53 protein-coding genes (1 of these 53 cut by a window edge) are annotated in these 56380 nt (G+C 61.8%); 19 read left to right on the top strand and 34 right to left on the bottom strand.

The window, feature by feature from the left end:
• A protein-coding gene (locus KHO30_RS34300; protein ID WP_211703544.1) for a GmrSD restriction endonuclease domain-containing protein crosses the window boundary here: on the top strand, positions 1–1323 show its 3' portion. 588 nt of this gene lie to the left of the window's left edge; 1323 of the gene's 1911 nt are visible here — the last part of the coding sequence; its start codon lies off the left edge, out of view; its stop codon occupies positions 1321–1323.
• Between the two features lie 565 nt (positions 1324–1888).
• Complete coding sequence (locus KHO30_RS34295) at positions 1889–3013, top strand: methyltransferase (RefSeq protein ID WP_211703543.1); 1125 nt, start codon at positions 1889–1891, stop codon at positions 3011–3013.
• 50 nt (positions 3014–3063) lie between these two features.
• On the opposite strand, the gene KHO30_RS34290 is transcribed toward KHO30_RS34295, so the two are convergent.
• Positions 3064–4344: a TIGR03862 family flavoprotein gene (locus tag KHO30_RS34290; RefSeq protein ID WP_211703542.1), complete on the bottom strand. Its 1281-nt coding sequence runs from the start codon at positions 4342–4344 to the stop codon at positions 3064–3066.
• 395 nt (positions 4345–4739) lie between these two features.
• Here KHO30_RS34290 and KHO30_RS34285 point away from each other — a divergent pair, with 395 nt between their 5' ends.
• Positions 4740–4949, top strand: a complete 210-nt coding sequence (locus KHO30_RS34285) for a DUF1059 domain-containing protein (RefSeq protein WP_093643476.1) — start codon at positions 4740–4742, stop codon at positions 4947–4949.
• A 91-nt stretch (positions 4950–5040) separates the two neighbouring features.
• Here KHO30_RS34285 and KHO30_RS34280 read toward each other — a convergent pair whose 3' ends face one another.
• Complete coding sequence (locus tag KHO30_RS34280; RefSeq protein ID WP_093643478.1) at positions 5041–5361, bottom strand: type II toxin-antitoxin system HicA family toxin; 321 nt, start codon at positions 5359–5361, stop codon at positions 5041–5043.
• Positions 5362–5747: 386 nt separating this feature from the next.
• Here KHO30_RS34280 and KHO30_RS34275 point away from each other — a divergent pair, with 386 nt between their 5' ends.
• Positions 5748–6590, top strand: coding sequence for a class I SAM-dependent methyltransferase (locus KHO30_RS34275; RefSeq protein ID WP_211703541.1), 843 nt, complete (start codon positions 5748–5750; stop codon positions 6588–6590).
• A 41-nt stretch (positions 6591–6631) separates the two neighbouring features.
• Here the strand turns inward: KHO30_RS34275 and KHO30_RS34270 are convergent, their stop codons facing one another.
• Entirely contained in the window at positions 6632–7186 is a 555-nt protein-coding gene (locus tag KHO30_RS34270) for a DUF1415 domain-containing protein (protein WP_200650955.1), read from the bottom strand.
• An 85-nt stretch (positions 7187–7271) separates the two neighbouring features.
• Positions 7272–7913 (bottom strand): TetR/AcrR family transcriptional regulator, encoded by a 642-nt coding sequence (locus KHO30_RS34265; RefSeq protein WP_200650956.1) that lies wholly within the window; start codon positions 7911–7913, stop codon positions 7272–7274.
• 153 nt (positions 7914–8066) lie between these two features.
• On the opposite strand from KHO30_RS34265, the gene KHO30_RS34260 reads away from it, so the two are divergent.
• On the top strand, positions 8067–9350 hold the full coding sequence (locus tag KHO30_RS34260; protein WP_093643487.1) for an MFS transporter: 1284 nt from the start codon (positions 8067–8069) through the stop codon (positions 9348–9350).
• Between the two features lie 186 nt (positions 9351–9536).
• Positions 9537–10130, top strand: coding sequence for a nitroreductase family protein (locus KHO30_RS34255; RefSeq protein ID WP_211703540.1), 594 nt, complete (start codon positions 9537–9539; stop codon positions 10128–10130).
• A 91-nt stretch (positions 10131–10221) separates the two neighbouring features.
• On the opposite strand, the gene KHO30_RS34250 is transcribed toward KHO30_RS34255, so the two are convergent.
• Positions 10222–11697 carry an MFS transporter gene (locus tag KHO30_RS34250; RefSeq protein ID WP_211703539.1) on the bottom strand — a complete coding sequence of 492 codons (1476 nt, stop codon included), beginning with the start codon at positions 11695–11697 and terminating at the stop codon, positions 10222–10224.
• Positions 11698–11887: 190 nt separating this feature from the next.
• Here KHO30_RS34250 and KHO30_RS34245 point away from each other — a divergent pair, with 190 nt between their 5' ends.
• Positions 11888–13138 (top strand): Hsp70 family protein, encoded by a 1251-nt coding sequence (locus KHO30_RS34245; RefSeq protein ID WP_211703538.1) that lies wholly within the window; start codon positions 11888–11890, stop codon positions 13136–13138.
• Positions 13139–13260: 122 nt separating this feature from the next.
• Here KHO30_RS34245 and KHO30_RS34240 read toward each other — a convergent pair whose 3' ends face one another.
• On the bottom strand, positions 13261–13464 hold the full coding sequence (locus tag KHO30_RS34240) for a cold-shock protein (RefSeq protein WP_007180251.1): 204 nt from the start codon (positions 13462–13464) through the stop codon (positions 13261–13263).
• A gap of 530 nt (positions 13465–13994) precedes the next feature.
• Here KHO30_RS34240 and KHO30_RS34235 point away from each other — a divergent pair.
• On the top strand, positions 13995–15590 hold the full coding sequence (locus KHO30_RS34235) for an APC family permease (RefSeq protein WP_211703537.1): 1596 nt from the start codon (positions 13995–13997) through the stop codon (positions 15588–15590).
• 147 nt (positions 15591–15737) lie between these two features.
• Here the strand turns inward: KHO30_RS34235 and KHO30_RS34230 are convergent, their stop codons facing one another.
• The 7 genes from KHO30_RS34230 to KHO30_RS34200 form a co-directional block, all read right to left on the bottom strand.
• Positions 15738–16523: a DODA-type extradiol aromatic ring-opening family dioxygenase gene (locus KHO30_RS34230; protein WP_211703536.1), complete on the bottom strand. Its 786-nt coding sequence runs from the start codon at positions 16521–16523 to the stop codon at positions 15738–15740.
• Between the two features lie 155 nt (positions 16524–16678).
• Complete coding sequence (locus KHO30_RS34225; protein WP_093643499.1) at positions 16679–17278, bottom strand: UbiX family flavin prenyltransferase; 600 nt, start codon at positions 17276–17278, stop codon at positions 16679–16681.
• A gap of 49 nt (positions 17279–17327) precedes the next feature.
• Positions 17328–17639: a Grx4 family monothiol glutaredoxin gene (gene grxD, locus KHO30_RS34220; RefSeq protein WP_012434475.1), complete on the bottom strand. Its 312-nt coding sequence runs from the start codon at positions 17637–17639 to the stop codon at positions 17328–17330.
• Positions 17640–17753: 114 nt separating this feature from the next.
• Positions 17754–18596 carry a peptide chain release factor N(5)-glutamine methyltransferase gene (prmC, locus tag KHO30_RS34215; protein WP_211703535.1) on the bottom strand — a complete coding sequence of 281 codons (843 nt, stop codon included), beginning with the start codon at positions 18594–18596 and terminating at the stop codon, positions 17754–17756.
• 6 nt (positions 18597–18602) lie between these two features.
• Positions 18603–19685 carry a peptide chain release factor 1 gene (prfA, locus tag KHO30_RS34210; protein ID WP_093643504.1) on the bottom strand — a complete coding sequence of 361 codons (1083 nt, stop codon included), beginning with the start codon at positions 19683–19685 and terminating at the stop codon, positions 18603–18605.
• 122 nt (positions 19686–19807) lie between these two features.
• Positions 19808–21094, bottom strand: coding sequence for a glutamyl-tRNA reductase (gene hemA, locus KHO30_RS34205; RefSeq protein WP_093643506.1), 1287 nt, complete (start codon positions 21092–21094; stop codon positions 19808–19810).
• A 62-nt stretch (positions 21095–21156) separates the two neighbouring features.
• Positions 21157–21867 carry a response regulator transcription factor gene (locus KHO30_RS34200; protein WP_093643508.1) on the bottom strand — a complete coding sequence of 237 codons (711 nt, stop codon included), beginning with the start codon at positions 21865–21867 and terminating at the stop codon, positions 21157–21159.
• A 203-nt stretch (positions 21868–22070) separates the two neighbouring features.
• Between KHO30_RS34200 and KHO30_RS34195 the strand changes: the two genes are divergently transcribed.
• The 3 genes from KHO30_RS34195 to KHO30_RS34185 are packed head-to-tail and all read left to right on the top strand — an operon-like array spanning position 22071 to position 24816.
• Positions 22071–22325 (top strand): hypothetical protein, encoded by a 255-nt coding sequence (locus tag KHO30_RS34195; protein WP_093643510.1) that lies wholly within the window; start codon positions 22071–22073, stop codon positions 22323–22325.
• A 19-nt stretch (positions 22326–22344) separates the two neighbouring features.
• Positions 22345–24159, top strand: a complete 1815-nt coding sequence (locus KHO30_RS34190; RefSeq protein WP_211703534.1) for an aminopeptidase P family protein — start codon at positions 22345–22347, stop codon at positions 24157–24159.
• A 33-nt stretch (positions 24160–24192) separates the two neighbouring features.
• Complete coding sequence (locus tag KHO30_RS34185) at positions 24193–24816, top strand: HAD family hydrolase (RefSeq protein ID WP_200650962.1); 624 nt, start codon at positions 24193–24195, stop codon at positions 24814–24816.
• Between the two features lie 96 nt (positions 24817–24912).
• Here the strand turns inward: KHO30_RS34185 and KHO30_RS34180 are convergent, their stop codons facing one another.
• The 6 genes from KHO30_RS34180 to ugpB form a co-directional block, all read right to left on the bottom strand.
• Positions 24913–26037 carry a DUF748 domain-containing protein gene (locus tag KHO30_RS34180; RefSeq protein WP_211703533.1) on the bottom strand — a complete coding sequence of 375 codons (1125 nt, stop codon included), beginning with the start codon at positions 26035–26037 and terminating at the stop codon, positions 24913–24915.
• A 355-nt stretch (positions 26038–26392) separates the two neighbouring features.
• A complete protein-coding gene (gene ettA, locus KHO30_RS34175; protein WP_093643520.1) occupies positions 26393–28057 on the bottom strand; it encodes an energy-dependent translational throttle protein EttA in 1665 nt (554 codons plus the stop codon).
• Positions 28058–28274: 217 nt separating this feature from the next.
• On the bottom strand, positions 28275–29363 hold the full coding sequence (locus KHO30_RS34170; RefSeq protein ID WP_093643522.1) for a sn-glycerol-3-phosphate import ATP-binding protein UgpC: 1089 nt from the start codon (positions 29361–29363) through the stop codon (positions 28275–28277).
• Positions 29364–29459: 96 nt separating this feature from the next.
• On the bottom strand, positions 29460–30305 hold the full coding sequence (gene ugpE, locus KHO30_RS34165; protein ID WP_200650964.1) for a sn-glycerol-3-phosphate ABC transporter permease UgpE: 846 nt from the start codon (positions 30303–30305) through the stop codon (positions 29460–29462).
• The gene (gene ugpA / locus KHO30_RS34160; protein ID WP_054036671.1) at positions 30302–31186 is read right to left on the bottom strand and encodes a sn-glycerol-3-phosphate ABC transporter permease UgpA; all 885 of its coding nucleotides are present in this window, start codon (positions 31184–31186) and stop codon (positions 30302–30304) included. The genes ugpE and ugpA overlap by 4 nt, the downstream gene beginning before the upstream one ends.
• A gap of 70 nt (positions 31187–31256) precedes the next feature.
• Positions 31257–32582 carry a sn-glycerol-3-phosphate ABC transporter substrate-binding protein UgpB gene (gene ugpB / locus KHO30_RS34155; RefSeq protein WP_093643526.1) on the bottom strand — a complete coding sequence of 442 codons (1326 nt, stop codon included), beginning with the start codon at positions 32580–32582 and terminating at the stop codon, positions 31257–31259.
• 248 nt (positions 32583–32830) lie between these two features.
• Here ugpB and KHO30_RS34150 point away from each other — a divergent pair, with 248 nt between their 5' ends.
• Positions 32831–33811 (top strand): glycerophosphodiester phosphodiesterase family protein, encoded by a 981-nt coding sequence (locus KHO30_RS34150; RefSeq protein WP_211703532.1) that lies wholly within the window; start codon positions 32831–32833, stop codon positions 33809–33811.
• 86 nt (positions 33812–33897) lie between these two features.
• Here KHO30_RS34150 and ychF read toward each other — a convergent pair whose 3' ends face one another.
• Positions 33898–34992: a redox-regulated ATPase YchF gene (gene ychF / locus KHO30_RS34145; protein ID WP_054036679.1), complete on the bottom strand. Its 1095-nt coding sequence runs from the start codon at positions 34990–34992 to the stop codon at positions 33898–33900.
• Between the two features lie 262 nt (positions 34993–35254).
• On the opposite strand from ychF, the gene KHO30_RS34140 reads away from it, so the two are divergent.
• The 4 genes from KHO30_RS34140 to KHO30_RS34125 all read left to right on the top strand — a co-directional run bounded on the left by KHO30_RS34140 (position 35255) and on the right by KHO30_RS34125 (position 39913).
• On the top strand, positions 35255–36427 hold the full coding sequence (locus KHO30_RS34140; RefSeq protein ID WP_211703531.1) for a UbiH/UbiF family hydroxylase: 1173 nt from the start codon (positions 35255–35257) through the stop codon (positions 36425–36427).
• Positions 36428–36552: 125 nt separating this feature from the next.
• A complete protein-coding gene (locus KHO30_RS34135) occupies positions 36553–37278 on the top strand; it encodes a DsbC family protein (protein ID WP_093643533.1) in 726 nt (241 codons plus the stop codon).
• 94 nt (positions 37279–37372) lie between these two features.
• Positions 37373–39163, top strand: a complete 1791-nt coding sequence (locus KHO30_RS34130) for a M61 family metallopeptidase (RefSeq protein WP_211703530.1) — start codon at positions 37373–37375, stop codon at positions 39161–39163.
• Between the two features lie 153 nt (positions 39164–39316).
• Positions 39317–39913, top strand: coding sequence for an FMN-dependent NADH-azoreductase (locus tag KHO30_RS34125; RefSeq protein WP_054036687.1), 597 nt, complete (start codon positions 39317–39319; stop codon positions 39911–39913).
• Between the two features lie 139 nt (positions 39914–40052).
• On the opposite strand, the gene KHO30_RS34120 is transcribed toward KHO30_RS34125, so the two are convergent.
• The 8 genes from KHO30_RS34120 to rpe all read right to left on the bottom strand — a co-directional run bounded on the left by KHO30_RS34120 (position 40053) and on the right by rpe (position 47403).
• The gene (locus KHO30_RS34120) at positions 40053–40889 is read right to left on the bottom strand and encodes a uracil-DNA glycosylase (RefSeq protein WP_211703529.1); all 837 of its coding nucleotides are present in this window, start codon (positions 40887–40889) and stop codon (positions 40053–40055) included.
• 114 nt (positions 40890–41003) lie between these two features.
• Positions 41004–41630, bottom strand: a complete 627-nt coding sequence (locus tag KHO30_RS34115) for a CYTH domain-containing protein (RefSeq protein WP_211703528.1) — start codon at positions 41628–41630, stop codon at positions 41004–41006.
• Between the two features lie 39 nt (positions 41631–41669).
• Positions 41670–42455: an indole-3-glycerol phosphate synthase TrpC gene (gene trpC, locus KHO30_RS34110; RefSeq protein WP_211703527.1), complete on the bottom strand. Its 786-nt coding sequence runs from the start codon at positions 42453–42455 to the stop codon at positions 41670–41672.
• Between the two features lie 18 nt (positions 42456–42473).
• Entirely contained in the window at positions 42474–43505 is a 1032-nt protein-coding gene (trpD, locus tag KHO30_RS34105; protein WP_054036695.1) for an anthranilate phosphoribosyltransferase, read from the bottom strand.
• Between the two features lie 17 nt (positions 43506–43522).
• A complete protein-coding gene (locus tag KHO30_RS34100) occupies positions 43523–44110 on the bottom strand; it encodes an aminodeoxychorismate/anthranilate synthase component II (RefSeq protein WP_054036698.1) in 588 nt (195 codons plus the stop codon).
• 13 nt (positions 44111–44123) lie between these two features.
• Positions 44124–45617 carry an anthranilate synthase component I gene (trpE, locus tag KHO30_RS34095; RefSeq protein ID WP_054036746.1) on the bottom strand — a complete coding sequence of 498 codons (1494 nt, stop codon included), beginning with the start codon at positions 45615–45617 and terminating at the stop codon, positions 44124–44126.
• Positions 45618–45987: 370 nt separating this feature from the next.
• Positions 45988–46704 (bottom strand): phosphoglycolate phosphatase, encoded by a 717-nt coding sequence (locus tag KHO30_RS34090; protein ID WP_211703526.1) that lies wholly within the window; start codon positions 46702–46704, stop codon positions 45988–45990.
• 15 nt (positions 46705–46719) lie between these two features.
• Complete coding sequence (rpe, locus tag KHO30_RS34085) at positions 46720–47403, bottom strand: ribulose-phosphate 3-epimerase (protein ID WP_028199698.1); 684 nt, start codon at positions 47401–47403, stop codon at positions 46720–46722.
• Positions 47404–47680: 277 nt separating this feature from the next.
• Between rpe and apaG the strand changes: the two genes are divergently transcribed.
• The gene (gene apaG, locus KHO30_RS34080; protein ID WP_054036748.1) at positions 47681–48055 is read left to right on the top strand and encodes a Co2+/Mg2+ efflux protein ApaG; all 375 of its coding nucleotides are present in this window, start codon (positions 47681–47683) and stop codon (positions 48053–48055) included.
• A 46-nt stretch (positions 48056–48101) separates the two neighbouring features.
• Here apaG and KHO30_RS34075 read toward each other — a convergent pair whose 3' ends face one another.
• A complete protein-coding gene (locus KHO30_RS34075; RefSeq protein WP_200621438.1) occupies positions 48102–48263 on the bottom strand; it encodes a hypothetical protein in 162 nt (53 codons plus the stop codon).
• Positions 48264–48291: 28 nt separating this feature from the next.
• Between KHO30_RS34075 and mltA the strand changes: the two genes are divergently transcribed.
• Entirely contained in the window at positions 48292–49416 is a 1125-nt protein-coding gene (gene mltA, locus KHO30_RS34070) for a murein transglycosylase A (RefSeq protein ID WP_244864195.1), read from the top strand.
• A 115-nt stretch (positions 49417–49531) separates the two neighbouring features.
• Here mltA and paaK read toward each other — a convergent pair whose 3' ends face one another.
• The 5 genes from paaK to paaN form a co-directional block, all read right to left on the bottom strand.
• Positions 49532–50836 (bottom strand): phenylacetate--CoA ligase PaaK, encoded by a 1305-nt coding sequence (gene paaK / locus KHO30_RS34065; protein ID WP_093643552.1) that lies wholly within the window; start codon positions 50834–50836, stop codon positions 49532–49534.
• A 146-nt stretch (positions 50837–50982) separates the two neighbouring features.
• Positions 50983–51444, bottom strand: a complete 462-nt coding sequence (paaI, locus tag KHO30_RS34060; protein WP_054036751.1) for a hydroxyphenylacetyl-CoA thioesterase PaaI — start codon at positions 51442–51444, stop codon at positions 50983–50985.
• A gap of 1 nt (position 51445) precedes the next feature.
• On the bottom strand, positions 51446–52237 hold the full coding sequence (paaG, locus tag KHO30_RS34055) for a 2-(1,2-epoxy-1,2-dihydrophenyl)acetyl-CoA isomerase PaaG (RefSeq protein ID WP_093643555.1): 792 nt from the start codon (positions 52235–52237) through the stop codon (positions 51446–51448).
• Between the two features lie 56 nt (positions 52238–52293).
• Positions 52294–53496: a 3-oxoadipyl-CoA thiolase gene (gene pcaF, locus KHO30_RS34050; protein ID WP_093643557.1), complete on the bottom strand. Its 1203-nt coding sequence runs from the start codon at positions 53494–53496 to the stop codon at positions 52294–52296.
• Positions 53497–53622: 126 nt separating this feature from the next.
• The gene (gene paaN / locus KHO30_RS34045; protein ID WP_211703525.1) at positions 53623–55323 is read right to left on the bottom strand and encodes a phenylacetic acid degradation protein PaaN; all 1701 of its coding nucleotides are present in this window, start codon (positions 55321–55323) and stop codon (positions 53623–53625) included.
• Positions 55324–55456: 133 nt separating this feature from the next.
• Between paaN and KHO30_RS34040 the strand changes: the two genes are divergently transcribed.
• Entirely contained in the window at positions 55457–56233 is a 777-nt protein-coding gene (locus tag KHO30_RS34040) for an enoyl-CoA hydratase (RefSeq protein WP_093643561.1), read from the top strand.
• Positions 56234–56380: the final 147 nt, after the last annotated feature.

The raw sequence follows: 56380 nt of genomic DNA, 5'->3' as shown, positions 1-56380 counted from the left end.
GAGCATGAGGCAGTGCGCGAGGCATTTCGCGCCTTTAAGCGCCAAGTGCTCGAGAACTTCAAGTATTACCGCGTGCCCGTGATTTCGCTGGACCGAACCACGTCGAAGGAAGCAGTGTGTGTCGTGTTTGAGAAGGTGAACACTGGCGGCAAGCCATTGGACGCATTCGAGCTGGTGACCGCAATGTACGCGGCAGACGGTCACGAGCTTCGCAAGGATTGGTACGGCAACGACGAGCATAAGGGGCGTCACCGCCGCTTCGTGGACATCCAGCGACCGGCCGACTCCGAGGCGGGAATCATTGCTAACGTTAGCAACACCGACTTTCTTCAGGCGACCTCGCTGTTCTATACGCGGGACCGCCGCCGCGAAGCGGAGCGCGCCGGCAAAACTGGCAAAGAACTTCCTGCTGTGATCGGCAACCGTCAGGCATTGCTTAATCTACCGCTGGCAGCTTATAAGCGGTACGAAAAGCAGGTCGAGCATGGTTTCGTGCAGGCCGCGAAGTTTTTGCACATGCAGCATATCTACCGCATCTTCGACCTACCTTACCAGTCGCAGATAGTACCGCTCGCTGCAATCATCGCCGACATCGGCGATGCATGGGAGCACGAGGCGAATCGCGCCAAACTTGTGCGCTGGTATTGGAACGGTGTTTTTGGGGAACTGTACGGCTCCGCGGTGGAGTCGCGTTTTGCTCGCGATTTCATGGAGGTTCCGCGCTGGCTTCAAGGCGGCCCCGAACCCTCTACCGTAAGCGAGACTGTCTTCCGTGCCGATCGGCTGAAGACTATGCGCATGCGCTTGTCCGCTGCCTACAAAGGCGTGAACGCTCTGCTGATGAAGGAAGGGGCGGAGGATTTTCGCTCCGGGCAGAAGTTTGACCACACGGTGTTCTTTGGAGAAAACGTCGATATTCATCACATCTTTCCCCAAGATTGGTGCAAGAAGCAAGGCATCAAGCCGGCCGTTTATGATTCCATCATCAACAAGACGCCGCTGTCTTTCCGCACCAACCGTATCATCGGGGGTGTCGCGCCTTCGGAGTATTTGGTCAAGCTGGAGAGCGGTGATAAGCATGCACCGTCGATCAATAGGGAACGGTTGGATGGCTATCTGACTTCGCACCTGATTGATCCTGCGCTCCTGCGCAACGATGCGTTCGAAGCTTTTATGGTTGACCGGCAGAAGCGTTTGCTGGCGTTGATAGAGCAGGCGACTGGCAAAACCACGTACACGGAGACGGGTGACGAGCAGGAAGAGGGTGAGGACGTCCCCATCGATGAGGGAAGCATCGAGGCGGACATGGTCATTGCCTCGTGAAGATGTCGTAGACAATCTGTCTTACTACGCAAGTAAGGATGTCCACGTCCAGCGCCGGGCGTCCATGACGATCCTCCAGCAGATGGCGGACTCCGTCGCTGGATATGGGAATCCGTGGATTTTGTTGGTATTTTTGTTGGTACTTTTATCGTATTAATAAATTAAGCAATTGATATAAAACAGTTTTTGATGTGGATTTGAGTGCTGCAGCCGCACCAGTAGTGCGAAAGCGGGTTTCTGAATAACTTCAGAAACCCGCTTTTTTTATTTGGGGCGGGGATTTCGCGGGTTGGACGAGAGGCGGAAACGGCTCATTTTTGCCAGATCTCATTCACCTTGTCGATTGTGGACATTTTAGTCTGCGAGCTGTCCGCAGGCCGCCGCAAAGGGCGGTGGCATCAGCCTTCTTCAGACGGCCGCCCTCAGATACCGCCCCGCGAACCCGACTGGGAGAGGTACTATTCGGGCGTCAGTCGGCATCACGATCAGTCACTCCGGCGGGCAACGCCCCCCGAGACGCGCGTTTTCACCGCGTCACTCCTGCAACACAGACCCCACCTTCATCATGACCAGCCCCGCAACCATCACCTGGCCCGAAGCCGACGGCCCCCGCACTGCGCGTTGGCGCTCCGAAGCCGCGGTCCCGCCGCCCAAGCGTGTCGTCGTCGCCGATGACCGCACCACCGCTGATTCCGCCTACCGTCTCGCGTGCGAAGGCACCGCGCTGCTCTGGAACGGCGACTTTCAGAACGCTCGCCAATTGCTGCAGGCGGTCACGCGCCGGCTGGAGCGCAAGCCGCGCAAGCAGGGCGAAACGCCGATCGACGCGTTCAACCTGCATCGCCAGGCGCAGTCGCAACGCGCCCGCACGCTTGGGATGATTCTGATCCCGCTCGACGCTGCGTACGCGATTCCGCTGCGTCGCGCGCCTGAAGTGCAGCAGGCCTGCATCGAAACCTACGGGCCGTCTGCCGACGAGCCCTCGGTCGTGTCGCTGCGCGAATTGCTCGGTCTGATCGGCGCGCACGAGTGGCGCAAGAAGGGCGTGGAAATTCCCGCGCTGGGTGAGCGCATCCATCCGCACTACGGCGTGTTTTCGCCGGTGCGCGGTGAATATGTGGATCTGGTCGCGCGCACGCCATTGCCGTCGTTGAACAAGGCGTTCGATATCGGCACCGGTACAGGCGTGCTGGCTGCGTTGCTCGCCAAACGCGGTGTGAAGAAAATCGTCGCGACCGATCAGGACCTGCGAGCGCTTGCTTGTGCACGCGAAAACCTCACGCGTCTTGGCTACGATCAGCAAGTCGAGATCGTGCAAGCCGATCTGTTTCCGGAAGGCCGTGCGCCGCTGGTGATCTGCAATCCGCCGTGGGTGCCGGCGCGGCCCGCTTCACCGATTGAATATGCGATCTACGATTCGGAAAGCCGCATGCTGCTCGGTTTTCTGGACGGGCTGGCGGAGCATTTGTCGCCGGGCGGGGAAGGCTGGCTGATTATGTCGGACTTTGCCGAGCATCTCGGATTGCGTACGCGTGAGTGGTTGCTTGCCGCCATTGAAAAGGCGGGGCTGACCGTGGTGGGGCGTGAGGATATTCGTCCGCGGCACCCGAAGTCGACTGATGAAACTGACGCGCTATATACAGCGCGCAAGGCTGAAGTGACGTCGCTCTGGCGTCTGAAGGCGCGCTAAACGGAGGCGCTCGAGAGGAGCGCGATGAGGTGCAGTTAAAGAACGGCGTGTCAAACCAGCACGTCGCGCGCCTTGAGATACGCTAATGCGCCGCGTCCGGCGGCCAGCCCGCTGGCGAAGCAGGCGGTGAGCAGATAACCGCCGGTCGGTGCTTCCCAGTCGAGCATTTCACCTGCGCAGAACGCGCCGGGCAGACGCTCGATCATCAAATGTTGATCGAGCGCTTCGAAGGGGATGCCGCCCGCAGTGCTGATCGCTTCCGCGATGGGCCGCGCGCGCGTGAGTCGCACCGGCAGCGCTTTGATCGCGTGCGCCAGGCCATTCGCATCGGCGAAGGCTTCCTTCGACAGAATCTCATGCAATAAAGCCAGTTTTACACCCCCAATGCCGACCCTGCCATGCAGGTGAGTCGACATGGAACGCGAGCCGCGCGGTCGCGTGACCTCGGCCACGACACGCTCCAACGTCAAGCCTGGCGCCAGGTCCAGCGCGATCGTGACGTCGCCGTCGGCGAAAATCCGCTCCCGGATGGCTGCCGACAGCGCGTAAATCAGACTCCCTTCGAGGCCGGTTTCGGTCAGAAGTATTTCACCTTGTCGATTGTGGACTTTATTGTCTACGTCGGTGATCGTGATGGCCACGGATTTCACTGGCTGACCGGCGAAACGCTCGCGCAGATAAGGACTCCAGTCCGCGTCGAAGCCGCAGTTCGCGGGCCGCAACGGCGTCACCGGCACCTCGCGTGCGCTGAGGAGCGGCACCCAGGCGGCATCCGACCCGAGCCGTGGCCAGCTTGCGCCACCGAGTGCGAACACCACGGCTTCACAGTTCACGCGTTGCTTGCCGTCGGGTGTTTCGAAGCGCAACGTGTGCGCAGCTGCGTCGCCGTCATCGCCGCCATCGTTGTCCCAACCGGTCCACTTATGGCGCATGTGAAAGCGCACGCCAGCTTCTCTCAACCGATGCAACCACGCGCGGAGCATCGGCGCCGCTTTCATATCGGTCGGAAAAACCCGCCCCGAACTGCCGACGAAGGTTTCGACGCCAAGCCCATGCAGCCAGGCTCGCAAGGCGTCGGGACCGAACAGGCCGAGTAGCGGCGCGATCTGTTCGCGGCGCGCGCCATAGCGGCCAAGAAACGGCTCGAGCGGTTCCGAGTGCGTGATGTTCATGCCGCCTTTGCCGGCCATCAGGAATTTGCGGCCAACGGATGGCATCGCGTCGTAGACGTCGACTTGTACGCCGTGCTGGGCGAGCGCCTCGGCGGCCATCAAACCGGCGGGGCCGCCGCCGATCACGGCGACGCGGGCGGAATCGAAGGAGGATGACATGCGGTCCTGCGGATGAGCGGGGGCGGCGCGTTGACCTGATCTGACGATCGGGTGGCGCGAAGGGCGCTATTTTCACACCGTCGGCAACGCAGGGCAAACGGCGCGAGGCGATCGTCCAACGAGCTGACGGACCAGCGCGAGCTGGCGGCAGAAAAAAGCTGGGTTCGGGCGTGTCGCAAGCCCCTGCGTTCGCGTTCGCGTCTTTGCTATTCACTCACGCGAACTATACTTTTCAAACACCTTCCACCGGACGCAGTCCGCTTCTTCCCCGCGTCACACTACCCACCGCTCTCATTTCGCCCGACACGGCCAATGCAGTCGCGTCAAGGCTGGCGACGTGGTCTGCGCGCCCGCTGTTTGTCTGGATGTTTCGACGTTTGATTTAGGAGATTGCCATGACTCGCAAATACATCGACTGCCGCGAGTTCCCGAGCGAAACGAAGTGCACCGTTGCCCTGTCCGCTGACAGCGAGAGCGAATTGCTCGACGCGGCCGTGCAGCATGCCGTCACGGTGCACAAACATACGGACTCGCCGGAACTGCGTTCGCAGCTCAAGACGCTCTTTCATGAAGGCACGCCGCCGGTCGAGGCGCCGCGAGGGTGATTCGTTGTCCTTTTCCTTGAGGATGAAAGCCGGCTAACCAGCACGAACGGCAGCGCGCCGTTCGCGCTGGTCGCGGCGTTGTCCTTGCGTCCTAGCCGGGATATGCCTCATCCACCTTCAATCCGGCCAGCTTGAAAATGACCCGCAGCGTTTGAGGTTTGATGTCACGACGCGAAGCGAGTGTCGTCATCACGAAGTCGAGTACTTTCGCGTACTTCAGCATCGTCAGGCACGTCTCCATGTCGACGCTGCCATCGCGCATGACCTCGGCCAGCCGCAGCATTTCGGTGGAGATGTCGCGTGCCATTTCCAGTTCGAGCTGCTGCTTTTCCGACCACGCAGGGGCGGCGGTGAGCTTCGCCATCATTTCCTGAAACTTCTGTTCGACGTTTCCGTTGGGTACCGTGTCCATCGCTGCCTCTTCTATTTTCCAGGCGCGCGTCCGTTTGAGATCGCGGCGCGCTGCTGGTTACGTAACGTTCGGCCCGTGTTCCGGGACCGTCCTCCCCACATGCATTCGGTTCGCGTGATCGAAGCCACGGCCGGCAGCCTGTTGTTATGCGCGGCACGGCTTACGCCATCGGATGAGCCGGCCCGCAAGATGCTTTCAAGCCACGTCGGAATACGTCCCGCATATTGCGTTTCGAGCAGGAAGTGTTCCAGGTTTATGGCATTTCTCGCATGGTCGACGCGGCTCCTTAGGTGAGCGGCCTGCGCTTTGGGTAAACTGGCAGCAACTTTTCCTTTTTTCCGTCATCTGTCGCACGTTCGCGTTGCAATCGATGGCGGTCCCCCACGATGTCCAGCAAAACCCACGAAATCCGTCCGAACCAGTCCGTCGAGTTGCTGAAGGAGCTTCATATCCTCACGCGCGACGGCAAGATGAACCAGGACAGCCGCCGCAAGCTGAAGCAGGTCTACCACCTGTTCCAGTTCATCGAGCCGCTGCTGAAAGACCTCAAGGAGCAGCAGGGCGCGGTGACGCTCGTCGACCATGGCGCGGGCAAGTCATACCTAGGTTTTATCCTGTATGACCTTTTCTTCAAGGAGTTTCAGGATGCCGCTGGTGGGGCATCGCACATTTACGGCATCGAAACGCGCGAAGATCTCGTGACGAAATCCGAGGAACTGGCCGAACGGCTGGGCTTCAAGGGGATGTCGTTTCTGAATTTGTCGGTGGCGGAGTCGATTACGTCAGACCGATTGCCGGCGCAGATCGATATCGTGACGGCGTTGCATGCGTGCAATACGGCGACTGACGACGCGCTTCGGTTTGCGCTGGAAAAGCGTGCGAAGTACATCGTGGTGGTGCCGTGTTGCCAGGCCGAGGTGGCGGGGGTTTTACGGCAGAACAAGGGTAAATCGCTGGGAAATGCGTTGACCGAGATCTGGCGGCATCCGTTGCATACCCGGGAATTTGGCAGCCAGATTACCAATGTGCTGCGCTGCCTGCAGCTTGAAGCGCATGGATATCAGGTGAGTGTGACCGAGCTGGTCGGGTGGGAACATTCCATGAAGAATGAACTGATTATTGCCCAGTTCAAGGACCTGCCGAGACGGCGGCCAACCGAGCGGCTGAATGAAGTGATGGAGACGCTCGGGATCGAGGAGTTGAAGGAACGGTTCTTTGTCTCGGCCTGATCCGTCCTGCGGCGGTGGCTTTTTCATGGCCACCGCGCTAATTACTTTTTCATCAATTCATTCCAGCCTTTAAGACCAATTCGCCGAAGCGTTTCCTGATTCCGCTCATAAATTGCTTCTGCATCAGGAAAAGCCTGAACTGCCCGTTCAATACTCTCTTCACGAAGCAGATGCAAAATCGGGTAGGGCGCGCGATTCGTATAGTTCTCGATATCGTCGGGTCCGCTGTCTTCAAACTGATAATGCGGGTGAAAGCTGGCGATCTGAATAATGCCTTCCAGCCGAAGTTGTTTAATCATTCTCTCGGCAAAAAACAGGCAATCGTTATAGTCGAGAAAATCGCTGAGCGCGCCCGGTATAACCAGAAGCGTGGTATCCACAGTGTCAGGATTCGCCGCGACGAGCGCCTGAGTCTCGGTTTCGAGATCGGCTAACACCCCTTCCATATCCACGGCGTCGCTCACGGCGTAGCGAATCTGCCCTTTCACATGTACGGCTTTGGCAAAGGGGCACAAATTGAGCCCGATCACGGCCTCCGTCAGCCAATGACGGGTGGCGGCGATAACGGCATCATGAGATTCGGCGGGCGACGACATGGCAAGCAGCGAAAGAGGAAAGTGCCATTCTAACGGTGCGCAACGGCACCGATCCGCACCCGGCCTCAACAGGACAGCCCAAACCTCAACCCGCTTGCGTCCCGCTACATGCCGCGGCGATCAACTGCGCCGCTACCTTCGGTGCGGCAAGAATCGGTCCGCAGCCCGGTCCGTAGGTCTGGCTGGCCGCGTACACGCCTTCGATCATCAAACCGAGACCGTTAGCCAACGCCACCGGATCGTCGGCGCCTGCCGCGGTTGTTAGTTCCAGAAGCCGCGCCATCAACCGTTCCTTGTTGTGAAACACGAATTGTCGCGCCGGATGCGTTGTGTCGGAAAACTCCACGGCCACATTCACGAAAGGACAGCCGCGGTAATCGTCGACCGATGCACGCACCGCCAAGTCGTCGAAATACTGCTGAAGTTGCCTAGCCGGTTCGTCTGGATGCTTGGCAAAGCTTTTTTCCACGTAGCCGAAAAACTGCTCGTCCTTGCGCTCCAGATACGCCATCACCAATTCGTCCTTCGACGAGAACTGGCGGTACAAGCTCATCTTGTTCACACCCGCTCGCTCGACCACCGCGTCGACGCCGACCGTCCGCACACCCTCGCGATAGAACAGTTCGTCTGCGGCGCGCAGCAGATGCTGCTGCGCCTCCGGGCCGGCTGTCTGCGCGCCGCGTGCTCGCCGTGCGGCGGTTGGCTTGAGGGTTTCACTATCGGACATGGGTACCACCTGAATTGAATTGATGCCTTGACATGTTACCGACCAGTAACTAACATCGCAACACCATTGTGACAGATCTGTCACAAGTCCTTTACCGAAGTCGTAACAATGCGAGCGGCGCGGCCTGCGGGACAGGCGTCGATTGGAGAATTAATGAACTGGGCAGCGAGACTGATTGGCGGACGTTTCCACTACGGCTGGTTGACCGTGGCAGTGGTGTTTCTGGTGCTGCTGGCGGCGGCCGGCACGCGCGCCACGCCGAGCGTGATGATGGTGCCGCTGGAGCATCAATTCGGCTGGAGCCGTGCGACGATTTCGCTCGCCATCTCCGTGAACATCGCGCTCTACGGCCTGATGGGGCCGTTCGCGGCCGCGGCGATGCAGCGCTTTGGCGTGCGTCCTACTTTGCTGATCGCACTCGGGACGATGGCGGCGGGGGTGGCGTTGTCGTCGCTGATGACGCATCCGTGGCAGATGATTCTGATCTGGGGCGTGATGGTCGGCGGCTCGACCGGGGTGGCGGCGCTGTCATTGTCTGCGACGGTGGTGACGCGCTGGTTCACTACCCATCGCGGTCTCGTGATGGGGATTCTCACGGCCAGTTCAGCGACTGGCCAACTCGTGTTCCTGCCGATGCTCGCGGCCATCGCCGAGCATTACGGCTGGCGTCAGGTGGTGTGGGTCGTCGCGGGCGCGGCGGCGGTTGTCTTGCCGCTGGTTGCGTTCCTGTTGCCGGAGCGGCCCGCGGATATGAAGCTGCGCCCGTTCGGCGAACCGGCCGACTCGCCGATTTCCAATTCCGTGACCAAGCAGAATCCATTGGCCATCGCCTTCGGCACGCTCGCGATGGCGAGCAAGACGCGTGATTTCTGGCTGCTGTTCTTCAGCTTTTTCATTTGTGGCGCGAGTACCAACGGTTACGTCGGCACGCACCTGATCGCAATGTGCGGCGACTACGGCATGAGCGAAGTGCAGGGCGCTTCGCTGCTCGCCGCCATGGGCATCTTCGATTTGTTCGGCACGACGCTATCGGGCTGGCTGTCGGACCGCTTCAATAGCCGCGTGCTGCTGTTCTGGTATTACGGTCTGCGCGGTTTGTCGCTGATGTATCTGCCGCACGCCTTCGGCATTGACTTCTTTGGGTTGCCGTTGTTTGCAGTGTTCTACGGACTAGACTGGATCGCCACCGTGCCGCCCACCGTGCGTCTCGCAACCGATGTGTACGGCAAGGAAGCGGCGCCAGTCGTGTTCGGCTGGGTTGTCGCCGGCCACCAGCTCGGCGCGGCCTTTGCGGCGCTCGGCGCCGGCATGCTGCGCGCGAGCCTCGGCACGTACACGGTGGCATCGATGATTTCTGGCGGACTGTGCCTGGTTGCCGCCGTGATCGTGTTGCGGATCAACCGGCCGGCCAAGGTGCCGGAGCCGCAAGCGGCGTAAAGCTGCGGCCCTGCGCTTGGTGAACAAGGCGCACTTGAGCAAACGGCCTCATACGAGGCCGTTTGCCATTGCAGCTGAGCTGAAAACTAAGTGTGTACTTGTTGGAGCGCGAGTGGCTCAGCCCGGTTATGCTATGAAGCCCCGGGCAGCCGCCCGTCGTTCATGAATTTCGACCGAGAGAAGCGCATGACCAACAAACCCGCCCCTACCGCAGTTGCCATTCACGAGCTGATTGCAGGTCGCTGGAGCCCGCGCGCCTATTCGAGCGACCCGGTGAGCCGCGAGGATCTGCATTCGGTGCTCGAAGCGGCACGCTGGGCGCCGTCTTCGTATAACGCGCAACCGTGGCGTTTCCTCGTATTCGACCGTAGCGTCGATGAAGTCTCGTTCAAGCAGGCTTTCGCTACGCTGGTGCCGTTCAACCAGGGCTGGAATGCGCCGGCGCCGGTGCTGATCGCTGTGACCACGCACACGCTCACCAACAAGGGCGAAGTGAACCGCTGTGCGCCGTACGATGCGGGTGCCGCGGCAATGGCGCTGGTGCTGCAGGCGCATGCGCTCGGCCTCGCCGCGCATCAGATGAGCGGCTTCGATCCAAACGCGTTCCGCACGGCGTTCAAGCTGCCGACCGACGTCGACGTGATCGCGATCATTTCGCTCGGCCACTACGGTGATGTCGATAAACTCGATCCGGTGCTGCGTGAGCGTGAGAAGTCGGTGCGTCAGCGCTTGCCGCTTGCTGAAATCGCTTATGGCGGCGGGTGGAAGAAGGCGTTCTGAGTCCCTTGCGGCTTTGGTGGCGACAAAAACGCGTGGCGCTGACCGCGCGTTTTTTATTTTGCATTGTTCGTGAGGCTTTAAGGCGCGTGGCTCATTCCTCGCCGTCCGCGACGCTCGAAAGCGGCGTGGCGACATTCTCGAGCGACTTGCGCTCTGCATCCACGCCCCATATCGCGGCAATCACCGCGGCGGCGAGCATCAACCCCGAGCCGACCAGATAGCCCACAAACACTTCGCTGCGCTGATGCGTATCGATCAGCCGACCGAAAAACGCCGGCCCGATGATGCCGCCCAGCGCCGTGCCGAATGCGTAGAACACCGCGATCGCCAAGGCGCGGATTTCCAGCGGAAATGATTCACTGACGGTCAGATACGCCGAACTCGCCGCCGCTGAAGCGAAGAAGAAAACGACCATCCACGCGATCGTCTGCGTCACGACGGTGAGCATGTGCTGCTCGAACAGATAGCCGCTCAGCGTCAGCAGGATGCCGGACAGCGCGTAAGTCGTGGCGATCATCTTGCGTCGCCCGATGACGTCGAAGAGCCGGCCGAGCACCAGCGGCCCAAGAAAGTTGCCGAGCGCGAACGGCAACAGATACCAGCCGATATGGTCGCCCGGCACTTGATAGAACTCGGTCAGCACCAGCGCATAGGTGAAAAAGATCGCGTTGTAGAAGAACGCCTGCGCGGTCATCAACGACAAGCCGACCAGCGCGCGCCGTCGGTGCGCGTTGAACAGCGTGTGAAACACCTCGCGCAGCGGCGTATGTGCGCGTGCCCGCAGTCTTAGCCGCGTGAGGTCGTCGTCGGCGAGTGCATGGCCTTCGCTGCGAAAGCGCGTCTCGATACCGTCGACGATCGAACGCGCGTCACGTTCGCCGCCATGCGTCAGCAGCCAGCGCGGACTTTCTGGCACCCAGATGCGCATCGGCAGAATTCCCAACGCCAGCACCGCACCGATGAAGAAACAGGCGCGCCAGCCCCAGTCGCCCGGCAGCAGATTCGGATCGAGCAGGACCAGCGATCCCGCCGCGCCGAGCCCCGCGCCCACCCAGAAGGTGCCGTTGATGCCGAGATCGGTCCAGCCGCGCACCCGCGCGGGCGTGAATTCCTGGATTGTCGAATTGATCGCCGTATATTCACCGCCGATGCCTGCGCCGGTGAGAAAGCGAAACAGCAGAAAACTGGCGAGATTCCACGAAAAAGCAGTCGCCGCGGTAGCGGCCAGATACAGCGCGAGCGTGATGAAAAACAACTTGCGGCGCCCGAGCCGGTCAGTCAGCCAGCCGAAGCCGAGCGCGCCGAGCACAGCGCCGGCAATGTAAGCGCTGCCGGCGAGGCCCACATCGGCGTTGGTAAAGCGCAACGATGGGCTAGACTTCAGCGCACTTGCAACGGCGCCTGCGAGCGTCACTTCGAGACCGTCGAGCAGCCACGTCACGCCCAGCGCGACGACGATCAGCGAGTGAAAGCGTCCCCACGGCAAACGGTCGAGCCGCGAGGGCAGATCGGTTTCAATGACGGCGGCGTTTTTCTCATGGACAGCGGCGGTGGGCGGCGCGCTCATTGCTACAAGTCTCCTGATTATCGAAATTTGGCGGCGTATCCTGTCGAATTCAGCAATTTTTGTTCCGTCGAGCGGACCTTGGTCGATATTGCGGGCATCCCGGAAAGCGTCAGTTGATGCTGATTGGGCTTTCGTGATACAAAGCCGCTCCCCTTTCTGTCCGCGCCAGCCGTGAGCGGCGATTCCTGCCATGAACTATTGCGCGATTGACTTCGGTACTTCCAATTCGGCCGTGGCCGTCCCAGACGGCGCTGCGCTTAGGCTTGCGCTCGTCGAGGGCGCCTATACGACGCTGCCGACCTCCGTCTTTTTCAACACCGACGAGAACACCCGCGAATTCGGGCGCGCGGCGTTGGCGGCGTACATCGACGGTTTCGACGGCCGTTTGATGCGTTCGATGAAAAGTATTCTCGGCTCGCCGCTCGCCGAGAATTCGACCGATCTCGGCGACGGTTCGGCGATCAAGTACACGGACATCATCGCGATTTTCGTCGACCATCTAAAGCGCTCGGCTGAGAAGAGCACTGGCGGCCCGATCAGCCGCGCTGTGCTGGGCCGCCCGGTGTTCTTCGTCGACGACGATCCTCGCGCGGACCAGATGGCGCAGCAGCAACTCGAAGCGGCGGCGCGTTCAGTCGGTTTGCGGGAGATTCACTTTCAGTATGAGCCGATCGCGGCTGCGTTCGACTACGAATCGCATCTGACGGAAGAGGGGCTCGTGCTGGTGGCCGACATCGGCGGCGGTACATCGGACTTTTCGCTGGTGCGCGTGGGGCCGGAGCGGGTGAAGCGCGTGGAACGTAAAGACGATGTGCTGGCCCATCACGGTGTGCACGTTGCGGGCACGGATTTCGACCGACGTGTCGAACTGGTGACGATTCTGCGCGAGCTGGGCTATCAGACGCTCGACCCAGAAGGCCGTGAGATTCCGAACCGCATCTATTTCGATCTGGCTACCTGGCACCTGATCAACACGGTCTACGCCCCGAAGCGTGTCAGCGAACTCGCGCTCATGCGGCATCTGTTCCTCCAGACCAAACATCACGACCGCCTGATGCGCGTAGTGGACCGCCGCCTGGGGCACGCGTTGGCGGCTCACGCGGAAGAAGCGAAGATCGGCGTGGCGGCGGGTGGCGAGACCGTGATCGACCTCGACGAGGTAGAAGACGACCTGCGCCTCGCATTTGACGAAGCGCAGCTCATCAAGGCCGGTCAGGACGAGACGCAGCGCATCGTGCAGGCGGCGCGCGATACGGTGCAGGCGGCCGGTGTGACTCCGCGCGACGTCAACGCGATTTACTTCACGGGTGGCTCGACCGGATTGGCGTTTCTATCGGGCGCATTGGCCGCGGCATTTCCGGATGCCAAAGCGGTATTCGGCGACCGTCTCGCCAGCGTCGCGACAGGTCTCGGTATTCACGCACGGCGTTTGTTCGGATAACCGAATTGATCAAACTCATACTACGAAGATAATCACCGAATGTAGTTACGAGTAGTTACGACGAATATAAAAAAACCCCGCCAAGGCGGGGTTTTTTTGCGTCCAGAAGGAAGCGTGCTTGCTTACACCGGCTTGATGTTAGCGGCTTGCTTGCCCTTCGGGCCCGTCTTCACTTCAAACGTAACCTTTTGGTTTTCTTGCAGCGTCTTGAAGCCTTCCGTACGGATTTCCGAGAAATGCGCGAACAGATCTTCGCCGCCGCCGTCCGGCGTGATGAAGCCAAAGCCCTTTGCGTCATTGAACCACTTGACGGTACCGGTTTCCATATTACTTGTTCCTAAAGATGGTAAATAAGGCCGAAGCCCAATGGGTGCGCATGAAAATCAAGGAAGGGGGTAATGGGACCAACCGGAGTACCGTTGATGGGCGAACTACGAAAGACCAATTCACTCGCCGCTTGAAATCCTGCCCGAACGTTATACGGCGATTTCGGGCGAAGGTCAACACTCTTGTCCCAACTTTACAAGTTTTTGATGGATTGGCGTAGAAATTGCTTACAAAGCTTGCTATTCATCTGAGAATTTTGCTAGGGACAACCCTTAGTTTCGCCGCAACGGCGGGGTGCAACCGTTAAACTACGCGCCGCGCGTCGGTTGCACCTGTTTGGGGATCGCCGCGCACGCATGCGCGTCACCCCGTCCGCAACGCCATAAGCGATGTGACGCGGTGCCGACATGGTTCTGACGCAATCTGCATGGGACCGGCGCCAGTGCTTTGCATGCGGCCAGAGTAAGCGTTAAAGCGCTAACTCCGGCCGACAGCTAAAGCGCTAACTCTGGTCGACACAGGAGAAGATGTGAAAAGTTCTATACAACGGAACATCGGACCGGTCGCGCTACTGCTGACCGGCTTGGGTTCGATCATCGGGTCGGGCTGGTTGTTCGGCGCGTGGAAGGCTGCAAAAATTGCCGGGCCGGCGGCCATTTGTGCATGGGTCATCGGCGCGGTGGTGATCCTCGCGATTGCCTTGACCTACGCAGAACTCGGCGCGATGTTCCCGGAGTCCGGCGGCATGGTGCGTTACGCCCGCTATTCGCACGGCGCATTGGTTGGGTTCATCAGTGCGTGGGCCAACTGGATCGCCATTGTCTCGGTGATTCCAATCGAGGCTGAAGCATCCATTCAATATATGAGTACCTGGCCGTATCCATGGGCGCATGCGCTATTCGTGGATGGGTCATTAACGACTAATGGGCTATTGCTGTCCGCGGCCCTCGTGATCATTTACTTCCTGCTGAATTACTGGGGCGTGAAGCTGTTCGCGCGCGCCAATTCGGCGATCACGGTCTTCAAGTTCCTGATTCCGGGCGCGACGATCGCTGGTCTGATGCTGTCGGGCTTCCACAAGGAAAACTTCGGCGAAGTGAGCACCTTTGCGCCGTACGGCTGGTCGGCTGTGCTGACCGCAGTGTCGACGAGCGGCATCGTGTTCGCCTTCAACGGCTTCCAGAGCCCGATCAACCTCGCGGGTGAAGCGCGCAATCCGGCGAGGAGCGTGCCATTCGCGGTGATCGGCTCGATCCTGCTGGCGCTGGTGATCTACGTGTTGCTGCAGATCGCGTACATCGGCGCGGTGAACCCGGCCGATGTGATGAAGGGCTGGAGCCACTTCAACTTCGCTTCGCCGTTTGCCGAACTGGCCATCGCGCTGAACCTGAACTGGCTGGCTATCCTGCTGTACGTCGACGCGTTCGTCAGCCCGAGCGGTACCGGCACGACTTACATGGCGACCACCACCCGCATGATCTACGCGATGGAGCGCAACAACACGATGCCGAAGATGTTCGGCAACGTGCACCCGTTCTACGGCGTGCCGCGTCAGGCGATGTGGTTCAACCTGCTGGTGTCGTTCATTTTCCTGTTCTTCTTCCGCGGCTGGAGCTCGTTGGCGGCGGTGATCTCGGTTGCGACCGTGATCTCGTACCTGACGGGCCCGATCAGCCTGATGGCGCTGCGCCGCGCGGCAACGGATCTGGAGCGCCCGCTGCACATTCCGGGCATGAAATTCATTGCGCCGTTCGCTTTCGTTTGCGCGTCGCTGATCCTGTACTGGGCGAAGTGGCCGCTGACCGGCGAAATCATTCTTCTGATGGTTGTCGCGTTGCCGGTCTACTTCTATTTTCAGGCGAAATCGGGTTTTGGCGGCTGGGGGCGTGACCTGAAGGCCGCGTGGTGGCTCGTGGCCTACCTGCCGGTGATGGCGATTCTGTCGTTGATTGGTAGCAAGGAATTTGGCGGCCACGGGCTGCTACCGTACGGCTGGGACATGCTGGTGGTAGCTGTGTTCTCGCTGGTGTTCTACTACTGGGGCGTGCATAGCGGCTACCGTTCGGAATACCTCGAAGAACGTCAGACGCACGACGAAGTGCTCGAGGGCATGGGCGCACACTAAGTTGCTGCGCTGAGCCCTTTCGCCGGATCGCCGGACCGCCGGATTGTCATGATCCGGCACAGTACAAAAAAGCCCGCCTGAGTTGCTCAGGCGGGCTTTTTTGTTGGCGGCGCTTTGGCCTTGGTTTGGCGTTGCGCTGACGTCGAATCAGGCGGTGCCGAACACGTAATTCGTCATGGCGAGCGAGCGCTGGTAGGTTCCGAGCGACTGAATCGCCAGCGAATAATCGTCGTCCGCCGCACCCAGCGCCGCGAACACGGGCAGCAGGTGCTCGTCGGTTGGATGCATCAGCACCGCGTGCGGCGCTTGGCGGCGGTAGTCGAGCAACGCGTCGATGTCGTGCGCGGCAAGCTTTGCCTCGAACCAGTCGGTGAATTCGGCCACACGCGGATCGGCATCGCCCGGGCGCGCGGAAAAATCCGCAGCGCGCAGGTTGTGCGTGATCTGGCCCGAGCCGATCACCATTACGCCGTCATCTTTCAGCGAGCGCAACGCCCGACCTACCCGGAAGTGATGGGCGGCATCCATGTGCGGCTGGATCGACAGTTGCGCGACCGGGATGTCGGCTTCCGTGAACATCAGCAGCATCGGTACCCACGCGCCGTGATCGAGCCCGTGCGGCTGGGCGTCGGTGAGGATGCCGTGTTCGCCGAGCAGCACTGCGGCACGGCGCGCCACATCGGGCGCGCCGGGAGCCGGGTACTGAATTTCATACAACTGACGCGGGAAGCCGTAGAAATCGTGGATGGTCTCGGGCGCCGTGGACGTGCTCACCACCGGTTGCGCCGTGCCCCAATGGGCCGACAGCATCAGCACGCTCTCAGGGCGCGGCAATTGCGCCGACAGCGCGCCGAATTCGGCGGACGGCAGGGAAGGGTCGATCGGCAGCGTAGGTGCGCCGTGGGAGAGGTAGAGCGACGGTAAGCGATTCATGGCAGCAACGCCGCCGCGGGAACGCGGCGCGGAAGTAGGGTTGCTATCAATATAGGTCCGTACCGGCGTTTTATAAACGGGCGAAAACGGAATTGATTGTGTCGCCGGTGTTGTTAATGGTGTTTGTGCGCCTGTGGCGCGCCGCGTCCTTCGAATTATTCCTGCGTGCCGCGCAAACCTTGCCACGCCGGCGACATGGCCGGTCCCAACGCGAATAGGTCCAACACGCGCGCCACCGTGTGATCGACCATTTCGTCGATCGTCGTCGGTTGGTTATAGAAAGCGGGCAAGGGCGGAAAGATCACGCCGCCCATTTCCGTGACGGCCGTCATATTGCGCAGATGCGCGAGGTTTAACGGCGTTTCCCGCACGAGCAGCACGAGCCGGCGGCGTTCTTTGAGCGTGACATCGGCGGCGCGGGTGATCAGGTTGTCGGATAAACCGTGTGCGACGCTTGCCAGCGTCTTCATGGAGCACGGCGCGACCACCATGCCATCGGTCGCAAACGAGCCGGACGCGATACTCGCGCCGACGTCGCGCACCGAATGGACGACATCTGCGAGCGGATGCACGTCTTCTTTGCTTAACTGGAGTTCGTGCTGGATATTGAGCCACCCAGCGCTCGAAATCAGCAGATGGCTCTCGACGCCGCCCAGCCTGCGCAACGTCTCGAGCAACCGGATGCCGTAGATGGCACCGGTCGCGCCGGTAATCGCGACGATTAGCCGGCGTGGCGCCGCAGCACGTGTTTCCATGGCTCGCGGCGCCTTATCGGAGGGCAACGAAGGTTCGGACAGCGGCTGCTTAGGCCGCGGCGAACAGTTGCTGCAGTTCGCCCGATTCGTACATTTCCATCATGATGTCCGAGCCGCCTACGAATTCGCCCTTCACGTAGAGCTGCGGAATGGTCGGCCAGTTCGAGAACTGCTTGATGCCCTGGCGGACTTCGTCGTCTTCGAGCACGTTGACGGTTTTGATTTCGCCGACGCCGCATGCCTTCAGGATCTGGATGGCGCGGCCGGAAAAGCCGCACATCGGGAACTGGGCGGTGCCCTTCATGAAGAGCACGACGTTGTTTTCGTCGACGATTTGCTTGATGCGTTGTTGCGTATCCATGACTGACCTTGCGGTTCCGTTATGTGTAGGGAATAGGCTGAAATGATAGCGGATTTCGGTAAGACCGGCCGAGGACCGCTTTGCCACCTCGGCGATTACGGCCATCCGTCGACGTTAGCCGGGCCAGCGTCCGCCGCTGATTCGCTCGATGCCGGCGAGATCCTGCTCCGAGTGGACGTCTGCAAAACCTTGTGCGGTCAGCAGCGCGCGCACGGCTTCCGCCTGATCGTAGCCATGTTCGAGCCACAATACGCCGTTGGCGGCCAAACGTGTGGGCGCACCCGCGACAATCGTGCGGATCGCGCTGAGGCCGTCGGCTTCATCGGTGAGCGCGCCGCGTGGTTCGAAGCGCAGATCGCCTTCCGACAGATGCGGATCGCCGTTCGCGATATACGGCGGATTGCTGGCGATCACGTCAAAGCGCAATGCAGCGTCGAGCGAGTTGTACCAGTCGCTTTGCTGCAGGCCCACGGCGCCGCCGGGGCGTTTGGCATCCAGCAGACGCGTGGCGTTACGTGTGGCCACCGCCAGTGCTTCGGCGGAACGGTCCAGCGCCCAGACCTGCGCGTCGGGCCGCATCGACGCAATGGCCACGGCGATTGCGCCAGTGCCGGTGCCCAGATCGAGTACGCGCGGCCGCGAGATGTTTTCCATCGCCGCCAACGCCGTTTCGACCAGCAATTCGGTTTCGGGACGTGGGATCAGCACGTCCGGTGTCACCTCGAAATCAAGCCCGAAAAATTCACGCGTGCCGACCAGTTGCGCCACCGGCTCACCGGCGACACGCCGAGCTTCCAGAGCCCGGTATAGTTCGACTACCGGGTCGTCGAGCACATCATCGCTGCGCGTAATCAACTGCGTATGCCGCCAGCCGAGCACGTGCGTGAGCAGAATCCGCGCTTCGAGTGACGGCAGTGGCGAGGCGCGTAACAACGCGGCGGGCGTGACCGGGTCCATTCGCGCTTAGTCCGCGTCGCCCAGCGATGCCAGCAACTCGGCCTGATGCTCGCTGACGAGTGCCGCGATCAACTCGTCGAGATCGCCATCCATGATCGCGTCGAGGCGGTACAGCGTCAGATTGATCCGGTGATCCGTCAGACGCCCTTGCGGAAAGTTATAGGTGCGAATGCGCTCCGAGCGATCGCCTGAACCGATCAGGCTCTTGCGAGTTGCGGCTTCCTTTTGCTGCTGCTCATGCGACTGCTTGTCCTTGATGCGCGCGGCCAACACCTTCAGCGCACGATCCTTGTTCTTGTGCTGCGACCGGTCGTCCTGACATTCGACGACGATGCCGGTCGGCAAGTGCGTCACGCGCACGGCCGAATCCGTCTTATTGATGTGCTGCCCGCCCGCGCCGGACGCGCGGAACGTGTCGATGCGCAGATCGGCCGGATTGATTTCGACTTCGCCGATTTCGTCCGCTTCCGGCATCACCGCGACCGTGCACGCCGAAGTGTGGATGCGGCCCTGCGTTTCGGTTGCCGGCACACGTTGCACGCGATGGCCGCCCGACTCGAACTTGAGCTTGGAATAGGCCGCTTCGCCGGCGATCCGCACGATCACTTCCTTGTAGCCGCCGAGGTCCGATTCGCTCGCCGACATCATCTCGACCTGCCAGCGATTGCGCTCAGCAAAGCGCAAGTACATGCGCAGCAAATCGCCCGCGAACAGCGCCGATTCGTCGCCGCCGGTACCGGCACGGATTTCGAGGAAGATGTTGCGATCGTCGTTCGGGTCTTTCGGCAGCAGCATTTTCTGCAATTCCGCGCCGAGTTTTTCCATCCGCTCGCGCGCCGCGCGAATTTCTTCTTCCGCAAAGTCGCGCATCGACGCGTCCGCCAGCAGTTCCTGTGCGGTCGCCGCGTCGTTCATCGCCAGGCGCCACAGCGCGTAATGCTCCACAACCGGCCCGAGCTCGGCGTGTTCACGCGTGAGCTTGCGGTATTGGTCGAGATTCGAGGTGATGTCCTCGCGGCTCAACAGGTCGTTCAGTTCGGCCAGCCGGGTAGTGAGCTGGTCGAGCTTGCGTTGCATGCTCGTTTTCATCGGACGGGTATCGGAGCGGACTCCGGCAAAGACGACGACTAGGGGAGTGGGCAGATGCCCTGGTCAGAAGCATGTCGCGGGCCACTCAGTGTGGCGCGGACGGTGCGGCGGTGGCTGCGCCGCTAACGCTCCGTAGAACCGGAGTGTTTGTAGAAACCGCTCATCAATTCGATAAGCGTGTCACGGTTCTCGCTGCTCGCGCGATTGAGCGCGTGCGTGGGGCCGTGGATCAGTTTGTTGGTGAGCGATTGCGACAACGCTTCGAGCACCGCTGCCGGGTCCTCGCCGCGTGCGAGCATTTTCTGCGCGCGTTCGACTTCGGCGCGACGCAGCACGTCGGCCTGTGTATGCATGTGGCGGATCACCGGCACGATGCTGCGTGCGTCGAGCCACTGCATGAAGTTCTGCACACGCGTTTCGATGATCGCTTCGGCCTGCGCGACCGCGGCTTGCCGCGACGCATTGCCTTCGCGCACGATCGCGCCGAGATCGTCGACGGTGTACAGGAAAACGTCTTCAAGCTTGCCGACTTCGGGTTCGATATCGCGCGGCACGGCCAGATCGACCATGAAAATCGGCCGGTGACGGCGTGCTTTCACGGCCCGCTCGACGGCGCCCAGACCGATGATCGGCAGGGTGGACGCGGTGCACGACACGATGATGTCGAACTCATGCATGCGGGTGGGCAGTTCCGAGAGCGGAATGGCCCGGCCGTTGAAGCGCTCAGCGAGGCGGCTGCCGCGCTCGGCCGTGCGATTGGCGACGACGAGCTCGCGTGGTTGCTGCGCCGCGAAGTGCGTAGCGCACAACTCGATCATTTCGCCCGCGCCGATGAACAGCACGCGCTGGTTTGAAATCTTGTCGAAAATCCGCTGTGCGAGCCGCACGGCGGCTGCCGCCATGGAAACCGACTGCGCGCCGATTTCGGTCGTGCTGCGCACTTCCTTCGCCACGGCGAAGGTGCGCTGGAACAACTGGTTCAGATAGGTGCCGAGCGCGCCGGCCTCGGACGCTGTACGTACCGCGTCCTTCATTTGTCCGACGATTTGCGTCTCGCCCAACACCATCGAATCGAGTCCCGAGGCGACGCGGAACGCGTGGCGCACGGCTTCCGACTGCGGCAGCGCGTAGACATGCGGTGCGAGTTCGTCGACGGGCAGGTTGTGGTACTTCGAGAACCACTGGATCGCGGCTTCACGCGCGGCCTGGTCGTCGGTCGCGCAGTAGAGTTCGGTACGGTTACAGGTGGACAGAATCGCCGCTTCCGGCGCCGTGCGGGCGGTGCGGCCGAGCCAGACGCTCTTGAAGGTGTCCAGTGCAGGCTTGATCTGTTCGAGCGGAAACGCCACGCGTTCGCGCAAGGCGACAGGCGCAGTGTGGTGATTGATTCCGATCGTTAGAAGCTGCATATGGGGAGCTATGGTTTAGCTCAATATTATAGCGTTTCCACGATTCTTACATTGTGGATGCGTCACCCGGCCGCCACAATGGCGTCAGGCGGGATGGCGTCGAGCTGGTAGCCATAGCCGTAAAGCGGCGTCAGGCAGTACCCGTGCTCTGGCCGCAACTGCAACTTGGTCCGCACGCGTGATGCATGGGTGTCTACGGTGCGCGACTGTACGTCGCGGCGGCGCGTCCAGACCGTTTCGAGAATATGCGCGCGCGACACCGGGCGAGACAGATTGGAAAACAGCAGCAGCGCAAAGCGGAACTCCTTCGGTGTCAGGGCGACCGTCTGATTACGGAAGGTGACGGCGAACTGCGCTGCGTCGAACGCATAGCCACCGATCGTGTCGCGCCGCCGGTTCGGCGGCCGCCGCAGGGCCGCGCGCCGCAGCAGCGCGTCCACTCGGGCCAGCATTTCCGGGCCGCGGACCGGTTTGGTCAGGCAGTCGTCGGCGCCGGCATGGAGCGCTGCGACAATCTGGCTCTCGCGTGGCTCCGACAGCAGCACGATCACCGGCAAGTTCGGCAGGATCGAGCGGGCGCGCGGAATCAGGTCTTCGGCGCAATGGTCGCCGGCCCAGTTTTCAGTGATGAGAAGATCGAAGAATTCGTCGGCGGCGCGGACCAGAAACGGTGTGCTCGCTGTGAAGTGCTGGCACGCATGGCCGCCGGCAAAGATCAGCCGGCCGACCAGAGTGGCGTGCCGTAAGTCCGGCTCGATAAGGGCGATTCGCATGGCGCGCTTTCAGCTTGGCAATTACCCGGACTAGGTTTCTCCGTAAGGCTTACAGCTTGCCTAACATCACCCCGACCCCTAAACTCAACCGCTATGCGGAAAGCGCCGTGCTGAACCTCTATAGTTAATGAGACAAAAATGCTATCTGTGTTGGCTCCTTGCGCCCATGAGACAAATCTGAAACTGCGCGAGACCTGCCGTTAATGGGGTGGCCCGGAATCCTGGTGCTGGGCGCGGTGATTGGTCTCGCAGGCTGGTGGTTGCATCCGCTGCGCCGTTCGAGCCGTGCCGCGTGGTGGGTGGCGCTCCTGGTCGGCGTGCTGGGCGCGGGTGTTGCTCGCATGGCCGGCAACGTGGTGGGACTTTTTCATGATGGCGATACGCTCGAATGGCCGGTATGTACCGCCATCGCGCTGATCGCCGTCGCCGTGACGGTCGGCTTGCTTTCCCGTCGATGAATACTTGCAGGTGACTCTGATGAATGCCCGACTTCCCGAAACTTCCTCCATCCCCGAACGGCTCGCGACATTGCGCAATGCGATGGCGCACGAAGGTGTAGCCGCCTATCTGGTGCCGTCCTCAGATCCCCATCTTTCCGAATATCTACCTGGGCGCTGGCAAGGCCGGCAGTGGTTGTCGGGTTTCACCGGCTCGGCCGGCACGCTCGTCGTGACCGCCGATTTCGCCGGCGTGTGGACCGACAGCCGCTATTGGGAACAAGCCAACGCGCAACTGGCCGGCACCGGCGTTCAGTTGATGAAAATGACCGGCGGCCAGCAGACCGCGCCGCATTTTGAATGGCTTGCGCAGAACGTCGCGACCGGCGACACGGTGGGTGTGGACGGCGCCGTGCTGGGCGTGTCGGCGGCGCGCGCTTTGGGCCAGGCGCTTAGCGCGCACGGCGTGAAGCTGCGCACCGACGTCGATCTGTTCGACGCGATCTGGCCGCAGCGCCCGTCGCTGCCCGCCGCCGCCGTGTTTGAGCACGCCGCGCCGCATGCAAGCGTCGCTCGTTCCGAAAAGCTCGCGCAGATTCGCCGCGCGATGGCGGAGAAGGGCGCGCAGTGGCACTTCATTTCCACGCTCGACGACCTCGCATGGCTTTTGAATCTGCGCGGCGCCGACGTCAGCTATAACCCGGTGTTCGTGGCGCATGCGCTGATTGGTCCGGAAAGCGCGTCGCTCTTCGTCGCCGACGGCAAGGTGCCGCAGGCGCTGGCCGATGCGCTCGCGCTCGACGGCATCAGCGTCGAGCCCTACGCGAAGGCGGCAGAAGCGCTGGCCGCGCTGCCGGCCGGCAGCACGCTGCTGATCGACCCGCGCCGCATTACCTATGGCTCGCTGCAGTCGGTGCCGTCCACGGTGAACGTCGTCGAGGCGGTCAATCCGTCCACGTTCTTCAAGTCGCGCAAGACCGAGGCAGAAGCGGAGCATGTGCGCGAGACGATGGAACAGGACGGCGCGGCGCTCGCCGAATTCTTCGCGTGGTTCGAAGGCGCGCTCGGCAACGAAACGATCACCGAACTGACGATCGACGAGCGCCTGACGTCAGCCCGCGCGCGCCGTCCGGGCTTTGTGTCGCTGAGCTTTGCGACGATCGCCGGCTTCAACGCGAACGGCGCGATGCCGCACTACCGCGCAACCAGTGAAGCGCATTCGGTGATCGAGGGCAATGGCCTGTTGCTGATCGATTCGGGCGCGCAGTATCTGAGCGGTACGACCGACATCACCCGCGTCGTGCCGGTCGGCACCATCAGCGAGGCGCAGCGGCGCGATTTCACGATCGTGCTGAAAGGCACCATGGCGCTGTCGCGCGCGAAATTCCCGCGCGGCATCCGTTCGCCGATGCTCGACGCGATTGCCCGCGCACCGATCTGGGAAGCCGGCGCCGACTACGGCCATGGCACCGGTCACGGCGTGGGCTATTTCCTGAACGTGCACGAAGGCCCGCAGGTGATTTCGCATTACGCGCCGGCCGAGCCGTGGACCGCGATGGAAGAAGGCATGATCACCTCGGTCGAGCCGGGCATTTACCGGCCGGGCAAGTGGGGCGTGCGGATCGAGAACCTGGTGCTGAACGTGCCCGCGGAGAAAACCGAGTTCGGCGATTTCCTCAAGTTCGAGACGCTGACGCTGTGCCCGATCGATACGCGCTGCCTCGACCTGTCGCTGTTGCGTGATGACGAGCGCGCGTGGCTGAACGCGTATCACGAGATGGTGCGCACGCGCCTGTCGCCGCATGTGTCGGGCGAGGCCAAGGCGTGGCTCGAGTTGCGTACGCAGGCTATCTGATCTCGTCGCCACGACTTTACTGACGGAGCGTGCATGGCCATCAAGGCAGTCGTGTTCGATTTCGGCGGCGTGCTGATCGACTGGAGCCCCGAATATCTGTATCGCCAGTTGATCCCTGACGAAACGGAGCGCCGCTGGTTTCTGACGCACGTTTGTTCGATGGATTGGGTGATCCGTCAGGACGGTGGCCAGCCGATCGCCGAGGGGACAAACGAGCTGATCGCGAAGTTTCCCGATCACGCGCCACTGATCCGCGCGTTCTACGAGCGCTGGCACGAGATGGTGCCCGGCGTGCTGGACGAGGGCGTGGCGCTCATGGAAAAGCTGGAAGCGGCCGATGTGCCGCTCTTCGGGCTGACGAACTGGTCGGCGGAGACGTTTCCGTATGCGTGGGAGCATTTCCCCGTGCTGCGGCGTTTCCGCGACATCGTCGTGTCGGGTAGGGTGAAGCTGGTGAAGCCCGATCCGGCGATCTTCGCGGAAATGCGTCAGCGGATCGAAGCGCAATTGCCGGGCATCCAGCCGGGCGAACTCGTCTTCATCGACGACAATCTGAAAAACGCCGAAGCCGCGACGGCACTCGGCTGGCACGGCGTGCATCACACGAGCGCTGCAAAAACGGAAGCGGGACTGCGGGATTTGGGGTTGCCGGTCTAGGCATCGCGATGCCGCGTTCCGGAGGATGTCGGTTAAAGCGGCGACGTGGTAGGTCTCCGCTTTAATTGCGCCGCTTCTGCATCGGCCCAAGTCCGCCTACTGACCGAGCAGATTTTTCAACGCGTTCCCTAATCCTTTCACTGTCTCCCCGGCGCCCTTCGCCACACCTTCGACGCTCACGCCCATCGCCTTCGCAAAACCGGCGCCAAGGCGCGTCATCAGACTTTCCTGCACCGAAAACTTCGGGTCGCGCAAATTCCCATCCAGTACGAAATGGAGCGTGATGTCGCCGTTGTGCGTCTTGAGTGCGGCGATGGCGGCTTTGGTCGGAATCGACATGAAGGTGTCGAGCGGGTTGTCGTTGTCGGCGAGTTGCAGATGATGGATCGTTACCGTGCCGGGTGCATGCAGCTGATAGTTGCGTACCGTCGAGTCGACCGTCAGGTCGACGGTGCCGCCCGTTACTTGCGCCTTCGCGCCGGTTTTTTTCAGCAGGTACGGATCGAGCATCACGACATCGACGCCGCGCAGGGTGCTGGTGGTCTGCGAATCCTTGCTGGCAATCTTGATCCACCCGCCGAACGAAACGGTGCCCGTATGCGTTGGCCCCTTGATCGAGCCGGTGACGCTGACGTTGGTCGGTTCGGAGAGCGCGGGCAGATGCAGGTGATCGACGGTCGCGTTGGCGTTGCTGACCGTGACTTTGAATGCCGGCGGACCGACTGTCATGTCGTAGAAATGGAAGTTGCCTTGTTCGAAGCTGACGTGATCGACCAGCTTTTCGCGGGAGCCGGACGTTGCCGCGCTGCTGGCTTCGTCGTCGTTGGGGCCGTTGATCGATTGCCGCAGATTCGGCATCAGGCGGATCGCGCCGTCCCTGGTTCGCAGCACGGCGATGTCGAAGCCGCGCACCACCACGCTACGAATATGCATGCGCCGCGCGAGCAGATCGCGGATATCGGGTGTGATGGTGATTTCGTCGGCGCGTAGCGGATCGCCGGCGGGCCAGTTCGGCGGCGCCTTGAGCAGAACGTTGGTGAGATGGACTGAAGTGAGGCCGACCCGGATGCTTTCGGCGCTGCCTAATGGCCCGAGCGCCGCAATGACGCGTTCCTTGACTTCGCGCTGCGCAAACTGGAGCGCACCGACCGCGACGACGATCAGCACCAGCAGCACGCCACCTGCGGCGATCGCCCAGCGCTTGCTCTTCGACATCGCCATGCTTGCCTCCTCGTCGCCGCGCTTGGCGCGGCGTGCGTGTGATCGGCCGGTGTGTGCACCCGGTGGATGCACAGCTATTTGATACGGCGGAGTTCCTGCATCCCGCCGGGACGACGTGTATCACGCCGTGGCACGCAAAGCGTGTGCCCTACCGCCTGGCCGGCAAATGCACGGCAAACGCACAGCAATTCCAGCGCGCAACGGTGAGCAAAATGAACGGGCAGACGGCCGGCAAAACGGCCGGCAAAACACGCCGGCCGGGCAGTCAGCCAGGCGGTCCACAAAGCGTCAGCAAAAAACCGACCAGCAAAACAGCCCGCTCATCAAGCAACGAGCGGGCCGCCAGGCCAGCGATTTATCGCGCGATCGGCTTGTAACGCAGACGCTTCGGACGTGCAGCTTCTTCACCGAGGCGGGCGCGCTTGTCCGCTTCGTATTCCTGGTAGTTGCCGTCGAAGAACGTGATTTGCGAATCGCCTTCGAACGCCAGGATGTGCGTCGCGATCCGGTCGAGGAACCAGCGATCGTGCGAGATCACCATGACGGAGCCGGCGAATTCGAGGAGTGCGTCTTCGAGCGCGCGCAGCGTTTCGACGTCCAGGTCGTTCGACGGTTCGTCCAGCAGCAGCACGTTGCCGCCCGCGATCAGTGTCTTCGCCAGATGCAGCCGGCCGCGCTCACCGCCCGACAGATTGCCGACGGTCTTCTGCTGATCGCCGCCCTTGAAGTTGAAGCGGCCGATGTACGCCCGCGACGGCGTTTCGTACTTGCCGACCGTCAGCACATCCGCACCGCCGGAGATTTCTTCGAACACGGTCTTCGAGCCGTCGAGCGCGTCGCGGCTTTGATCCACGTACGCGAGCTTGACCGTCGGGCCTTGCACGATCTCGCCCGAATCCGGCTGTTCACGACCGGTCAGCATGCGGAACAGCGTCGACTTACCGGCGCCGTTCGGCCCGATGATGCCGACGATCGCGCCCGCCGGAATCTTGAAGCTGACGTCGTCTAGCAGCAGACGGTCGCCGTACGACTTGCTGACGTTCTTGAACTCGATAACTTCATTACCCAGGCGGTCGCCGACCGGGATGAAGATTTCCGAGGTCTCGTTGCGCTTCTGGTAGTCCTGGCTGTTCAGTTCCTCGAAGCGGGCGATACGCGCCTTCGACTTCGCCTGACGGCCCTTCGGGTTCTGGCGCACCCACTCCAGTTCCTTCTTGATGGCCTTCTGACGCGCCGATTCCGACGACTCTTCCTGCTTCAGGCGTTCTTCCTTCTGGTCGAGCCAACTGCTGTAGTTGCCCTTCCACGGAATGCCGTGGCCGCGATCGAGTTCGAGAATCCACTCAGCGGCGTTATCGAGGAAGTAGCGATCGTGGGTGACGGCGACGACCGTGCCCGGGAAGCGTGTGAGGAACTGTTCGAGCCAGTCGACCGATTCCGCGTCCAGGTGGTTGGTCGGTTCGTCGAGCAGCAGCATGTCCGGTTTTTCGAGCAACAGCTTGCACAGCGCGACGCGGCGCTTTTCGCCGCCCGACAGATGCTCGATTTTGGCGTCCCACGCCGGCAGACGCAGCGCGTCGGCGGCGATTTCGATCTGCTGTTCGGCGCTGCCGTCGGTGGTGGCCAGAATCGCTTCGTACTTGGCCTGCTCCGCGGCGAGCGCGTCGAAGTCGGCGTCCGGTTCCGCGTAGGCGGCGTAGATTTCGTCCAGTTTCTTTTGCGCGCCGAAGACGTCGCCGAGACCTTCCTCGACCGCTTCACGCACCGTCTTGTTCGGATCGAGTTGCGGTTCCTGCGGCAGATAGCCGATGTTCAGGTTCGGCATCGGCGTGGCTTCGCCCTCGATGTCCTTGTCCACACCGGCCATGATGCGGATCAGCGTCGACTTGCCCGAGCCGTTCAGGCCGAGCAAACCGATCTTCGCGCCGGGGAAAAACGACAGCGAGATGTCTTTCAGGATTTGGCGCTTGGGCGGCACGATCTTGCCGACCCGGTTCATGGTGAAGACGTATTGGGCCATTTGCTTGCAATAGACGTTGACGACGCCGGCCGCGTGGGGGCGGGCGGTCGTGGGTGGATGGGTAATCGGTGTGTTGGCCGGGCAGTGCGCCCGGCGCCGGCCGGCGCGGCGTCGAGCTCGGCATCGAACTTCGCGACGCCCCGCGCGCGGGCGGGTTGTGCAGATGGCATTGTACTTCGGGGCGGGGGTGGGGCGGCAGAGGGCGCCCCTCGCGACGTCAGTTCGCGCGCCGTCCACTCGCCGGATCGAAGAAATGCAGATGCTGCGCGGGCAGCGAGACTTGCAGCGCTTCGCCAGCCGGGGGGCGGTGCGTATGCGGCAGCCGCACGGTCACGTCGTGCTTGCCCCAGCGGCCGTGCGCGAGATTGTCCGCGCCGAGCAGTTCGCAGGAATCGACGGTCAACGTGGCGTTGGATGCGTCCGCTTGACCCGGCGTCATGTGCTCGGGGCGAATGCCGAGCGTCCACTCGCGGCCCTTGGCAACTTCCCGGCCGATCGACGCCACGCCAGTAAGCGGCAGCTTCGGACCGTTACCCGCCACTTCAAACGTCAAGCCGTCGTCCGACACCCGGCCTTCCAGCAGATTCATCCCCGGCGAGCCGATGAAGCTCGCGACGAACACCGTCGCTGGCCGCTCGTAGACTTCGGTCGGCGCGCCGATCTGCTCCGCGTGACCTTTATTCATCACGATCACGCGTTGCGCGAGCGTCATCGCTTCGATCTGATCGTGGGTGACGTACAGGCTGGTCGTGGCAAGCCGTGCATGCAGGCGTTGGATTTCAAGGCGCATCTGCACGCGCAGACGTGCATCGAGATTGGACAGCGGCTCATCGAACAGAAACACTGCCGGCTCGCGCACGATCGCGCGGCCCATGGCGACGCGCTGCCGTTGCCCGCCGGACAACTCGCGCGGCTTGCGTGCGAGCAGCGGTCCAAGCTCGAGAATCTGCGCCGCCGCGTCCACGCGCTTCGCAATCTGCGCGCGGTCGACGCCCGCAATCTTCAGCGCGTAGCCCATGTTGTCGGCGACGCTCATATGCGGATACAGCGCGTAGTTCTGGAACACCATCGCGATGTTGCGATCCTTCGGCTCCAGCCGATTGACCACTTTGCCGGAGATCGAAACGGTGCCGTCGGAGATGCCTTCGAGTCCTGCCACCATCCGCAGCAAGGTCGACTTGCCGCAACCGGAAGGGCCGACCATCACGACGAATTCGCCGTCCGCGACGTCCACGTCGATGCCGTGCAACACGAACTGTTTGCCGTCGTAGGTCTTTTTAACGCCTTGCAGAGTCAGTGCAGCCATGCTGTTTTAGCCTTTTCGTTGCTTGTCGCGCGTGCCACGCTTTGCGCGGTGTTCTTTTTTCATGTCCAACGCCGAAGCTCGCCCACGCTGCGCGAGTTACTTCTCCGAGTCCACCAGTCCGCGCACGAACCAGCGTTGCATCGTCAGCACGACGGCGAGCGGCGGCAGCATCGCAAGCAGCGTCGCGGCCATCACGAGGTGCCATTCGGTTGCGGTGTCGCCGGACGCGATCATGCTTTTGATGCCGACCACGGCCGTGGTCAGCGATTGCTGGCTCGTAATCAGGATCGGCCACAGATACTGATTCCAGCCGTAAATGAACGTGATGACAAAGAGCGCCGCCATGTTCGTTTTCGACAGTGGCAGCACCACGTCCCAGAAGAAACGCATCGCGCCCGCACCATCGATACGCGCCGCTTCCATCAGTTCATCGGGCAGCGTCATGAAGAACTGCCTGAACAGAAACGTGGCGGTGGCCGACGCGATCAGCGGCAAGGTCAAACCGCTGTACGTATTGCTCATATGCATCGACGACACAACCTGGACGGTCGGAAAGATCCGCACTTCGACGGGCAGCATCAGCGTGATGAAGATCAGCCAGAACGACAGATTGCGAAACGGAAAGCGGAAAAATACGATCGCGTACGCCGAGATCATCGAGATGGCGATCTTGCCGATCGAAATCACCAGTGCCATCACGAGGCTGTTGAACAGCATGCGGCCGAACGGCGCCGCCGCATTGCCGCTGCCTTGCGACCAGACCGTCGCGATGTTCTCGAACAAATGCGTACTCGGCACCAGCGACAGCGGCACGCTGAATATCTCATGCTCGCTCATCGTCGCCGCACAAAACGCGACGTACACCGGAAACACCACCAGCACGACGCCGAGAATCAGCACCGCATGGCAGAAGAGGTCGAAACCGCGGCGGTTCTCGATCATGAGTATTGAACCCTGCGTTCGATGAAGCGGAATTGCACGACCGTCAATGCGACGACGATCACCATCAGGATGACGGACTGCGCGCCCGAACTGCCGATGTCCAGCCCCTGGAAGCCTTCGGCGAAAATCTTGTAGATCAGCGTGCGGGTGGACTGCGCCGGACCGCCGCCGGTGGCGGCGTCGATCACCGGGAAGGTGTCGAAGAAGGCGTAGGTGATATTGATCACCAGCAGGAAGAAGCTGGTCGGCGAAAGCAATGGCAGCGCGATGCCGAAGAAGCGCCTGACCGGACCGGCGCCGTCGATGGCCGCCGCTTCGATCAGCGAACGCGGAATTGCCTGCAAGCCGGCGTAGAAGAACAGAAAGTTGTAGCTGACCTGCTTCCACACCGAAGCCAGCACCACCAGAAACATCGCCTGGCCCGCATTCAATGCGTGATTCCACACGATGCCGTACTTGGCGAGCGCATAGGTGACGAGGCCGATGCTCGGATTGAACAGGAACGACCACAACACGGCGGCGATCGCGGGTGCCACAGCGTACGGCCAGATCAGCAGTGTCTGATAAGCCTTGGCGCCGCGTGTCACGCGATCCGCGCAGACCGCCAGCAGAAGCGAAATCACCAATCCGAACACGGTGACGAGCGCACAGAAAATCAGCGTCGTATTGAACGACGACAGGTAAAGCGGATCGGCGAACAACTGCTTGAAATTGGCAAGCCCGACAAACTCGCTCGACGTGCCGAACGCGTCCTGACTCTGCGTGGATTGCCACAGCGCTTCGCCTGCCGGCCACAGAAAGAACAGCAGCGTGATCAGGAGTTGCGGCGCGACGAGCAGGTAGGGCAGCACGCTGGTGCCGAAGCTGGAGCGCTTTTCCATCGAAGTTTCCTAGGTTTTGCTGCAACAACAGGTTTCGGTGCGGGCGCACCGAAACCTTGCCGGCGGGTGCTTAGTTACCGGCTTTCTCAAAGCGGCGCAGCAACTCGTCGCCACGCGACACCGACGAATCGAGTGCCTGTTGCGGCGTCTTCTTGTCCGCCCAAACCTGTTCGAGTTCCTCGTCGATCACGGTGCGGATCTGCGGCATGTTGCCCAGACGCAAGCCCTTCGTGTACGGCAGGGGCGGTTTATTAAGCATCTGCTTGATCGCGGTATCGCTGCCCGGATTCTTCTCGTAGAAGCCTTGCTGCTGGGTCAACTGATACGCGGCGGTCGTGACCGGCAGGTAGCCGGTGTCCTGATGCCACTTCGCGGCAACCGGCGCCGACGACAGATAAGACATGAACTTCGCCACGCCCTTGTACACCGCCGGATCTTTACCCGACAGCACCCACAGGCTCGCCCCGCCGATGATCGCGTTCTGCGGCGCGCCCTTCACGCTGGCGTCGTACGGCATCATGCCGGTGCCAAAATTAAACTTCGCGTACTTCTTGATCGTGGCAAGCGAGCCCGACGAGTTCGTGATGATCCCGCAGTCACCGCTATAGAACTTCGACACCGGTTCGTCCTTGCGGCCGACGTACGTGAAGGTGCCTTCCTTCTGCATGTTCTGCAGGAACTGGATGTGCGCGACCTGCAGCGGCTTGTTGAATTCGAGCTGCGCGTCGGCGCCGTCGAACCCGTTGTTCTTCGACGCGAATGGCGCGCCATGCCAGGCGCTATAGTTTTCGAGCTGAATCCAGCTCTGCCAGCCCGACGAATAACCGCACGCCATGCCCGATGCCTTCAGCTTCTGTGCGTCCACCTGCAATTCGGCCCAGGTCTTCGGCGGCTGATTCGGATCGAGTCCGGCTTTCTTGAACGCGTCCTTGTTGTAGTACAACACCGGCGTCGAGCTGTTGAACGGCATCGAGATCAGTTCGCCGGTCTTGGAGTCGCTGTAATAGCTGGCGATGGTCGGCACGAAGGCCTTTTCGTCGAGCGGTACGCCCGCTTGCTTGAACACTTCCGAGACCGGAATCACGGCTTTCTTCGCCTGCATCATTGTCGCGGTGCCGACTTCGTACACCTGCAGAATGGCCGGCGCGCTGCCGCTGCGATAAGCCGCGATGCCGGCGGCGAGCGTCTGGTCGTAGCTGCCCTTGAACACCGGTACGATCTTGTAGTCGCTTTGCGACGCGTTGAACGCATTGGCGATGTCGTTCAGACGCTCGCCGAGGGCGGCTTCCATGGCGTGCCAGAACTGGATCTCAGTGGCGGCTTGGGCTGCCTGGCTAATGCCGAGGCTCAACACGGCGGCAACGGAAAGTGAACGGAATAACGGCTTGCAACGCATCGATTTGATCTCCTTTGTCGACCGGAGTTAGCGCTTTAGCGCTTACTCCGGTCCCATGCAATTGATTGCTGACGGAACGGGCGCGGATGGGAATCGCGCGATTCTATTTGTGTTCGATGACAGTCCGGCGTCAGTCGCCTGGCGGAAGCCCGCTTTCGAGAGGCGTCGACTGCCGCAATTTAACATCGGCTGTCACGAAACGGAAACAATGCACGGTTGATCAGCGTGCTTATTAATCAGGATTCCAGATGCAGAGTTCAGTACGATTGGCGGTTTTCGGCTTGATGGCGAGTCTCATCCTGCTCGCGGGATGTGCACTGACGCCCACCACCACGAATGACGGGCAGTCGACGGTGACCTCGTTGCCGAAGATCATCGCGCATCGCGGCGGCACGGGCGACGCGCCCGAAAACACGCTCGAAGCGATTCGCCTGTCGATCGCCCATCATGCCGACGCAATGTGGCTCACGGTTCAGTTGAGTAAGGACGGCGTGCCGATGTTGTACCGGCCGGCCGATCTGTCGGCGTTGACCGACACGAAGGGGCCGGTGTCCGCCTTCACGGCGGCAGAACTCGCGCGTGTGAACGCCGGCTGGAGTTTTCGCCGCGGTGCCACATATCCCTATCGCGATCACCCGGTTGGCATTCCGACGCTGCGCGAAGCCTTGCGCACCATCCCGCCGGCCATGCCGATCATCCTGGATATGAAAGCACTGCCGGCTGCACCCCAGGCTCAGGCGGTGGCGCAAGTGCTCACCGAAGAAAGCGCGTGGTCGCGCGTGACGATTTATTCGACCGAGGCGGACTATCAACAGAGCTTTGCGGCCTATTCGCAGGCCAGACTGTTCGAGTCGCGGGACACGACACGGGCGCGGCTTGTGCGCGTACTGCTCAACCAGGGCTGTGTGGACGCACCGGCTGAACACACCGCCGCAGCATTCGAATTGCACCGGCAGATGACGGTGGTGGAAAAATTCACGCTCGGCGAGGGGCGCTCGGAAGTGCAGGCAAGCTTGTGGACGCCCGCGACGGTCGCGTGTTTCCGGCGGAAGCCCGACGTGCGGATCGTCGCGATCGCGGTGAACGACGCGGACGATTATCGGGCGGCGGCGTGTCTGGGGATCGATGCGGTGCTGGTCGATTCGCCGCTGCAAATGGCGGCGGTCAAGGCAAATATGGCTACGCCGCTGCGGTGTGAGGCGCGGAAGGGCGCGCAGAGCGGGCAATAAAAAAGCCCGCATTTCGCGGGCTTTCTTCTTCCAGTATGGCGGCGCTCAGCCTTTCGCTGATCGCCGTCTGACGCCGAGGCGAAGCCTCAAACGTTGAACAGGAAGTTCATCACGTCGCCGTCGTGGACGACATATTCCTTGCCTTCCGCGCGCATCTTGCCGGCTTCCTTCGCACCTTGTTCACCCTTGTAGGTGATGTAGTCGTTGAAGGCGATCGTCTGCGCGCGAATGAAGCCGCGCTCGAAGTCGGTGTGGATCGCGCCCGCTGCCTGCGGTGCGGTATCGCCGATATGGATCGTCCACGCGCGCACTTCCTTCACGCCGGCCGTGAAGTAGGTCTGCAGGCCCAGCAACTTGAAAGCCGCACGAATCACGCGGTTCAGGCCCGGCTCGTCCATGCCCATGTCCTGGAGAAACACTTCCATGTCCGCTTCTTCGAGGTCGGCGATCTCCGCTTCGATCGCTGCGCACACGGCGACGACCGGCGCGCCTTCGGCTGCCGCGAACTTCGTGACTGCGTCGAGGTGCGGGTTGTTTTCGAAACCGTCGTCCTTCACGTTGGCGACGTACATGGTCGGCTTGGCGGTGATCAGGCAGAACGGCTTGAGCGTGGCCTTTTCTTCATCCGACAGGTCGAGCGCGCGGACCGGCTTGGCCTGGTCGAGCTGCGCGCGCACCTTTTCCAGCACCGCGGCGTTCTTGATGGCTTCCTTGTCGTTACCCGACTTGGCGGCCTTCGAATAGCGCGACAGCGCTTTTTCGACCGTCGCGAGGTCGGCCAGCGCCAACTCGGTGTTGATCACTTCGATATCCGACAGCGGATCGACCTTGTTCGCGACGTGAATCACGTTTTCGTCTTCGAAGCAGCGCACCACGTGCGTGATCGCGTCGGTTTCGCGGATGTTCGCGAGGAACTGGTTACCCAGGCCTTCGCCCTTGCTCGCACCGGCCACAAGGCCGGCGATGTCGACGAATTCCACCACGGCCGGCAGGATGCGCTCCGGCTTGACGATTTCGGCGAGCGCCTTCAGACGCGCGTCCGGTACTTCGACGATGCCGACGTTCGGCTCGATCGTGCAGAACGGATAGTTTTCGGCGGCAATGCCCGCCTTGGTCAGCGCGTTGAACAGAGTGGACTTGCCGACGTTAGGCAGGCCGACGATGCCGCATTTGAGGCTCATGGAAATCCTTCAGTGAATCAGTAAGTTGCGTGATGCGCTCGACGCTGTGTGCAGGATTCGGAAAGCCTTCGCGTTTGGCGGGGCGAAGCGAGTGCAGCGGAGCGGGACAAGACACCAGATCGGGGCGTTGCCTCGACGATTCTGGGCGAGTTTTGTCACGGAAAGCGCAATTGTAACCCGTTCGGATGGGGTTCTTGATCTGCCAGCGGTAGAGCGGGGCGCTCGATCCGTCCCCCGCAACCCCCGCGGCTATAATGCGCGGATGAACGCACACCACCAGACCTTTGATGCCGCCGTGATCGGCGGCGGGCTCGTCGGCAAGACCGCGGCGCTGGCGCTGACGCAAGGCGGACTGCGCGTGGCGCTGCTCGCGCAACCCTGCGCGGCGCTGGCGGCTGGCTCCACTTTCGACTCGCGGGTCTACGCACTGTCGTCGAGTTCGCAGGCTCTGCTGGAGCGGTTGCGGGTCTGGCAGGCGCTCGATCTGTCCAAGCTCGGGCCCGTCTACGACATGCGCGTCTATGGCGATGCGCACGCCGAACTCCACTTTTCCGCGTTTCAGGCGTCCGTGCCGCAATTGGCGTGGATCGTCGAGTCGTCCGTGATCGAGCGTGCGCTGGATGCCGCGCTGCGTTTCCAGCCGAATCTCACCTGGATCGACACGCGCGCACAGGCGCTGGACTTTACCGCCGACGGCGCAAGCGTCGGTCTTGCCAACGGCAACGTGCTCGAGGCCGATCTGGTGGTCGGCGCGGACGGTGCGCATTCGTGGGTGCGCGCGCAGATCGGCTCGAAAATGGATCGGCGCGACTATAAGCAAACCGGCGTGGTCGCGAATTTCAAGGCCGAAAAGCCGCACAGCGAAACCGCCTATCAATGGTTCAGGGACGGCGAAATCATCGCGCTGCTGCCGATGCCGGACGGCCACGTGTCCCTGGTCTGGTCGGCGCGCACCGAGCACGCCGAGCAACTGCTTGCGCTCGACCCAGCGCAACTCGCCGCCGAAGTGGAACGCGTGACGGGCGAGCAGTTCGGCGCGCTGGAATGCGTGACGCCCGCGCAAGGCTTCCCGCTCGCGTTGCAAACCGTCGATAAGCTCGTGGCGCCGCACGTCGCGCTGGTTGGCGATGCCGCGCATCTGATTCACCCGTTGGCGGGCCAGGGCATGAACCTCGGTTTGCGCGATGTCGCGGCGCTTGCCGAAACGGTCGCCGGCAAGGAAGCGTTCCGCGATCTCGGCGACATGGTGCTGCTGCGCCGTTACGAACGCTCCCGCCGCGAAGACATCCGCGCGCTGATGATTGCCACGGACGGCCTGCAAAAGCTCTTCTCCGCGCCCGGTCCGTTTGCCAAGGTGCTGCGCAATACCGGCATGGCGTTTGTCGGCGCGCAGCCGTTTATCAAGCGCTGGCTGGTGTCGGCCGCGCTCGGGTAATGCGTCCGAGCCGGCATACACGGCCGGCGAGACGGGTATCATGAACGGATGGACGCCATTCTGGTCAGACCAGAAACGCCCCAAAAAAACGCGCCTCACGCGCGATTGAACTCCAGGAATTCAGCATGAAAAAATCCTTCCGCATCGCGGCCGCCGTGCTCGCGATCGCTGCCGTGGCAATCGGCTGCTCCGCACAGGCCGACCAGGCCACCGACAAGCTCAAAGCCACCCTGCAAACGCGTCTGACTGACGTGACGATCAAGAGCGTGACGAAGTCGCCGATTGCCGGCATCTATGAAGTGAATCTCGGCACGCAGATCATCTATAGCGATGCGAACGGTGATTACCTCATGCTCGGTGATCTGGTCGACGCGAAGACCCGCAAGAATCTGACGGAAGCGCGTCTGGCGGAAACCAACCGCATCGACTTCGCGAGCCTGCCGTTCGCGAATGCGGTGAAGGTCGTAAAGGGCAACGGCGCGCGCAAGATCGCCGTGTTCTCCGATCCGAACTGCCCGTACTGCAAGCAGCTCGAGACCTCGCTCAAGTCGATCGATAACGTCACGGTCTACACCTTCCTGTACCCGGTGCTGTCGCCGGATTCGACTGCCAAGTCGAAGTCGATCTGGTGCTCGACCGACCGTGCGAAGGCGTGGGAATCGTGGATGCAGGATCATCAGGCGCCTACGGCAGCCGGCACCTGCGACACCGCCGCGATCGACAAGAACCTGGCGCTCGGCCGCGCGATGAACGTCGACGGCACGCCGACCGTGTTCCTCGCCGACGGCCGCCGCCTGCCGGGCGCCGTGCCAGCCGACAGGCTGGACAAGGAAATGTCCGCCGTGCACTGAGCACGCAGCATCAGTCGAAGAAAGGAGGCGCGCAGTGCGCCTCCTTTCACATCAAGCCCGAACCTCCCCGCCAGAACACTTCTAGTCGCCGCCGATGAAGCCGATCCGCTACACCATCGTTCCGAAGCAACCCGCCGCCCACCTGTTCGAAGTCACCGTGACCGTCGCCGATCCCGATCCGGCCGGCCAGCGTTTCATGCTGCCGGTGTGGATTCCGGGCAGCTATATGGTGCGCGAGTTCGCGCGCAATATCGTCACGTTGCGGGCCACCAATGAAGCGGGCCGCAAGGTGCGCGTCGAAAAGACCGACAAGCACACGTGGCAGGCCGCGCCGGTCAAAGGCGCGCTGACGCTGCGCTACGAGGTGTATGCATGGGATCTGTCGGTGCGCGCCGCGCATCTTGACGACACGACGGGCTTTTTCAACGGCACCAGCGTATTTCTGTCGCCGCTCGGTCACGAAGACGCACAGTGCGTGGTCGATATCCAGAAGCCGGAAGGCGCGGCGTATCGCGACTGGCGCGTCGCCACCGCGTTGCCGGAAGCGCGCGGCACGAAGCGTTATGGCTTCGGCGAGTATCGCGCGCATAACTACGATGAGTTGATCGATCATCCGGTGACGTTGGGCGAATTCGCACTTGCGACCTTCAAGGCGCACGGTGTGCCGCACGACATCGTGATCGCGGGTCGCGTGATCGGACTCGATATGGCCCGTCTGTCCGCCGATCTGAAGCGTATTTGCGAAACGCAGATCGCGCTGTTCGAGCCGAAGTCGAAGAAAGCGCCGATGGATCGCTACGTGTTCATGACGCAGGCCGTCACCGATGGCTACGGCGGACTGGAGCATCGCGCCTCGACGGCGTTGATCTGCAACCGTGGTGATCTGCCGGTGGAAGGCCGCGACGCGCCCAGCGAGGGCTACCGGACCTACCTCGGACTGTGCAGCCACGAATACTTTCACACCTGGAACGTGAAGCGCATCAAGCCGGCTGTGTTCGCGCCGTACGACCTGAGCGTCGAAAACTACACGTCGCTGCTGTGGCTGTTCGAAGGCTTCACCTCTTACTACGACGATCTGATCCTGGTGCGCAGCGGCCTGATCTCGCAAGACGACTATTTCGGCCTGCTCGGCAAAGTTGTCGGTGGCGTGCAGCGTGGCAGCGGCCGTCTGAAGCAAACGGTGGCCGAAAGCTCGTTCGACGCCTGGGTCAAATACTATCGGCAGGACGAAAATGCGCCGAACGCGATCGTCAGCTATTACACCAAGGGCTCGCTCGTCGCGCTTGCATTCGATCTGACGATTCGTGCGCAGACTGACAACCGCAAATCGCTCGACGACGTGATGCGTCTGCTGTGGCAGCGCTTCGGGCGCGACTTCTACCGCGGCAAGCCCGTTGGTGTCGAAGAAAGCGAAGTCGAGGCGATTTTTGCGGAAGCGACCGGCGTGCAGCTGGGCGAGTTGTTCGCCGAAGCCGTCCACGGTACACGCGATCTGCCTCTCGACTCGTTGCTGGTACCTTTTGGCGTCACGCTTGCTCCCGAACTCGAGAAGAATGGCAAGCCGTCGCTCGGCGCGCGCGTGCGGGGCGGGGCGGATTGCACGCTGGCGGCCGTTCACGACGGCAGCGCGGCGCAGAAGGCCGGCCTCTCGGCGGGCGATGTGCTGATCGCGCTCGACGGTCTGCGCGTCACCGGCTCGAATCTTGATTCGCTGCTGTCGCGCTATCTGCCGGGCGCGAAGGTCGAAGTCCACGCCTTCCGCCGCGACGAACTGCGCACGGCGCAAGTCAAGCTGGACGGGCCGGACGTGGCGCGCTACAAGCTGACCGTCACCGATAAACGGCCGGTCACGCACAAGGCGCGGGAGCGTTGGCTGGCAAGCTGATCGTAATCCGGACAGCCCTTAATCGGTGGTTCAGGGCGGGGATTGTTCTACTGGTGCAACAATCCTTCGCTGCCGGATGGCTTTTTCCCGGGCAGGTAAAAAATCACAATGGCTCCACTCGCGCAAAACTGCGCGCCCCTACTGGAGTCAACCATGACCACGATCCTGCAAATTAACTCGGCAGCCCGCTCGCAAGGCGCGAACTCGACGCTTCTCGTCAACGAGCTGACCGCAAAGCTGCAACAATCGAATTCGGGCGCGCAAGTCGTCGTCCGTAACCTGCAAGCTGAACCGCTGCCGCACCTGGACGACGCCGTCCTCGGCGCGTTCTTCACGCCGGCTGACCAACGCACGCCGGAACAAGCCGCGATCGCTGCGCGCAGCGAAGCGCTGATCGCCGAACTGCAAGCCGCCGACATCATCGTGATCGGCGCACCGATGTACAACTTCGGCATCTCGTCGCAACTGAAGACGTACTTCGACTTCATCGCACGCGCCGGCATCACGTTCCAATATACGGCGAACGGTCCGGAAGGTCTCGTGAAGGGTAAGAAGGTCCACGTGGTTTCGGCACGCGGCGGCAAGTATCTGGGCACGCCGAACGACAGCCAAACGCCGTACCTGAAGAGCTTCCTCGGCTTCCTCGGCATGACCGACGTGAACTTCATCTACGCCGAAGGCCTGAACATGGGCCCGGACGCTGCTACCGCCGCATTGGCTGGCGCGCGTGAAGCGATCGCTGCTGCGTAAGGTTTGAGGTTTGTCCCGCGCGGCGTGATCGCGGCGCGGTGGAATGAAAAAACGCCACGGGGTGTGAATTCCGTGGCGTTTTTGTTTTTGCGGTAGTGGTCTTGGGTGGCCGGTGTCGGAGTGCTTCGCGCGACGGGCGTTAGGCCAGCATCTGCGCTTCGTCGGGCAAGCGCCAGTCGATCGGTTCACGGCCGTGCTTCACGAGATAGTCGTTAGCCGACGCAAAGTGTCCGCAGCCGAGAAAGCCGCGATGCGCCGACAGCGGCGACGGATGCGGCGCTTCCAGCACGTAATGCGACTTGCCGCCGAGCAGCGCGCGTTTGGCTTGCGCATGCGCGCCCCACAGCATGAACACGAGACCGTCATGGCGCATGGCCAGTTCGTGGATCAGCGTATCGGTACATTTCTCCCAGCCGCGTTTCGCGTGACTAGCGGCCGAATCGCGCTCGACGGTCAGCACCGTGTTCAATAGCAGCACGCCCTGTTTGGCCCATGTATCGAGGCAGCCATGACGCGGCGGCTCGTGGCCGAGGCTCGCGGCGATCTCCTTGAAGATGTTGCGCAGCGACGGCGGCGTGCGTACGTTCGGCGCGACTGAAAACGCCAGTCCGTGTGCTTGCGGCGTGCCGCGGTCTTCACCGTGATACGGATCCTGGCCGAGGATCACGACTTTGACTTCGTCGGGACTGGTGAGGCGTAGGGCACGGAAGACGTCTGCGGGGTAGACGGTTTTGCCGGCCGCGCGTTCACCGTCGACGAAACGGCACAAGGGCGCGTAGGCGTCGCTTTCGATGAACGGTGTGAGGTGTGCGCGCCAGGCCGGAGGCAGGGCGGCGAATTGGGCTTCGAGCGTTGGCGGCGAGCCAGCGGCTGTTGATGTCTGCGGCTGTGCAGTTGCGTCGACCGGTGTGGCCGAGGCCTCGTCGAATAACGAAGCTTGCGACGATTTGGCGCGGGTGCGGGAGGCTGAGGTCATGGCGGGGAAGTGTCGCAGCAAACGCGGGCTAGCTCAAGGTGTGAGTGCCGCTCAGGCTCTGTGTACCTCTGCTGGCGCGCGTGGGCGGCAGGGTAGCGGTGCTGAGGCGGGGCCTTAGCGCGCCCGCAATTGATAGCCGCGCTGAGCTTTGCTGATGTCGTCCGGAGCCAGTCCCTCCACCTGCTTGCCGAGTTCTTTCGCCAGCGCATGGAGCGCAGCTTCGTCGCCGGATTTCAGTTCGAGTTCGACTTCTGAGATCGGCGCGCGGCGGGTTTCACCGTTCACTTCGGCAAGCACATTGCCTTGGTCGATCGCGGCTTCGACTTTCGAGCCATCCAGTTCGACATTCCACAGCATTCGCGTGAAATTCGTGCGGAACAGTTCGATCAGTTCAGACGCCGCCTGGCGCAAGGCCTCGGCGGCAGCGGGTTCGTCGCATGCGTGCAGCAAGGCGTCGATTTCGAGCTTCTCACCCGCCACCGGCATTTCCCACTCGTGCCGGCTATGCAGTCCATCCTTCGCGTTACCCACGGTCTTGAACGTTTGCAGCCAGCCGTCCGGCGTATGCCGCAGACGCAGCGCGCTTTTCGACGTAGCCAGCGCAAGCCCCGGCGTATCGAAGTAGATATTCGCCAATTCGATTGGGCGACCCTCTTTGCCAGTGCGTGCGACGAACCACTTTGTCGCCGCTTGCACCTGGCTCACCGGCAGAGCCAGCTTGATTTCACGTTCCATGCCCATCGTGTGCTCCGCTGCGTTCGCTGAATGTGAAACTTGCGCTTAGAAAAACATACGCGCAAGTTCCACACCCGGCTCTTCCGCGCGCATGAACGCCTCGCCGACGAGGAATGTATGCACGTCCATCGCCCGCAGACGTTCGACATCCTGACGCGACAGAATGCCCGACTCCGTGACGACGATGCGGTCGTCCGGAATCGATTCGAGCATGCCGATGGTCGTCTCGATCGATGTTTCGAAGGTGCGCAGGTTGCGGTTGTTGATGCCGATCAGCGGCGTCTTCAACGTCAGCGATTCCATCAGCTCATTGTGGTCATGCACTTCGACCAGCACTGCGAGGCCTAACGAATGCGCGAGCGCTTCGAGGTCCTGCATCTGTGAGGTTTCCAGCGCGGCCGCGATCAGCAGGATCGCGTCGGCACCCATCGCACGGGCTTCGACGATCTGGTACGGATCCACGATGAAGTCCTTGCGCAGCACCGGCAGACTGCAGGCGGTGCGCGCCTCCTCGAGATATGCCACGCTGCCCTGGAAGAACTGGACGTCGGTGAGTACGGACAGGCAGGCCGCGCCGTGTTTTTCGTACGAACGCGCGATTTCGGCTGGGACGAAGTTTTCGCGTAGCACGCCTTTCGACGGGCTTGCCTTCTTCACTTCGGAGATCACCGCGGCCAGGCCGGCCGCATGTTTCGCGCGCAATGCGCCGACGAAATCGCGGATGTCGCGCGAGGATGCTTCGAGGCGCAGCTCTTCGAGCGGCGCGCTCTGTTCAGCCGCGCGGACTTCTTCGCGTTTGACCGCGATGATGCGGTCGAGGATGTCGCTCATGAGTGTCTCGCTACGTAATTACTGCTTGAATTGCTGGGTGAAGCGGACCAGGTCGTCGACCTTCGCGCGTGCCTTGCCGCTCGCGATCGCTTCGCGGGCCAACTGGATGCCGTCCGCAATCGAAGCCGCCACGTTCGCCGAATAGAGCGCCGTGCCCGCGTTCAGCGTGACGATTTCACGCGCGACGCCCGGCTTGTTGTCGAGCGCTTCGAGCAGCATCAGTTTGGATTCGGCGGCGTCGGCTACTTTCAGCGTACGGTTCGATACCATCTGCATGCCGAAGTCTTCCGGATGAATTTCGTACTCGTGGATCTGGCCGTCGCGCAGCTCGCCGACTTGCGTCGCCGCGCCGAGCGAAACCTCGTCCATGCCGTCCATACCGTACACCACCAGCACGTGCTTCGCGCCGAGGCGCTGCATCACGCGCACCTGAATACCGACGAGGTCCCCGTGGAACACGCCCATCAGTTGATTAGGCGCGCCGGCCGGATTGGTCAGTGGCCCAAGAATATTGAAGATGGTCCGCACGCCGAGTTCGCGCCGCACCGGCGCGATGTTCTTCATGGCCGGATGATGGTTCGGCGCGAACATGAAGCCCATGCCGGTTTCCGCAATCGACGCCGCCACCTGTTCCGGTTGCAGATCGATGTTCACGCCGAGCGCTTCGAGCACGTCTGCGCTGCCCGATTTGCTCGACACACCGCGGCCACCGTGCTTCGCGACTTTAGCGCCTGCCGCAGCCGAGACGAACATCGTCGCCGTGGAAATATTAAAGGTGTGCGATCCGTCGCCGCCGGTGCCGACGATATCGACGAAGTTCGAGTTGTCCTGCACCTCGACGTGCCGGGCAAATTCACGCATCACCGTGGCGGCGGCGGTGATTTCGCCGATGGTCTCTTTTTTGACGCGCAAGCCGGTAATGATCGCCGCCGACATCACGGGCGAAAGTTCGCCGCGCATGATGAGCCGCATCAGATGCAGCATTTCGTCGTGGAAAATTTCGCGGTGCTCGATCGTGCGTTGCAGCGCTTCCTGGGGCGTAATCGACATGATTTCGTCTCTCTTTATCAAGCGGTGCGGTGAGCGGTCTTCGACTGCTTCACGAAGTTTTCGAGCAAGGCGTGACCGTGTTCGGACAGGATCGATTCCGGATGGAACTGCACGCCTTCAACGGCCAGTTCCTTGTGACGCACGCCCATGATTTCGCCGTCTTCGGTCCATGCGGACACTTCGAGACAATCCGGCAGCGATTCGCGTTCGATCGCGAGCGAGTGATAACGCGTCACGACGAAATGCTTCGGCAGATCGGCGAATACGCCTTTGCAGTCGGTTTCGATCGTGCTCACCTTGCCGTGCATGATGGTTTGCGCACGCACTACGCGGCCGCCGAAGGCTTCGCCGATCGCCTGATGGCCGAGGCATACGCCGAGAATTGGCGTCTTGCCGGCGAATTCACGCAGCACGTCGAGGGTGATGCCGGCGTGTTGCGGGTTGCTCGGGCCGGGCGACAGGCAAATGCGCTCCGGATTGAGCTTCGCAATTTCGTCCAGCGTGATTTCGTCGTTCCGATAGGTGCGCACGTCTTCGCCGAGTTCGCCGAAGTACTGCACCAGGTTGTAGGTGAACGAGTCGTAGTTGTCGATCATAAGCAGCATGGTGTGTCTCCGGTCAGAAGTCGCTATCGAGGCCGTCTTGAACCTGCTCGGCGGCGCGCAGCACGGCGCGCGCCTTGTTCTCGGTCTCTTGCCATTCGGATTCCGGCACCGAATCCGCGACTACACCGGCTGCCGCCTGCACATACAGATTGCCGTTTGCGATGACGCCGGTGCGGATCGTGATCGCCAGATCCATTTCGCCGGTGAACGACAGATAGCCGACGGCGCCGCCGTAGAGGCCGCGTTTCACCGGTTCCAGTTCGTCGATCAATTCCATCGCGCGAACCTTCGGCGCGCCGGACAACGTGCCGGCCGGGAAGGTGGCGCGCAACACGTCGAAGTTGGTGGTGCCGGGCTTCAGCTTCCCTTCGACCGAGCTCACGATGTGCTGCACGTGCGAGTACTTCTCGATCACCATCTGATCGGTGACGACCACCGAACCGATCTGCGAAATACGGCCCACGTCGTTACGCGCGAGGTCGATCAGCATCACGTGTTCGGCGATTTCCTTCGGATCGTTCAGCAGTTCGGTGGCGAGTTCGGCGTCGCGTTCCGGCGTGTTGCCGCGCGGACGGGTGCCGGCAAGCGGCCGGATCGTCACGATGCGGTCTTCGCCACGCTTTTCCTGACGCACCAGAATTTCCGGCGACGCGCCGACCACGTGGAAGTCGCCGAAGTTGTAGAAGTACATATAGGGCGACGGATTCAGCGAGCGCAGCGCGCGATACAGCGACAGCGGATTGTCGCGGTATGGCTTGATCAGACGCTGGCCGACCTGCACCTGCATCAACTCGCCGGCGGCGATGTATTCCTTCGCCTGGCGCACGGCGGCGAGGTAATCGTCTTTGGCGAACTCGCGGTAGGTCTCGGTGCGCACGCTGGCCGACGTGACTGGAGGCTGGACGGTTGTGCGCAAACGCTGACGCAATTCACGCAGACGCTGTTTGGCTTTTGTGTACGCCTCGGGCTGCGTCGGATCGGAGTACACCACCAAGTAGAGCTTGCCCGCGAGGTTGTCGATCACCGCGACTTCCTCGGTGAGCAGCAACTGAATGTCCGGCAGATTCAGATCGTCTTTCGGTGCGGTGTGCGCGAGTTTCTTCTCGATGTAGCGCACCGCGTCATAGCCGAAGTAGCCCGCCAGTCCGCCTGCGAAACGCGGCAAACCGGGGCGCTGCGCCACTTTGAAGCGGCCCTGGAATTGCTGGATGAACTCGAGCGGATCGCCCTCGTGCGTTTCGACGACTTTGCCGTCCCGCACCACTTCCGATACGCCGTTGCGGGTGCGCAGCAGCGTACGCGCCGGCAGTCCGATGAACGAATAGCGTCCAAAGCGTTCGCCGCCCACCACCGATTCCAGCAGGAACGAGTTGGCGCCGTTGCGTTCGCTCTGCGCTAGCTTCAGGTACAGCGAGAGCGGCGTTTCGAGGTCGGCGAGCGCTTCGGCGATCAGCGGAATGCGGTTGAAACCCTCGTTGGCGAGGGACTGGAATTCGAGTTCGGTCATGTTCCGATCCTGTACGTACGTCAGACGGCACTATGCGTCGGACAAAGCGGGGCGTTACGCAGCCGGTCAGGCGTTCGTTCGACGTTTCGACACGATGATACCGACCGGCGCGAGTTTCCCATCGACGCATGCAAGGGGTTTCAGCGCACAGATGTACTTTGCGGGTACACGAACGCCAAATCAACCGATGCAGCGAAACAAGGTGATGGAAAAAACGCGTGAGCGCAGCGAAGTAAAAAACGGTTGCCGAAGACGAGCTTCAGCGTACCTCAGGCGAGGTTAGCGCGACCAGCGACGCCAGGGCCAGGCTCCCCGGTCGATGCTAATCAGACTCCGTTTTTTATTCAGAAACATGAGGATGAAGGACTTTTCAGGTCGTGGAATGGTGCGCTGCGATAACCTTGGCGGCATCGAGCAGCGAGGCAACTATACCATCGGATTTTATTTCTTGTACAGATCGGCCGTGGTTGTAACCGTACGGCAGCGTTAGCGTTGCCATGCCCGCCGCGCGGCCTGCCAGCGCATCGTTTTCCGAATCGCCGATGGCGACCGTGGTTTCCGGTGTGACGCCTAGTTGCGCTGCGGCGGTGATCATCGGCAGCGGATCAGGCTTCTTTTTCGGCAGGCTGTCGCCGCCGAGCACGACGCTGAAATACTGGCTGAGCCCGTATTGCTCCAGCAATTCGACGGCGAACCGGTGCGGCTTGTTGGTGACGCACGCGAGTTTGAGGCCGGCGTCGCGCATGGCGCTGAGGCCGGCTTCGACCTCGGGGTACAGCCGTGTGTGCACGCCGTTGATCTTGGCGTATTCCTCCTGATAGATCGCGAGCGCTTCGTCGAAACGGTCCTGTGCGTGGTCCGTTTCGAAGCGCTCGGCCAGCACACGGCGAATCAGATTCTCCGAGCCCTTGCCGATGTAGCCGACCACTTCCTCGCGCGAGGTTTCCGTCGCGTCGAGTTGCGCAAGCATGCCGTTCAGGCCGGCGGTGAAATCGTCTGCGGTATCGATCATCGTGCCGTCGAGGTCGATGATCGCGGCTTGCAGGCGCGGGCCGGTGAAGGTTGGGGCAGGGAACGGAGTCGTCATTTCTCGTGCGGGATATCAGTGCTCGATGTTGGCGAGTGCGGCGCGCATCTTGTCGATCACCGCCTTGTGATCCGGCGCACCGAAGATCGCCGAACCTGCCACGAAGGTGTCCGCGCCAGCCGCCGCGATTTCGGCGATGTTGTCGACCTTCACGCCGCCGTCCACTTCGAGGTGAATCTCGCGGCCGGTCTTTTCCTTGTAGGCATCGATCCGCTTGCGCGCTTCGCGCAGTTTGACGAGCGCCTCAGGAATGAACGATTGACCGCCGAAGCCCGGATTCACCGACATGATCAGCACCAGATCGACCTTGTCCATCACGTAGTCCAGATGGTTCAGCGATGTGGCCGGATTGAACACGAGGCCGGCCTTGCAACCGTGGTCGCGAATCAGCGACAGCGTGCGGTCGATGTGATCCGAGCCTTCCGGGTGAAAGCTGATCAGGTTCGCGCCGGCCTTGGCGAAGTCCGGCACGATGCGGTCGACCGGGCGCACCATCAGGTGCACGTCGATCGGGACGTCCACGTGCGGGCGGATCGCTTCGCAGACGAGCGGGCCGATTGTCAGGTTCGGCACATAATGGTTGTCCATCACGTCGAAGTGAATCCAGTCGGCGCCGGCGGCGACAACGTTGCGGACTTCCTCGCCAAGGCGGGCGAAATCGGCGGACAGAATGCTGGGGGCAATGCGGAATTGCGTCATGGCGGGGGCGGATGCAAGCGGGAAAACACCATTTTACCGGTTTGTACGCTTCCGAACCGGCTTGGGGGCGAGTTGAGGCCGGCAGCGATAACGCGCGGTAAAGGTGACAAAACGCCTTAGCGGCCCTTGGCCAGAGGGATTTGTCCGGTTGCGGGCATGCCGCGCATCAAGCAGAATGCCAAACCATAGGCGCCGCTTCGCCAATGTGCCCGCAAACCATTGGCGTTCGGGGCTTCCCGCGATTTTTCACACTCCGTTTCACCAGACCGGAATCAGGATGAGCCAGTACGAATTCAGCGTCTCGGCGCAGGTGCAGTTTCTGCCCGAAGAGTCGGACCCGGAGCGCCGCCAGTATGCGTTTGCATACACGCTGACCATCCGTAACAGCGGTCAGGTGCCCGCGCAGTTGATTGCGCGTCACTGGGTGATCACCGACAGCGAAAACAATGTTCAGGAAGTGAAAGGCCTGGGCGTGGTCGGGCATCAGCCGCTGCTCAAACCGGGCGAGCACTTCGAATATACGAGTTGGGCCGTGATCGCCACGCCCGTTGGCACGATGCGTGGCGACTATTTCTGCGTTGCTGAGGACGGCGAGCGCTTCGACGCACCTGTACCAGAGTTCATTCTGCGGATGCCGCGTACTTTGCATTGAACCGAGAGCGCGGCTCGCGGTCTTTAAAAAGCTTTACAGCGCAGCTTTACTGGGATTTTTGCTGCTTTTGCTGTTCATCGGTGGCGGCGCGGGCGGCCTTCTTCTTGCCGGACGACGTCCAGACAACGATAAAGACGAGCAGGAAGAGCGCGAGGAGCGATTCCAGCGCGAAGATGAGCATCGGGTATTCGTCGAACAGATCAGACATGGCGGTTTCCATCAAGAACGAACATTGTATGCGTTTTGTCCGCACGGCCGGAGCATGGCTCGGCGCGCTTTCGGTGGCGATAATGCTGGCTTCCTGCGGAGGCGGCGGTGCAGTCCGGCCTTCGGTTTCGCCGCCCACGGGCGCCGCGATCATACCCGGGCAGATCGCCGCGACGCGGCTGACAGCCGTGGCCTGGCAGCAGGTGCCAGGGTGGCAGGACGATTCGCTGATCGGCGCGACGGCCGCATTGCGGCAAAACTGCCTGAGGCTCGCGCGTCAACCGAACTGGGCCCGTGCATGCGCGGCGGCCTCGCAGATCGACGATCTGGACGTCACCAGTGCACGGGCATTTTTCGAGGCGTATTTCACGCCTTTCCAGTTAGCCAATAACGACGGCACGCTCGATGGCCTCGTCACCGGCTACTACGAGCCGTTGCTGCGCGGTTCGCGCACGCGGCATGGTGTGTATCAGACGGCGCTGTATCGCTGGCCTTCCGGTTATCGCGCGGGTGCGCCGCTGCCGGCGCGTGCGCAACTCGAGCGTGCGGGCGTGCTCAACGGCAATGAACTCGTGTGGGTCGACGATCCGATCGAAGCGTTCTTCCTGCAGGTGCAAGGCTCCGGGCGCGTCGTGATGGAAGACGGCAGCGTGATGCGGGTCGGATTTGGCGGCACGAACAATCAACCGTACAAGTCGATTGGACGGTGGCTGCTCGATCGCGGTGAACTGACGCCGGCGCAGGCGACCATGCAAGGCATCAAGGCATGGGCGCGCGCGAATCCGACGCGGGTCGACGCATTGCTCGATACCAATCCGCGCTTCGTGTTCTTCCGCGAGATGCCGTCCGGCGAGAGTGCGCCGAGCGGCGGTGCGGATGGTCCGATCGGTGCATTGGGCGTGCCGTTGACGCCGGAGCGATCGATCGCGGTGGATCCGACTTCGATTCCGCTAGGTACGCCGGTGTTCTTGCAGACCACGCGACCGTTGACGAACTCGCCGATGAACCGCCTCGTCTTTGCGCAGGACACGGGGTCCGCGATCAAAGGCGGCGTGCGCGCGGACTACTTCTGGGGTCTCGGCGACGACGCCGGCGATCTGGCCGGCAAGATGAAGCAGGGCGGCCGGATGTGGTTGTTGTTGCCGAATTCGTGAGGGTTTGGGGGCGCGCCGGCGGGATCTTCCTGATCGCTGGTTTCTGGCTTCTGGTTTGATAACGGCGCCGACGCCGATCAGCCCCGTTATCAAGCATCAACCTTCGGCGCTTCGCTTAAAGCCCCGACTTCCGTTTGTCTACCACACGCCGTGCCTTGCCCACCGAACGCTCGATACCGTTCACACCCAGCACGTTCACGATGGCGCTGACGCCGATCAGTGCCTTGATGTCGTAGGTCAACGCCTGTTTTGCCGTGGTCAACGCGGCAGTATCCGGCGCTGATTCCGGGCAGGGCTCGACGTTCAACGTCAATACGTCGAGCGGGCCTTCCTTCGTCAGCACGATTTGATAGTGCGGCGCGAGGGCGTGTTGCTTGAGTAGCAATTCTTCGATCTGCGTCGGGAACACGTTGACGCCGCGCACGATCATCATGTCGTCCGAGCGGCCCGTGATCTTTTCCATGCGGCGCATGGTACGTGCGCTGCCTGGCAGGAGGCGGGTCAGATCGCGCGTTCGGTAACGGATGATTGGCAGCGCTTCCTTGGTCAACGACGTGAATACCAGCTCGCCGAGCTCACCGTCCGGCAGCACTTCGCCAGTCTCGGGATCAATGATCTCGGGGTAGAAATGGTCTTCCCAGATGGTCGGGCCATCTTTGGTCTCGACGCATTCCGAAGCGACGCCAGGTCCCATCACTTCAGACAGACCGTAGATATCCACAGCGTCGATGCCCATGCGCTTTTCGATCGCCTGGCGCATGTCATTGGTCCACGGTTCCGCGCCGAAGATGCCGAGGCGCAGCGAGCAATTCGCCGGATCGATGCCTTGCCGTTCAAGTTCGTCGGCGATCGACAGCATATAGCTCGGCGTCACCATGATGATATCGGGCCGGAAGTCCTGAATCAGTTGCACCTGCTTTTCAGTCTGACCGCCGCCGAACGGGATCACCGTCAGCCCGGCGCGCTCCGCGCCGTAGTGTGCGCCGAGGCCGCCTGTGAACAAACCGTAGCCGTAACTCACGTGAACTTTGTCGCCGCGCTTCGCCCCCGCGGCACGGATCGAACGTGCGACGAGATTCGCCCACGTATCGATATCGCGCGCCGTGTAGCCAACGACCGTCGGCTTGCCCGTTGTTCCAGACGACGCGTGGATCCGCGAGATCTGTTCCTGCGGCACTGCGAACATGCCGAAAGGGTAGCTGTCGCGCAGATCCTTCTTGGTGGTGAACGGGAAGCGCGCGAGGTCCGCGAGAGTCTTCACTTCGCTCGGGTGAACGCCGGCTTCATCGAATTTTTGCCGATACACCGGCGAATTTTCATAAGCGTGGTTCAGCGACCATTTGAGCCGTTCGAGTTGGAGCGCGGCGAGTTCGTCGCGGCTGGCTGTCTCGATGGGATCGAGCGGAAGGGCGGTGGTCATCGAATGTCTCCTTGCTGCCTCAATGCTTGGGTCTGGGGTGCGGTGCGCTTGCGCGCAAAAACCGGGGACTCGCTGCTATCTACTATCTATATAGGTGCTGGCAACAGGTCGCGAACGTGTCGCGGCTCTGCCGTTCAGTCTGCTATTCAATCGCCGGTAGGAATCAGGTTGCCTTTGATCTGTGCCGATTTGCCGCGAAACATCGCCACGGTCTCCTCTGCGCGATTCGTGACGCGAATGTCGTAAATGCCGGTGCGGCCGCTCAAGGTTTGCTCGACCGCTTCGGCAGTCAACACGTCGCCGCCTTTCACCGGCCGCAGGAACTCGATCGAGCAACCCGCTGCGACGGTGTTGATGTTGTACGTGTTGCAAGCGAAAGCGAATGTCGAATCAGCGAGCGTGAAAATCAGGCCGCCGTGGCAAATCTGATGGCCGTTGAGGAAGTCGTCGCGCACGGCCATGCGCAGGCGCGCGTATCCTGGGCGCACTTCTACGATTTCGAGACCGAGCGCACGGCTGCACGCGTCGTTTTCGTACATGGCGGCCGCAGTTGCGCGAGCGAGTTCGTCAGGTGTCATTTGAGCGGGGTGGTTCGGTTGCGCGGACATATCAGCGACCCTCGAAGCGCGGTGCGCGTTTTTCCACGAACGCTTGCACGCCTTCCGCGTAATCGTGCGAAGCACCGAGTTCGCGTTGCAGATCGCGTTCGAGATCGAGTTGCTGATCCAGCGTTTGCGTCGCCCCGGCGCGCATTGCCTGCTTGATCGCAGCGATAGCGCGCGTGGGCTGCTGCGCCAGTTGGGCCGCGAGCTTGCTTGCCGTGGCGGCTAGCTCGGTGTCGTCAACCGCTTGCCAGATCAGCCCCCAGCTTTCGGCTTTCTCCGCGCTCAGTTTGTCGCCGGTGATGGCGAGACCCAAGGCGCGGGCCATACCGACGCGTTGCGGCAGGAACCATGTGCCGCCCGAGTCCGGCACGAGACCGATCTTCACGAATGCCTGAATGAAGTTGGCCGAACGAGCGGCAAGCACGAGGTCGCAGGCCAGCGCGAGATTGGCGCCGGCACCGGCGGCCGTGCCGTTGACCGCGGCAATCACGGGCAACGGCAGTGCTTGCAGGCGGCGAATCAACGGATTGAAATGCGCGTTGATCAGTTCGCCCAGATCGGTCATTGCCCCTGGCGTGAAGTCGAGATCCGCGAGATCCTGTCCTGCGCAGAAGCCGCGGCCCGCGCCGGTCAGCACGAGCGCGCGCGCGCCGGACGCTTCGACCTGGCCGAGTGCGTCGCTCAATTCCTGATGCATCGCGCGGGTAAAGCTGTTGAGCTTGTCCGGGCGGTTCAGCGTGATGGTCGCTACGCGGCTCGATGTATCGATGTCGAGGCGAATCGCTTCATATGACATTGGGTGTCTCCTCAAAGTCTCTTTGATCGGCAGTGCAATGGGCGGCGGCGTTAGTGTCAGAGCCGCTCGATTACCAATGCAATGCCTTGGCCTACGCCGATACACATCGTGCAAAGCGCAAAGCGGCCGTTGATTCGTTCCAACTGATAAAGCGCGGTAGTGATCAAACGCGCGCCAGAAGCGCCGAGCGGGTGGCCGAGCGCAATCGCTCCGCCGTTCGGATTGACACGCGGATCGTCGTCGCGCAAGCCGAGCGTGCGTAAGACTGCCAGTCCCTGCGACGCGAAGGCTTCGTTCAACTCGATCACGTCGAATTGCTCGAGTGTCATGTTCAGTTGCTTCAACAGCTTTTGCGTGGCCGGCGCCGGGCCGATGCCCATGATGCGTGGCTCCACGCCTGCCGTTGCCATGCCCACCACGCGTGCGCGGCGACGCAATCCGTATTGATCGGCAGCTTCCTGATTTGCGAGCAACAGTGCACACGCGCCGTCGTTCACGCCCGATGCATTGCCTGCGGTCACGCTGCCGTCGGGACGGACCACGCCCTTGAGCTTGGCCAGGCTTTCGAGCGACGTTTCGCGCGGATGCTCGTCGAGCGTCACGCGTACGGGGTCGCCTTTCTTCTGCGCAATTTCAACGCCGACGATTTCCTGAGCGAGCGTGCCGTCGCGCTGTGCGCGAGATGCTTTTTGCTGACTCGCCAGAGCAAAGGCGTCCTGATCGGCGCGGCTTATGCCGAACTCGATGGCCACGTTTTCCGCGGTCTCCGGCATCGAATCGACGCCGTATTGACGCTTCATCAACGGATTGATGAAACGCCAGCCGATGGTCGTGTCGTAAATATCGGCCTGCCGTGAAAATGCACTGGTGGCCTTGCCCATTACGAACGGCGCGCGCGTCATGCTTTCGACGCCGCCTGCAATCATCAGCCGCGCTTCGCCGGCCTTGATGGCGCGCGCCGCAGTGCCGACCGCATCCATACCCGAGCCGCACAGACGGTTGATGGTTGTGCCCGACGCTGCCGTGGGCAAGCCGGCCAGCAAAGCCGCCATGCGAGCCACGTTACGGTTGTCGTCACCGGCCTGATTGGCACAGCCATAGATCACGTCGTCGAGTGCCTGCCAGTCGACACCGGCATTGCGCTCGATCAACGCCCTGATCGGTACCGCGCCGAGGTCGTCGGCACGGACATCCTTCAGGGCGCCGCCGTAGCGGCCGATTGGGGTGCGAATCGCGTCGCAAATGAAGGCGTCGTTCATATGGATTCCTGCTGGGCCGGATTGGCGGGACTTGCCAATCCGATGTCTCATGTTAGTTGGGGTGCACGGCTCGGTCCATTCGGCCAAACGGCATAGGGCGAAAGCCGTGCTTTTGTCTTATGCCATTCAGCCAGCTACCGCCGGCGCCGCTTTCGGTTCAACATGAACGCGACTTTGAACGACGCGGAAGCGGTTTGCGACAAAGGCTGCGTCGGCCAGCGCGGCATTTGCCGCCGGGTTTGAGCCCGTGCCGTGGAAGTCGGAGAAGGCCGCCGATTGATTGACGAATACGCCACCCGTCAAATTGATCGAGAGTGCTACGCCGCCGCGGATCGATGCTTCATGTGCTTCGTCGAGCACGGCTTCGTTCGTGCTGTAGACCGACAGCGTCAGTGCGCCATGTTCTGCAGCGATTGCGCCGGCAAGGTCGAGCGACTGCGCGGTCGACTCCGTCGCGATCACGAAGGAGATCGGGCCGAACCATTCTTTGGTGAACTGCGCGTGGTCGGTCGCGGCGTCCAGTTGGAGCACGAGCGGTGTGCGCACACGGGCGCCAGCAAAAGCCGGATGTTCCAGCGATTGGCTTTCTACTAAAACGCGGCCGAGCTTGCTGGCTTCCTCGATGCGCTGGGTGACACCTTCGTTCTGGATTGCGCCAAGCAGTTCAACGGCGCGAGCCGGGTCGGCGACCAGTTTTTGCACGGCGCCGGCGATAGCCTGAGCGACTTCGTCGAAGCCGAGCGTGCCCTCAGCGGTGCGGATGCCGTTGCGCGGCACATAGATGTTTTGCGGCGCGGTGCACATTTGTCCCGAGTACAGCGCGAGCGAGAAGGCGATATTGCGAGCGGCGGCTTTGATGTCGTCAACCGAGTCGATCACGATCTGATTGACGCCGGCTTTTTCGGTGTAGACCTGAGCCTGGTGTGCATTGCGCTCGAGCCAGGTGCCGTTTTGAGTGCTGCCCGTGAAATCGATTAACTTGATTTCAGGGCGCAGAGCGAGGTCCTGGACCAGCGCGCCATCGTTCGGTTCGGTGGCCAGCAGCGTAACAACGTTCGGATCGAATCCGGCTTCGCGCAGCACATCGCGTGCGATGCGCACAGTCAGCGCGAGGGGCAGAATCGCGCCCGGGTGCGGTTTGACGATGACCGTGTTGCCGGTGGCCAGATCAGCAAAGAGGCCCGGATAGCCGTTCCATGTCGGGAAGGTGCAGCAGCCGAGCACGAGGCCGGTGCCGCGCGGCACGACTGTATAGCGCTTGTGCATTGCAAGCGGCGGATTTTTGCCTTGCGGCTTTTCCCAGTGAGCGTCGGCGGGAATGCGGCGCAGTTGGTCCCACGCGTACACGACCGCTTCGAGGGCACGGTCTTGCGCATGCGGGCCGCCAGCCTGGAAGGCCATCATGAATGCCTGGCCGGTCGTGTGCATCACGCTGTAGCCGATTTCGAAGCTGGCGCGATTCACTCGCGCGAGGATTTCGAGGCACACACCGATCCACGCCTGCGGGCCGGCCGCGCGCCAATCGCGCTGTGCCACGGCGGCTGCGGAGATCAACGCATCAGGATCGGCCTTCGGATAGCGCACGCCGAGCGGGAAGCCGAACGGCGAGACTTCAGCGCCGACGGTTTCTCCGGTCGATGGCTGGTCCAGTTCGAACGTCTTGTTCAGAAGCGCTTTGAATGCGGCTTCGCCGTCTGCGCTTGCTGTTTCCCCGTACACTTTCGGACTGGGCATCTCGACGAACGGGCTCCAGTAGCCGCGCGTTTCAACCGCGGTGAGTGCCTTTTGCAGCGTGTCTTCGTGCTTGGTGAATAGCGGATGTGTCATGGCAGAGGGGCTTGGCTGTACGTTGGGGAAAGCCTGTCGAATAATTGACCGACCGGTTGGTTGGCTAATGGTAGCATTACTGAGACGGCTGCGCGAAGCGTTTTTTGCGCACCATTAAGCATAAGGAGGCGGCATGGCTTACGAGAACATTCTGGTTGAGACGCGTGGACGGGTGGGTTTGGTCACATTGAATCGCCCGAAGGCGTTGAACGCACTGAACGACGCGTTGATGGACGAATTGGGCGCGGCGCTACGGGAGTTCGATGCCGACGACGCGATTGGTGCGATCGTGGTGACGGGCAGCGAGAAAGCGTTCGCCGCTGGAGCCGACATCGGGATGATGGCGACCTATACCTATATGGACGTCTACAAAGGCGACTACATCACCCGCAACTGGGAAACGGTGCGCTCGATCCGCAAGCCGATTATCGCTGCGGTGGCGGGCTTCGCGCTTGGTGGCGGTTGCGAGCTGGCGATGATGTGCGACATCATTCTCGCCGCCGACACTGCGAAGTTCGGTCAGCCGGAAATCAAGCTGGGCATCATGCCGGGTGCCGGCGGCACACAGCGGCTTCCGCGCGCAGTCTCCAAGGCGAAAGCGATGGATCTCTGCTTGACCGCCCGCTTCATGGACGCTGCCGAGGCCGAGCGTGCCGGATTGGTCTCGCGGGTGATTCCCGCGGCTTCGCTGCTTGACGAGGCGGTGGCTGCGGCCGCGACCATCGCTGAATTCCCGTTGCCGGCGGTGATGATGATCAAGGAATCGGTTAACCGCGCATACGAAACGACGCTCGCAGAGGGCGTGCATTTCGAGCGACGCCTCTTCCATTCGCTCTTCGCTACGGAAGATCAGAAGGAAGGGATGGCCGCGTTCGTTGAGAAGCGCAAACCGGTTTTCAAGCATCGTTAATACGCTTGTCAAAATAACGCTTGCAAGGGGCCGTTTGGCTCGCTAGAATCTCGCTCTTTCGTGCTTCGGACGCCGGGGCACGGGAAGTGGGAGAGCCAGCAGTGGCAAGGCTTTGCGCGAGGCGGGCAGGTTCAGGAAGTTAGAAAA

Origin of the sequence: Paraburkholderia aspalathi, from assembly GCF_905220735.1 — a bacterium.
Lineage (GTDB): Bacteria > Pseudomonadota > Gammaproteobacteria > Burkholderiales > Burkholderiaceae > Paraburkholderia > Paraburkholderia aspalathi.
This window is presented reverse-complemented; position numbering and strand designations above follow the sequence as displayed.

Coding starts and splice junctions, on each gene's coding strand:
- KHO30_RS34295 (WP_211703543.1), top strand. CDS start 1,889: ATGACCAGCCCCGCAACCATCACCTGGCCCGAAGCCGACGGCCCCCGC.
- KHO30_RS34290 (WP_211703542.1), bottom strand. CDS start 4,344: ATGTCATCCTCCTTCGATTCCGCCCGCGTCGCCGTGATCGGCGGCGGC.
- KHO30_RS34285 (WP_093643476.1), top strand. CDS start 4,740: ATGACTCGCAAATACATCGACTGCCGCGAGTTCCCGAGCGAAACGAAG.
- KHO30_RS34280 (WP_093643478.1), bottom strand. CDS start 5,361: ATGGACACGGTACCCAACGGAAACGTCGAACAGAAGTTTCAGGAAATG.
- KHO30_RS34275 (WP_211703541.1), top strand. CDS start 5,748: ATGTCCAGCAAAACCCACGAAATCCGTCCGAACCAGTCCGTCGAGTTG.
- KHO30_RS34270 (WP_200650955.1), bottom strand. CDS start 7,186: ATGTCGTCGCCCGCCGAATCTCATGATGCCGTTATCGCCGCCACCCGT.
- KHO30_RS34265 (WP_200650956.1), bottom strand. CDS start 7,913: ATGTCCGATAGTGAAACCCTCAAGCCAACCGCCGCACGGCGAGCACGC.
- KHO30_RS34260 (WP_093643487.1), top strand. CDS start 8,067: ATGAACTGGGCAGCGAGACTGATTGGCGGACGTTTCCACTACGGCTGG.
- KHO30_RS34255 (WP_211703540.1), top strand. CDS start 9,537: ATGACCAACAAACCCGCCCCTACCGCAGTTGCCATTCACGAGCTGATT.
- KHO30_RS34250 (WP_211703539.1), bottom strand. CDS start 11,697: ATGAGCGCGCCGCCCACCGCCGCTGTCCATGAGAAAAACGCCGCCGTC.
- KHO30_RS34245 (WP_211703538.1), top strand. CDS start 11,888: ATGAACTATTGCGCGATTGACTTCGGTACTTCCAATTCGGCCGTGGCC.
- KHO30_RS34240 (WP_007180251.1), bottom strand. CDS start 13,464: ATGGAAACCGGTACCGTCAAGTGGTTCAATGACGCAAAGGGCTTTGGC.
- KHO30_RS34230 (WP_211703536.1), bottom strand. CDS start 16,523: ATGAATCGCTTACCGTCGCTCTACCTCTCCCACGGCGCACCTACGCTG.
- KHO30_RS34225 (WP_093643499.1), bottom strand. CDS start 17,278: ATGGAAACACGTGCTGCGGCGCCACGCCGGCTAATCGTCGCGATTACC.
- grxD (WP_012434475.1), bottom strand. CDS start 17,639: ATGGATACGCAACAACGCATCAAGCAAATCGTCGACGAAAACAACGTC.
- prmC (WP_211703535.1), bottom strand. CDS start 18,596: ATGGACCCGGTCACGCCCGCCGCGTTGTTACGCGCCTCGCCACTGCCG.
- prfA (WP_093643504.1), bottom strand. CDS start 19,685: ATGAAAACGAGCATGCAACGCAAGCTCGACCAGCTCACTACCCGGCTG.
- hemA (WP_093643506.1), bottom strand. CDS start 21,094: ATGCAGCTTCTAACGATCGGAATCAATCACCACACTGCGCCTGTCGCC.
- KHO30_RS34200 (WP_093643508.1), bottom strand. CDS start 21,867: ATGCGAATCGCCCTTATCGAGCCGGACTTACGGCACGCCACTCTGGTC.
- KHO30_RS34195 (WP_093643510.1), top strand. CDS start 22,071: ATGGGGTGGCCCGGAATCCTGGTGCTGGGCGCGGTGATTGGTCTCGCA.
- KHO30_RS34190 (WP_211703534.1), top strand. CDS start 22,345: ATGAATGCCCGACTTCCCGAAACTTCCTCCATCCCCGAACGGCTCGCG.
- KHO30_RS34185 (WP_200650962.1), top strand. CDS start 24,193: ATGGCCATCAAGGCAGTCGTGTTCGATTTCGGCGGCGTGCTGATCGAC.
- KHO30_RS34180 (WP_211703533.1), bottom strand. CDS start 26,037: ATGGCGATGTCGAAGAGCAAGCGCTGGGCGATCGCCGCAGGTGGCGTG.
- ettA (WP_093643520.1), bottom strand. CDS start 28,057: ATGGCCCAATACGTCTTCACCATGAACCGGGTCGGCAAGATCGTGCCG.
- KHO30_RS34170 (WP_093643522.1), bottom strand. CDS start 29,363: ATGGCTGCACTGACTCTGCAAGGCGTTAAAAAGACCTACGACGGCAAA.
- ugpE (WP_200650964.1), bottom strand. CDS start 30,305: ATGATCGAGAACCGCCGCGGTTTCGACCTCTTCTGCCATGCGGTGCTG.
- ugpA (WP_054036671.1), bottom strand. CDS start 31,186: ATGGAAAAGCGCTCCAGCTTCGGCACCAGCGTGCTGCCCTACCTGCTC.
- ugpB (WP_093643526.1), bottom strand. CDS start 32,582: ATGCGTTGCAAGCCGTTATTCCGTTCACTTTCCGTTGCCGCCGTGTTG.
- KHO30_RS34150 (WP_211703532.1), top strand. CDS start 32,831: ATGCAGAGTTCAGTACGATTGGCGGTTTTCGGCTTGATGGCGAGTCTC.
- ychF (WP_054036679.1), bottom strand. CDS start 34,992: ATGAGCCTCAAATGCGGCATCGTCGGCCTGCCTAACGTCGGCAAGTCC.
- KHO30_RS34140 (WP_211703531.1), top strand. CDS start 35,255: ATGAACGCACACCACCAGACCTTTGATGCCGCCGTGATCGGCGGCGGG.
- KHO30_RS34135 (WP_093643533.1), top strand. CDS start 36,553: ATGAAAAAATCCTTCCGCATCGCGGCCGCCGTGCTCGCGATCGCTGCC.
- KHO30_RS34130 (WP_211703530.1), top strand. CDS start 37,373: ATGAAGCCGATCCGCTACACCATCGTTCCGAAGCAACCCGCCGCCCAC.
- KHO30_RS34125 (WP_054036687.1), top strand. CDS start 39,317: ATGACCACGATCCTGCAAATTAACTCGGCAGCCCGCTCGCAAGGCGCG.
- KHO30_RS34120 (WP_211703529.1), bottom strand. CDS start 40,889: ATGACCTCAGCCTCCCGCACCCGCGCCAAATCGTCGCAAGCTTCGTTA.
- KHO30_RS34115 (WP_211703528.1), bottom strand. CDS start 41,630: ATGGGCATGGAACGTGAAATCAAGCTGGCTCTGCCGGTGAGCCAGGTG.
- trpC (WP_211703527.1), bottom strand. CDS start 42,455: ATGAGCGACATCCTCGACCGCATCATCGCGGTCAAACGCGAAGAAGTC.
- trpD (WP_054036695.1), bottom strand. CDS start 43,505: ATGTCGATTACGCCCCAGGAAGCGCTGCAACGCACGATCGAGCACCGC.
- KHO30_RS34100 (WP_054036698.1), bottom strand. CDS start 44,110: ATGCTGCTTATGATCGACAACTACGACTCGTTCACCTACAACCTGGTG.
- trpE (WP_054036746.1), bottom strand. CDS start 45,617: ATGACCGAACTCGAATTCCAGTCCCTCGCCAACGAGGGTTTCAACCGC.
- KHO30_RS34090 (WP_211703526.1), bottom strand. CDS start 46,704: ATGACGACTCCGTTCCCTGCCCCAACCTTCACCGGCCCGCGCCTGCAA.
- rpe (WP_028199698.1), bottom strand. CDS start 47,403: ATGACGCAATTCCGCATTGCCCCCAGCATTCTGTCCGCCGATTTCGCC.
- apaG (WP_054036748.1), top strand. CDS start 47,681: ATGAGCCAGTACGAATTCAGCGTCTCGGCGCAGGTGCAGTTTCTGCCC.
- KHO30_RS34075 (WP_200621438.1), bottom strand. CDS start 48,263: ATGTCTGATCTGTTCGACGAATACCCGATGCTCATCTTCGCGCTGGAA.
- mltA (WP_244864195.1), top strand. CDS start 48,292: ATGCGTTTTGTCCGCACGGCCGGAGCATGGCTCGGCGCGCTTTCGGTG.
- paaK (WP_093643552.1), bottom strand. CDS start 50,836: ATGACCACCGCCCTTCCGCTCGATCCCATCGAGACAGCCAGCCGCGAC.
- paaI (WP_054036751.1), bottom strand. CDS start 51,444: ATGTCCGCGCAACCGAACCACCCCGCTCAAATGACACCTGACGAACTC.
- paaG (WP_093643555.1), bottom strand. CDS start 52,237: ATGTCATATGAAGCGATTCGCCTCGACATCGATACATCGAGCCGCGTA.
- pcaF (WP_093643557.1), bottom strand. CDS start 53,496: ATGAACGACGCCTTCATTTGCGACGCGATTCGCACCCCAATCGGCCGC.
- paaN (WP_211703525.1), bottom strand. CDS start 55,323: ATGACACATCCGCTATTCACCAAGCACGAAGACACGCTGCAAAAGGCA.
- KHO30_RS34040 (WP_093643561.1), top strand. CDS start 55,457: ATGGCTTACGAGAACATTCTGGTTGAGACGCGTGGACGGGTGGGTTTG.